The sequence below is a fragment of the Actinotignum stranguriae genome (genome assembly GCF_051265215.1).
GTDB lineage: Bacteria > Actinomycetota > Actinomycetes > Actinomycetales > Actinomycetaceae > Actinotignum > Actinotignum schaalii_C.
Window position 1 is genome coordinate 1 of the sequence record NZ_JBOZCJ010000022.1, and the last position, 41,514, is coordinate 41,514.

Here is a 41,514-nt window from a genome sequence, read left to right on the forward strand (position 1 = left end):
CGAGTTATCCCTGCACTACCCAGACCGGTTCCCAACCAACTAAACAAAACCATTTACACAAAAAACTTGACAAGCTCACCGAAACCGGGAAACTGGGGCCTTTCATCCGTAGAGGTGACTAAGGGCCTCGGAATCCAGTCCACCGAGGCTTAGGCATCGCTTTTATTGGAGTTTCCCCGACCGTGGTGTAAAGGAAGTAAGGGTAAAGCGTGGGTGGAAGCGTAAACAATAAATCGAATACCTATCCTGTAATAGAGCTCGCCAAGTACGTCCAGGCGCATGGCGATCAACAATCCCTCTTTGGCGAAGGCGAGGGCGAGGGCTACGGGCACTACCTTGGCATGTACGGTGATGTCTGGGATCTAATCTATGCAATTAATGCGGCCCATTTCTCTAAGTGCTCTCTGCCAGAGCCCCTACTTTCAGCAGCTGTCGACGACATCCTCGACGACCTAACTTATGGGTCGTCAAGGGAGCTTAACCGAAAACTCGAACTGATCGGTTCTCCGCTTCGTGTCCCCCTTATCCCCGAGGAAGAAGAGCCGATCATCGTAGAGATTACTCCGAGCTAATCGCACTTATTTTATTTCTTGCGGGCCGCACTCATGTGGGGAACTTTTATACCCAGTAGGTCACGATGTGATGTCGGTGATTCCCGCGCGGAGCTTATCAAGCTACAGTTCTGACGGTTGCATTGTTATGCAGGAGAATATATCCTGAGCCTTGATGATGATCTACCCGTTTTGGGTACCTCCATCTTCATTGAACGGGCGGACGGTCCCGGGAGATACGATTCAATCGCTGTAGCGGTTGTCGCAGCATTTCCCGGGGCCGTTCGTTTTGTCCTATAGCCCGAACCCGAAGGGGCCGAATGCTTCAAAGAAATCGAAAAAGCCAAAGAGAAGGTGATTGAGATGGAGATTAATACCGCGTTTGAAGAACTGAAGCGGTATGTCAAAAGTCATTCTGATTTCCCCGATTATATTTGGGAGTGCCTGGACGGAGACCACGCTTCCGGGCAAGATGAGATCGCAATTGAATCTATCCTCGCATTATGCACGAATGATCTGCATTTACGTTTACCTGAAGATATTATTCAAATGCTGCGTTCCGTTGATGACGCTTACCTGCCCTTCTGGAATTATGTCGAACAAGCTATATCGAAGAATCAGTCGCTACTCGTATAACGCATAACTGCACCAATGTCGCGAGGCGAAAATCCCGCATCGCCTAACCGGGCAATTGCCAGCAGAGAAGCGTCCCGAGTCTCGTGTTCCGTCTGAACCAAACGGAGCGGAGCCTCCTTATCTTTTGATATCATTCACCGCGAATTCAGGCGTGTCAACGGAGACGTTAACAGCGAAACTATCGAGAGGATCTCCCGTAATAAGCGCCGCGGTATCTTTTACCATCTCATCAATCTGATCAAGGCGGCGCGCCTGCGTGCCGTATTCCTTTCCGTTAAGGGTAAATTCGGCAACCCACCAATTTCCATCACGGGTAACCGTGGTATCTAGTGTTGTCACTTCTTACTCTTTCCGAGACTCTTACGAGCGAGCCTTTCGGAAATTTCACAACGGCGGGGAATCGGTTCGCCCCGGCCTCCGATCTGCGCCCGCTTTTGCCCAATAAGGTTATACTTGTAGGGACGACCCGATCTTCTCAAGGAATATATTCAAGACGCGCCGGGAGTGGACAGTTAGCTCGCCACGGATGTCCTCAATCGGTGGGATGAGCTTATCGTCTGGGATTTTTACTCCGTAACGGCTCGCACCATCCAAAGCATAGATGAGGCACCACGGGGTTCCGCCCCCACCTTTTCCTTCAAGCCAGTAACCGTCATCTTTCGCGACGAGTTCCGGGTCTGCGTGTTCATCGATCCAATCAATGAGGATATCGACGGGGGACCAGGGAAAGTTATCGTCGTTGTGTAGCCCTTCTCTGTCCACGGTATTTTCTCCTTACCTTACGTGTGATGATAAGCCGATCTTTGATGAGGTATTACAGAAGTGTCTGATTCTTTGCATGACCTCTTTTGCCGTGCATTTACCTTCAGTGTAGACAACCGGTCAGATCACCGGCCGGGATCTGCGCGGAGAATAGAAAACTTGGGGGCTGCGCCGGTATCGGTGCGGCCCCCAGGGGAGTGGCGTTTAGCCTTGAGTTACCTAGAACTTTGGGTTACTTCGCCCGCCGGCGCAGGGTGTATCCGGCGGGCAGCACCACGGCCATAGTGGCCAGAGCGCCCGTAGCGGCCAGGCCAGTGTGGGTGAGTTGCCGCGTCGGTGCCTTGCTTGGGGCGGGAGCCGGCTTGTTGGCCCCGGGCTCCGGCGCAGGCTTAGGAGCCGGTTCGGGCTTCGGGCTCGGCGGTTGCGACGGAGAAGGTGGATCGGCGGGTTGCGGTTGCGGATCAGGTTGTGGTTGCGGCTGCGGGTTAGGGTCCGGAACAGGGTTTGGCGTTGGCTGAGGCTCGGTATCGGGACCTGGCTCGGGTTCAGGCTCAGGTGCCGGCTCGGTAACATTCACTCGAACCACCGCGGAATACAGCGGCTTACCGGTGGCCGTATCATTCGCCATCATGATGACGCGCGTGGAACCCGGGGCAACCCCGGTCACCGTGCCATCAGCAAATGTCACGATGGAGCTGGCGAGGGCGGGCTCGGCTGCGCCGTCGTCCCAAAAATACGCATCCCACGTGAGCCCGCGACCACTGAGATCACCGTTTACATCAGAAATCTGCGCGAGTGTAAGCGTTCCCTGCGTGGGTACCGTGGTGTCGGCGAGCTCCTGCTGCGCGAAAGCCGGGCTGCTATTGCCGGCGCTGCTGCCGGGCACCACCGGGAAAACGGCGCTGTTATACGTGCCGGCCAGCCGCACCGTGGAAATATGATTATTTTGGAAAGCACTCCAGGCGACCTCGGTGATTGAGGCAGGCAGCGTGACCTCCGTGAGCGCATTGGCCTGGAAAGCCGCCGGCCCAATCTTCTGCATCCCCGCAGGGAACTCCACCGCGGAAATCGCATTGCGATCCAGGAAACCGTAACTCACCTCCGTAAGCGTGGCCGGCAGCGTAATACCGGTGATTCCCTTGCTGTGCATATTCCCCGTCCGGCCATTCGGCCCGGTCAGCGCGGTCACGCCCCCCGGAATAACCACGTGCTTGAGGTTCGTAATTTTCTGCAGGCCGGTATCGCTCAAACCTCGCAGCGTTGTGGTAGCGCCCTCGGTTTCGATAGTGAAATCCGCGGTATCCCACGTGACAGCGGGAGCGGCCGTGGCTGCCGGCACCATCGCCGCCAGCCCCATCATCAATGCCGTGCACAGTGCACTCACCGTGCCGACGAGTCTCTTTTTCATCCGATATCCTTTCGTGTTGCGGCTCGGGAGAGCCCAGAGAAACTCGGGTTACTCACCGCCACCGTACCACGAAACGCGCGGGAATTCATCAGAAAATGAACCGGATTGTGTAGAAAATATTATTATCGCAGCTTGCGGCCGTGCGGGGCGCTTGTGATATTTCACGACGACGGCGCCAGCATTAACGCGCCAGCAGCACCTCGAGGAGGGTGGCAACGCCGTCGTCCCATACCGGATCGGTCACGGCCCGCGCGTGCGCCTTCACGTAATCGAGCGCCTGCCCCATCGCCACGCCCACCCCGGCCCATTCCAGCATCTGGATGTCGTTGCCGCCATCGCCAACGGCAACGGTGCCGCCCCGCGCGATCCCAAAATCGCCGCGGAGCACCTCGAGCGCGCTCGCCTTGGAAATTCCGGTCCGCCCGGCATCCACCCAGCCCGAACCGGAGGACGACGATGCCGCCCAATCCACCCCGGGCATCTCAAGCTGGGAAAGACGTGCCATGAGCTCGGCGGCTTCCATACGTGGAACCACCATAATGAGGCGCAGCGCATCGGGAACCACGAGATCCTTGAATTTCACCCAGATAGCGTTGGGTTCCAGGCGTTCGGTGGCGTAACCGTGCGCGACGCGCCGCGGGCCTTCCACCGGCTCCACCGCGAAATAGGCACCCGGGAACTCCCGGCGCATCGCATCCAGGGCTCGCGCTAAATCCGCCTCCTCCATGGTGGAGAGGTGCGCCAGGCGCACCGGCACCACGTCTCCGCGATCCGTCATGGAGCGGACTGTTCGCACCTCCACCCCGGGCAGCCGCGCGTTGCCGAGGAGCACCGTCTCATTGCCGTTCGAGCACACCATAATGGTTTCGCTCACCCGCAGCATATCGAGCACGGGAATGGCAGATTCGCGCCCGCGCCCCGTGGCTACCACCAGCCGGGTGCCGCGGCGCATATGTTCCTGGAAAGCGGCATCCACCCGTTCTGCGATGATCCCGTCCGGGCGCAGGGTGGTGCCGTCCAGATCCAGGCAGACCATGAGTTCAGGCCCGGCAGGCGGGGTCCCGGCGGCGTCGAAAGCGGCCCGCAACCGCGCCGCCGTCGACTCCCCCTGGATTTTCACATCGCCGCCTTAGTTTCTACCGCTCAGACAGGTTAGCTCATCGGTTAGTTTGCCAGCTCAACCGAGTTTGTTCGCTAGTTAATCGGCTCGATGTACTCGCGCCCGGCCAGGCCGGCGCCCAGGTAGGGCCGCAGGGCTTCGGGCACGTAGAGTGAGCCGTCCTTTTGCTGGTGGTTCTCGAAGAGCGCCACCAGCCAACGGGTGGTGGCCAACGTTCCGTTCAGGGTGGCCACCGCGCGGGTTTTCCCATCCACGCGTTCGCGCACATTGAGGCGCCGCGCCTGATAGGTGGTGCAATTGGAGGTCGAGGTGACTTCCATATAGCGATGCTGAGTGGGCAGCCACGCCTCGCAATCGAATTTCTGCGCCGCGGAAGAACCCAGATCACCGGCCGCCACATTAATAATGCGGTAGGGCAGCTCCATCTTCCCGATCATTTCGCGTTCCATCGCCAGCAGCGCGCGGTGTTCTTCCTCGGATTGCTCCACCGGGCAGTAGGAGAACATCTCCACCTTATTGAATTGGTGCACGCGAATAATCCCGCGGGTGTCCTTCCCGTAGGAGCCGGCCTCGCGCCGGTAGCAGGCCGAATACCCGCAGTAGCGCCGCGGCTTACCGCCCAGCTCCAAAATCTCATCCTTGTGGTAGCCGGCCAGCGGCACTTCGGAGGTGCCCACCAGGTACTGGTCATCCGCGCCCAGGTAGTAAATCTCATCGGAATGTTCCCCGAGGAACCCGGTGCCGGACATGATATCCGGGTTCACAATCGTGGGCGTGGTCATGAGGGTGAAGCCGTGCTCGGCGGCCTGATCGATGGCCATGCGGAACATCGCCATTTCGAGGTGCGCGCCCACTCCCTTGAGGTAGTAGAAACGCGATCCGGAGACCTTCGCGCCGCGATCCATATCCAGGGCCCCCAGGCCCTCCGCGATATCGAGGTGGTCCTTGGGGGTGAAGCCCTCCGCCTCAAAATCGCGCGGGGTGCCGATAACTTCCAGCACCTCGTAATCATCTTCCCCACCCGCGGGCACTCCGGCGAGCACCGGGTTCTCAATCGCGCGATTCGCGGTCAGATAGGTTTCTTCTGCTTCCGCCGCGGCCGCATCCAGCGCCTTGACCTTTTCTGCCAGCTCCTTGGCGTGGGCGAGCACCGCGGGGCGTTCCTCCGGGGATGCCTTCCCCACGGATCGCGACACCTCTTTTTGTTCGGCCCGGGCGGCTTCGAACTCTTGCAGGGTGGTCCGGCGTGCATCGTCGGCGGCGAGCAGGGCATCGACGGTGGCGGGATCATTCCCGCGGCGGCGCTGGGACTCACGGATGGCTTCCGGATTCTCGCGAACAGAACGCATATCAAGCATGGAACCAGCTTAGCGCGCGGCGGGCGCGCCCGCGATCCGGCGGGCCGTTTCGGCCTCATTGCGGTGTGGGATCAGGCGTGTTTTTCGCGTTCCGCGGGGCTGCCGTGCTGCGTTTCGTGTGTGGCGCGGTGCCACAGATGGCCGACGCCGCGCGCGACTCTTAAGAGCCGCGCGATATCGCCCTCGCTGCCGGCTTCACAGCGGACACTTGCGATGTCGCCACCGGGCCGTTCCCCACCGGGCCACTTTCCACCGGCCTCCCGGTAGCCGCGCTTCATAGCTTCTTCTAGTTCCGGGTAGTGCTGCCACACATCGTGGAGCTCCAGGAGATCCGCGGCGGCCGGCCGCCACCCGAAGCGCCCAAAATCAATAACTCGCAGGTGGCCGGCGGGCTCACCCCACAACCAGTTGCGTGCCTGCCAATCCCCGTGCGTGGGATGCACGACGACGCCGCGCGGCCGGTAACTCGCTAAAAAGTCTTCTGCTTCAGCAAGTTTCTCACCCAGGTCATCGGGCAGGGTGCCGCCCGGGGCACGCGCGTGAATCTCAGCGATCCGCGCGCGGGTGCGGGTGAGGGCGCCCTTGGCGAAGCCGTGATCGAGGCGAGCCCCCGCCCCGTGGAGAAGCGCGAGGGCAGCGCCCGCCCGGTGATATACCCGCGGGGAAAACTCCCATGCGCTACCCAGAACATCGCATCCGGGCAGGTAGTCGAGGAGGGCGAGCGGGGCTGCGGCGTCGTACCAGAGCAGGCGCGCCACGGTGCCGCACGCCTGCAAAGAGCCGGTCCACTCCCGCGCCCGCGCTTCGCGCCCCACGCTGTAAGCGGTGTTCCCGGCGGTTTTGAGAATCCAGGACACCCCGGAGCCGCTGAGGTGGAGAACGGTGCTCTCACGCTCCGGCCAGGAAAGATCCCGCACCCGCACATTGTCCGGGCCGTGGGAAGTTCCGGGCAGCGGCCCACCGCGCAATTCCTCCCAGGCGGCCATAAACGCCGCATACTGCTCCTTGGTAAGCAGTGTTCGCAGCTGGTTCATGGGTGCCTCGATGGAGCTCGAAAATACCGGTGAATCTTGTTGCGGGCGCTAGCGGGTTACCCGGCTGAGCAGCGAGGCAACCCAGGTGCGCGCGGCGCCGAAATCTTCGTCGGAGGTACCGGCGTGCAGGCGAGTGGTCTGCCGGTCCGCCCGCGCGTAGCTGCCCAGGAAGGTTACCTCGGGGCAAATGCGGTGCAGCCCGATCAGCGCGGCCTGCACCCGCTCGTCGTGAATATGGCCCTCGGCATCCAGGGAGAAAGCGTAGCGGCCCAGCTGGTCGCCGGCCGGGCGCGATTCGATACGCGATAAATTAACGCCCACCGCGGCGAATTGTTGCAGCATTTCCAGCAGTGCACCGGGCTTTTCCGAGGCCAGCCGCACCATCAGCGTCGTTTTATCCGAGCCCGTCGCCGGCGGGATCTCCCCGGGCTTGCTCACCTTAATAAAGCGGGTAACGGCATTGCGGTTGTCAGCGATCTCGTCGGAAAGTGAGGCGAGCCCGTACACGCCGGTGGTGGGAACCGCGCAAATCGCGGCATCAAAATCCGCATCCGGGTTTTCCGCCAGTTCGCGCGCCGCGGCGGCCGTGGAGGTAGCCGGCACGTGGACGGCATCGGTCAGATGCTCAGCGATCCAGGTACGGCACTGTGCCCAGGCATGCGGGTGGGTGGCGACCCGGCGAATATCCGCGGCGCGCGTGCCGGGCCGCACCGCCAGCGAGAAGGCGATAGGAACCAGCATTTCCCCGCGAATTTCCAGCGGCGAGCCGGCGGTGAGCGAATCGAGAGTGGCGTTCACGCCGCCTTCTACCGAATTTTCGATGGGCACCACGGCGGCATCGGTCTGCCCGGCGCGCACCATCCGCAGCGCGGAGGGAACGTCGACGGCGGGTACGAAGGTGGCGGTGTCCTCGCTGGCTACCTGCTGCAAAGCGGCAAAGCAAAACGTGCCGCGCGGGCCGAGGAAAGAATAGCGGACCGGTTCGGTAGCGGGCGAGGATTGCATGGTGTCCTTTCGTGCGTGGAGAAATAGTACGACGGCGCAGCTGGGCGGCGGTGCACCTGCCCGCGCTGCCGCCTGGTTATTGTATCCCGCCCCGGAAGTGGGGCGTTCGGGGCGTCCGAAAGTGTCGTAAGCGCCGAGTAGGCTGGTGCCATGCGGAATTCTCACGGTGATAGCCGCGGCGGGCGCGCGGCGCGGCTTGGAATCCTGGCCAGTATCTTTGCTGCTGTGGCGATGGTGCTTGGGTTTGCCCTGGGCGGGGTGCCGGCCTCCGCGCGCTCGATGAGCCTGCCGAGCGCGCAGGGCACCCCGGTGGTGCAGCGCGGCTCGGCAGCGTGGGGCGCACCGGATCAAGCGCGCCCCACGGTGATCATCGGGGTGGCCGGGCTGCGCTGGGCAGATCTCAGTGCGGAAAGTACCCCGCGGCTCAGCGCGGCTCTGGCAAGTTCTGGCCGGGGTGGCGCGGGTGATCGCATCTCCGGGGTGGAAAGCCTGGGCGCGGAAAGCCCGGGCGTGGAAAACGTGGGCGGCTACGGCGCTGCTCTGGCCAATATTTCCGTGCGTACGGCCGCGCCTACCACCTGCGCGGCGGATGGCTGGGTAAGCCTCGGGGCCGGTGCCCGCGCGGCTATCACCCCCGCGGCAAACCGGTGCGCAGCATTGGAATCCTTGGTTTCCCAGGATGGTACGGTGCGCGATGCGGAGCAGCTAGGTGAAGAAAGCAGTGCCGCACACTACCCGGTAGTCATGGGTGCGCTAGCGCAGGGAGTGGTGCCGGAGCAGGTGCTCGCGGTTGGCCCTGGCGCCGCCCTCGCCCTCAACCGTCAGGGTGAATCACGCATCTCCTACCGTGCTCTCACGGAGTTTCTAGCTGATGACTCGGTGCTCGAAGGGCGGGAACTCACCGTCATTGACGCGGGAAGTGCTGATACTGGGGGCGCTGAGGTAGGAAACGCTGGCGCGGGGAATATAGCTAGCCTGGATGAACGCCTCGGGGAAATCATCGGGCTCGTCACCGCGCGCCAACCGCGGGCCCGGATCGTGATCACCGCTGTGGCGGACCGCGCTGAGCGGGCCGAACTCGGTTTCTTTGCGCTGCTAGAACCGCATGGCAGCACCACGCTCGCCCGTTCCACAACCACCCGCACCGCCGGCCTCGTTCAGCTCATTGACCTGGCGCCCAGCGTTGTTGCTTGGCATACCGGCGCCCCCGCGCCGCTCACGGTAGACAACGGCGGAAGTACCACGCTGGCCGCGGTCAGCGCCACCCTGCACGGGCAAGCACTCCGCGCTGACCTGACCGCGCGTCTAAGTCCGCAGTTCTACCTCCTCCTCGCCGGGCTCGGGCTGGTGTGCTTTGCTGTTATTGCCGTCCATCTGGTCCGTTTCTCTCGCTTCCCACCCGCAACGGTCGCGGCGGCCCGGCAAGCCCGCCCCACCGGATTCGCACAGCTCCTCGCCTGGCTCGCAGCCCTACCCGTGAGTGCGCTCCTTATCGGCATTATTCCGTGGTGGACTTTCTCCCGCCCGCTACTTGGCTGGTGGAGCAGCCTGGCTGTCCTCGCCGCGCTCCTCGCCACCTGGGCGCTAGCAGGCCCGCGCCGCCACGCGCCAGCAGGGGCGCAGTGGATAGCCGCCCCGTTAGCACGGCTGGGAACACTCAGCGCCACTGTTATCGCGGTGGACATCCTCGTCAGCACCTTTGGTGGAGGGTATTCCCTGGCGAATACCTCGGTCATGGGATCCCTGCCCACCGTTGCGGGGCGTTTCTTTGGTTTCAATAACTCGGTCTTTGCCATCTTCGCGGTTGGAGCGCTCGCCGCGGCCGCCACCCTCGCCGCGCGCATACGCGGCACTCGCAGCACGGCCACATACGCGAACCGGTCAACCCGTATGGCTGGCTTCGCCGTACTCGCCCTGGGCATATGCGCGATTGCCCTGGATGGGCTCCCCGCTTTCGGTGCGGATGCCGGCGGCCCGCCCGCCCTCACCCTCGGCTTTGCCTACCTTACCTGGCACACCTGGGGCCGGCGCTGGACCTGGTGGCATACCGCGCTCGCGGCCATAGCCGGGGTGGCTGTCTCGGCCAGTATGGCTATGCTTGACCGCGCGGTGGGATCCACCTCCCACTTGGGGAACTTCGTCGGCCGGGTGGAACACGGCGGGGCTGGCGCCGTCGTCGCACGAAAACTATCCCAAGCTTTCTTCGGTCTGCCACCCCTGGTGGCCGGCGCGCTAGGCGCAACCCTCCTCGCGGGAGTGTGTGTGGTGGTGTGGCTCGTAACCTCGGGGCGCTGGGATCTGCGTGCCCGGCCGGCCACCGCGCAGGTGCATGCATGTAGTGCGGCCTATCCGCGTCTGGCGGCCGCGGCCGCCGCGAGCTTCCTCGCCCTCGGGTACGCCTCCCTCATTAACGACTCCGGCCTAGTCATCCTAGGAGTGGGAATCGCGCTACTCGCACCCACCTTCGCCCTCGGGCTCATGCGGGCCGGGGAAAACATCGAAGTCTATTCTGCCGCAGAAAACCCCCAAGAATTACAAGAAAAACCGGCTGGCATATAGCGGCCAGCCGGAAAGAAAATTCGCGAGATTTATATTGCGGAGGACGGAGGGAATCGTGCTCAGGAATGCTCCAGCACCAGCGCGCGGTAGGGAGCGAAATGCTCGGCACCGCTAGCGCCGTGCAGCTCCGCGGGCACCTTAACACCGTGGAAGCGGCGCGACCACACCGCCCGAAAAACATCACGGTACTGCCCGGCCCGGTGCAAAGTCCCAGCCACGTCATTCCCGGTGGCCCGATGGCGGATATTGCACGGGATTTCCTGGAGAGTCAGGCCGGCCACCAGCATATCGATGGTCATGCCCACCTCAACGCCCCAGCCCTTCGCGAGCGGACGAGCCGCATCAAAAGCGGCGGCCGTCATGCAGCGTTGCCCGGACAGCGGTTGAAGAGGGGACCAGCCGGTAGCCCGCTCAATCGCGCGGCGCCCCAAACGTGTCACAAAACCGTGACCACCCGCCCCCTCCTGCGGAGGCAAAGCAGCAATAGCGCAATCAACCGTGCCATCAATAACCGGCGCAATAAGGGGAGCGCACTCAATAGCCGAATCACCCAGATCGGCATCAAGGAAAAGTAAATGGCGGGGTAGGCGGCCCTCAACGTCGCGCATGCGCACCACCTTCGCCCCGGTCTCCATCGCGGAGGCCTTCCCGCGATTCACGGAGTGGCGCACCACTGTAGCCCCGGAAGCGCGGGCAATAGCCTGGGTTTCATCAGCCGACCCATCGTCAACCACCACCACGAGGTCCACACCCGGAAGCGCATACGCTGCGCGCACAGTACGCCCCACGTACTGCTCCTCGTCCTTCGCGGGCACGACCACCGCGACCTGACCGACTTTACTCACCCCATAAGTGTATAGGGAAAAGTAGGGGCTTTGCTTACTGTTTCTATAAACTAGGGGAAGTTCACTAAAGAGAGCTGGCTAAGCGTAAGGCCCCGCAAAGCGGGCGGGTGGCCCCGCTGTTTAGCGCAACGTCACCTGGCGGGAGACAAGGCCGGAGCGCGCCCGCTTTTCCTCGGCGCTGAGCGGCTCGGTGGAAGCAATCGCCGCACTCAGCTTCTCCGCGAACTTCGCCAGCGGCTCTTCCAGTTCCTCCGCTTCGGTACCGCGCGCCAATTCCCACACCGGGACCGACAATCCGTAGGCGCGGAACGCACCGATGAAGCGAACGTCGTCGTCCCAACGTTCCTCGCCAGATACCCGCAAGCGCGCCAAACCGTCCAGCACCGCATCGCGCGGCTCGGGGCGGACCCAACGCAAAAATTCGCGCGACATCCGGCACCAGTAAGCGCCGTTCACGGACTCGATACGCGCCGCGGGAACCATATCTGCCCGGGCGTCACGCAGCGCCGCCTGCGATTCGGGAGTGGCGGCCTCTTCCTCCGTCATCCAGAAAGCGGGATCTTCTTGCAGCTCCAGCTCGGAGAACGACGCCACAATATCCTGCAAACGCGGCGAACCCGCCTCCGGCTGAGTGCCACCCGGGTAGCTTTCGCCCGGCTTGAGTTCCAGACCGGCCAGCACACGCGTAGCGATATCCAACGAGGCATCGCCGGAATTCATAACCGTCTGCATCGCGACCAGGAGCTGGCCGTCCGTGCGCCGCAGCGCGCCGACCATATTCGGCAGCAACGTGCCAAAAATAACCTTTTCGCTGCCGTACTCCTCCGTGAGGGTCACGGTCATGGTCGCCAGCGGCAGCAGATCGCGCATTGCCACCAGCTTCGCCTCGGCATCCAGTCCTTCAAAAGGCCGCTCAACAAAAGGAATAATCGCGCGCTTCTTCTTCGGGGTCGTCGAATCCTTCTTGCGGTTCTTCTTAGCCATAAGTCCTCGTCTTTTCGCTGCTGTGCGTGCCCTGCGGCATCGCCGCCGTATGTACCCTCGAGATTCTACGTGAGATGCGGCCCGCGGGCGATGGTCACGTTAGAGTTGCGTTATGGATCTGCTCATAACGACGCCGCAGCTTGCCGGCCTCACCACATCTCCGGCCCTCACCGCGCCTCTGGCGGGGGAGCTCCTCGCGGCGCCCGCCGCGGATCCGACGGCCGTGTCCATCATCCGCTGGGTGGGAATCGCCGCGGTAGCGGTGGGTGTTGCTGTCATTATCTGGCGCTGGTGGTCGAATCGCGACTAACGGCGCTGCGATAGAGTGACGCTGTGCTTGCCTGCGGAGTTGGAATTGCTGTCGGTTTTGTTGTTGGCCTGCTCGGGGCTGGCGGCGGGATCCTGACCATCCCCATTCTCCTCACCGTTTTCGGGCATAGCGCACATCAAGCTTCTGCTGAATCCATCATTATCGTGGGGGTAACCTCGCTTGTCGGCATGCTCTCCGCGGCGCTGGCCCGGCGCGTGCGCTGGGGAACCGGCCTCGTCTTCGCCCTGGTAGGCATCCCGGGAACCCTGGCGGGTGCTTTCTTAGCCGGCGCGGTATCCGGGCGCATTCTCGTGTGGTCGCTGAGCGCGCTGCTCGTGGCGGTGGCGCTGAGCATGTTCTGGAGGGCAGTGTGCTCAAGCGGTGAAATACGCTCGGGCACCGCGCGTGAAAATCCGGAGATCCCGGAAAATCCGGACGCCCCGGAAAATCCGCCCGCGCCCACCCCGCATGGGCGGATCTACCTCATCACTGTCGTGGGTGCCTTCGGTGCGGGGGCACTCTCTGGCTTCTTCGGGGTGGGTGGTGGCTTCGTGGTGGTCCCCGCCCTTATCTTGCTTCTGCGCATACCTGCCCGGTATGCCAGTGCCACGTCACTCCTCGTCATGACCATCAATATGGTGGTGGCCGGGCTCGGCCGTATCCCGCAATTCACGGCGGGCCTCAGCGTGGACTGGGTGGTCGTGGCCCTCTTCACCGCAGGCTCGGCGCTGGGAAGCATCGGCGGGGAAGCTGCCGGCCGGCGCATTCCCGATCGCATCGCCACCATCCTCTTTGGCGTGCTGCTTCTCGCGGTAGCGGCCGGTACCCTGGCCGGCGAGCTCCTCTAAGTGGGGCGCGGGCCGGGAGGCGGCGTCGTCGTTCTTAAAACCGGAGCGGGTGAGCACTGTTCACCGCGTAAACGGCGCTCACCCGCGTGGTTCTGGCGTTTTAGTCGACGACGCCGTACAGGCGATCGCCGGCATCGCCCAGGCCCGGCACGATGTAGGCCTTCTCGTTGAGGCCCTCATCGATGGAGGCGACAACGATCTTGACATCCGCATCCGCGGGCAGATGCGACTTCACTTCCTCCAGTCCCTGCGGGGTGGCCAGCAAGCACACGCAGGTAACATCGCGCGCCCCGCGTTCGAGGAGGTAGTTGATGGATTCGTGGATGGTGTGGCCGGTGGCCAGCATCGGGTCAAGAACAAAACACTGCCTCCCGGTCAGATCATCCGGGAGGCGGTTAGCGTAAGTCACGGCCTCGAGAGTTTCCTCATCGCGGCGCAGGCCGAGGAAGCCAACTTCGGCGGTGGGAAGGAGTTTCGTCATTCCTTCCAGCATGCCCAGGCCGGCCCGCAAAATCGGAACGACAATGGGTGCCGGGCGGGCCAGTTTCACACCGGTTGTGGTGGCCACCGGGGTGGTGACCGTTACTTCATGCACCGCCACATTCCGGGTGGCTTCATACGCGAGGAGAGTCACGAGCTCCTCGGTTAGCTGCCGGAAAATTGCCGACGGAGTGGTTTCATCACGGAGGACAGAGAGTTTATGCGCGACCAGAGGGTGGTCAATTTCGAGGATGTGCATGCTTTAAGGATAGCGGTACCCGGCGGGCGACGCGCGCGGGCGGCTCGGCTTGAGGCTCGTGACACAGACGGCGCGCTTTCGGGATCGCGGTACGGACGGCGCGTCTTCAGGCTCGTGACACAATGGAGCCATGCGGGGAGACGAGCGGGACGATATGCGCGCGGCGGAAAAGCTATTCATGCGCGAAGCAATGGAGCTCGCGGCGCGGGCCGCGGCGGGCGGGGATGTGCCGGTCGGTGCGCTCGTGGTGGTGGACGGCGCCGTGGTGGCGCGGGGCTGGAATACCCGCGAACGCGGACACGATCCGGCCGGGCACGCGGAAATCATGGCGCTGCGCGCGGCCGGTGCGGCGCTCGGGCGGTGGCGTTTGGACGACGCCGACATCTACGTCACGTTGGAACCGTGCACAATGTGTGCCGGGGCCATGGTCGGCGCCCGGATTCGGCGGCTTATCTTCGGTGCCTGGGATGAGAAAGCGGGGGCGGCTGGCTCGCTGCGCGACGTGGTGCGCGATCCGCGCCTCAATCACCGCATCGAGGTGATCGGGGGAATATTGGAAGAAGAGACCTCCGCGCAGCTACGGAAGTTCTTCCGCGGGTGAGTGTACAGGGCGGTGTGGCGCTTGGGCGAGGGCGGGAGCAGCGAAACTGGTCCGGCGCTTAGGCCGCGTTGTTTCAGCATTGACGCGGTACCTCGAAGCTTTAACGTGATGTGCTCCGCATTGATTAGGTAAATTCGGGGTGTGCCGTGTAATCTATTCTGCGGTGGCGTGTCCGAGCGGCCGAAGGTGCATCACTCGAAATGATGTGTAGTTAATAGCTACCGCGGGTTCAAATCCCGCCGCCACCGCCATGTGATGTCCCGCGTCATAGGTCCGCCTGTGACGCGGGATTTTTCGTGTTCCGTACGCGCACTACGCGGGGTGGATTGTCTGGAATGCACACTTCGAGGAGGAGAGGCCGCGCCGGCTAACAGAATGTACGCGGGTGACAGTTTTTCCGCGGTTTAATGTCCGTGACGTACACTCTGCGCCCCTAACAGTCGAAAATGCACGTTTTGCAACCTGCAAGCTTGAAACTGACCCATTCCACCTACCTCGCCTGGCGGGGCAGGTTGTTTTTCTGAGGTGTACTACGAATGTCGTACATGCGAAGTACATCTCTGACAACACATGCCACCTCCCCGGGTGCTCGTGTGATTGCTGATGTTCGTGAGATTCTCGCTCTCGTATGCGGCTAACTTGATAGGTGCGCGATGGTTGGCAACTGCGTCGTCGGCCAAAATGGCATCGCTGGCCTAAGTGGCGCCGCCGCCGAAGCTGCGCCGTCGTATCGCGCGCGATTGCAACACAAACGCAAGTGCTCCAAAAGTCTGCAAAATATTATTTATTCTACGTAAACGTATACCGTGTGAAAATTTTGTGAAGATGCTCAAACGCGCGGTCACGACCTGGGTAAATGCTGAATAACTTGAGAATAAACTCTCCAAATATGATTTACTTGAGTTGAGTTTACTCATCACTCATCTAAGGTAAGGAAACACCACATGCTCGCGCGAAACCTTTCGAGGTTGCTGGCGGTGATCGCTGCTATTGCGATGGTCGCCGTTGGGCAACCCCTTCGGGCTGAGGCAACGCCTCAATCTGTTGATTTTAACTACGTGATCGGTGACGAAATACAAAAATTCGAATTCACCGCGCACAACCCGAACAACCCATCGGAAAGTATTACCTATCCGAGCGACCCGGCCAATAAATGGAATTTCAAGCGAATTCCGGCGGGCTGGGTACTCAACGGAAAAATCGTAATGCAGCCGGGTTGGAAGATTACCAGCACGGGTTCAGATCTGCTCTACCCCGATAATCTAGAGCAGAGCGTGACCGGGAGTGGGAAAGACGCCGTCCTCACCTACCACGCGAAGGACCTGAAACCGACCAAGAATATTTATTTCCAGCAGATCTCGTACGAGCAGTTCAACTACGCGACGTATGACCTCAACGGTGGTACCTGGACGGATAAAGTGCCGACCGATGCGCTGCGGCAAGCCCCGGATGGCTCGTTCTACAGCATGTTCATCACCCCGCACGGCACGGTATACAAGCCCACGGATCCGGTGCGCGAAGGCTACACTTTCCTGGGCTGGATTGGGAAGAGTACCCTCAATATCCCAGTGGCCGAACCGCCCTACAAGCACCACGTTTACACAGTGGATAACCCCTACCGCTTCGATGAAATCGACCCGAATCGGATCCTCAGACACCGCCGGCAAAACGTGGTTAACCTGACCGCAGCGTGGGCCAAGGAGCCTGCCCTCGAGGTGAAGAACATTGAGATCTGGGAAGGTGAGGCATTTACGCCTTCCGATATGGTCGTTTCTGCAACGGATTTTGCCGGTAAGGACCTGACCGATCCGGCGAATGGCGGCTCGGTGACGCCCACGGGTGATTATGACAACCAGAAGGCCGGCGAATACCCCATTACTTTCACGGCGAAGGACAGCAAGGGAGGCACGGTCACCCGCACCGCGAAGCTCATCGTCAAGAAGCGCTGGACCCCGCTCACTCCGGCCCCGGAGCTCACGCTCAAGAATATGGAAATTAAGGCCGGCGATCCCTTCGATCCCGCGGATATGGTGGTGTCTTCCAGCGGCACCGCGGTGCCTAGCCCGGATAATAACTACGACCCGAATACCCCGGGCACCTATGATCTGAGCTTCACGGTTACCGATGAGAACGGTGCCACGGTAACTCGGACAGCGAAGCTGACCGTCAAGCCGAAGCCGGAGCCTAATCCGGAGCCGCAGCCCGGGCCGGAAACGCCGGCGCCCGGTGAGCCTGAACAGCCAGCTCAACCCGGTACACCGGGCCAGCCCGGTGGTGCTCCTGGTGAGCCCGGCACAACCGGTAAACCGGGTCAGCCCGGCGCGCCCGGTAAACCGGGTCAGCCCGGCGCAAGCGGCACAACCGGTGCCCCCGCTACCCCCGGCAAGCCGGGCACGGTATCCAAGGCGGGCAGCCGCGCCCTCGCCCACACCGGTAGTGATGCGGCTGCGCCCTTCGCTCTGGGCAGCGCGCTTGTTCTGGCAGGAGGAGTCCTCGTGGCTAGTCGCCGCAAGAATTCTTAGGGCGGCTGGCTAGTTGCCGGCGCTCGATTCTGCCGGCTATTCTGCCGGCTCGTTATCCCGCTAACGCACTAGCAAAAACACGTGTGGGGGCATCTCGATTGAGGTGCCCCCACACTTGTGTCTGCGGTTCTTATCGGCGGTCTGCGGTTGCTCTCGGCCGTGCTCGCGGGTCGCAGTGCACTCGCCACCCGCGACCCAGCGTCACCCGCGGCCCGCGGCGCGGTGCCACTCTCTACCCGTGCGGCACATACTCACATTTGCTGTGCTCGGCCGGCTCAAGCTGGAAAGTGGAATGCTCCACCTTGACCGGGAAATGCTCCGCAACGCACTGCTGGAGCTGGTCAAGGATCCGCGGGGCGTGCCCGTCAAAGAAGCACTCATCCTCAACTACCACGTGAGCGCTCAGCACTGGTAGCCCGGTGGCGACCGTCGTCGCATGCATATCGTGCACCCGAATCACGTGCGGCAGATTTTCCATGTGCCGGCGCACGTCGTCCAGGTCGAGGCCTTGCGGCGTCGCCTCCATCAGCACGTTGAGCGCGGTGGACAGAATCCGCAGCGCCCGCGGAATAATAAGAATCCCGATGAGGATCGCGGCAATCGCATCCGCGCCGCCCCAGCCGGTGAAGTAGATCGACGCCGCAGCCACGATCACCGCGACCGAACCGAGCGCGTCATTGCAGACCTCCAGGAAGGCGGCCTTCATATTGAGACTGGCACCGCGCCCGGTGAACAGAATCAGCATGGAAGCGATATTGCCGAGCAGGCCGATAATGCCAAAAATCAGCAGGGGCGCGGCAGGCATCTCCGGTGGGTCGGTGAGGCGTTTGATCGCTTCGATAATGACGAAAATACCCACCCCGAGGAGCAGCGTCGCCTGTAAACACGCGGAAATAATCTCTGCTCGGGCATATCCCCAGGTGCGGCGGTTGGTGGCGGGTTTGGTGGTGAGGTGAGCGGCCACCAGCGCCATGACCAGACCGGCGCTATCGGTGAGCATATGGCCGGCGTCCACAAGGAGGGCCAGCGAGCCGAGCCAGAATGCTCCGATCACCTCGGCTATGAGGATGGAGAACGTAATACCGAGCGCCCAGGCGATGCGCCCGCGTTGCGCCCCGGCGCCGTGCACATGCCCGGGCCCGTGGTCGTGCCCGCTGGCATGCTCGTGGCCGGCCGCGGGAGCTACCGCAGCGGGGGTGCGAGCCAGACGGCAAAGGTGGCCGTCGTCGTCGCCGGCCTCGTTAAATGATTCCCCATCCTCCTCAGATAGGGTGCTCTCCTCTGACGCCGATGCAGAGGAGGTGCTGGAACTGCGCTGGGCGCAGGTGCATTGCCCGCCGGCGTGGTCGCCGTGCTCGCAATGATAATAATTATTATTATGCATAACATAACCTCCTTGGGGCTCTGAGTGTACCTGCCCGGTCGAGTTTGCGGCAGGGTGCGGCCTGTGATGCGGAGCATGTACGACGACGCCTATGCGGCCACGTGCATAATACGCAGCGAGGTGTGCCCGGAGATAAAGCACCCGGGCACTCATTCCACGAAGGGAATCGGTGCCCGGGTGAATTACAGTGAACTGACGTATGCCGGCGAAGGATCCTATTGCATCGTGATATTCACTCCGCAGGAGTCCATGATGAGGATGAAGTTGAGGAGGTCGTTCATGAACTTAGGGTCCTCAATTTCGTTGCCGGCTGTGATATCACCCTTGCTGGCACGCTCGAGGACATCAATGAACTGGTCGGATAGCTTGCCCTGCGCGGCATTGCCAATGCAGGCTCCGGCGTCATCGCGTTCGGGTTTACCGAAGGCCTCGGTGAAGGTTGGGTCCTTAAGGAAGGTATCGAAGAGGGCCCCGATTTTCTCCGGAGGATAGGTGTAGGTCAGCCCGTCCTTGCCCGCTGAGTCGCCAGAGTTGCCGGACGGCGCGGGGGCGGGCATGGTGGGTGAATCCAAGATGGGAGCCTTGTTGGTTTCCGGTGCGGCGGTGCCGTCCGGCGTGGCGGGTGCGCTGATCGAAGGCACCGAACTGGGATCGGGCTGCGCATCATCGCTGGCCTTATCCCGGTTGAGGAAGAAAATGAGGCCAACAACCAGCGCGATCAGCGCAACTATACCGACGCCAATTCCAACAAAAAGCCCGGTTTTGCTTTGCTTGGGCTGCTGGGGCTGCTGGCCGTAGCCGGCCGGGTAAGCACCGCGCGGACCGTTCGGACCGTTCGGGCCGCCACCGGGATACTGATTACCCGGACCGCTCGGGTAACCGGGAGCACCGTATTGCCCGCCCTGGCCAGGACCGTATTGCACGCCGGGGTAACCCGGGCCGCCGTACTGTCCAGCCTGGCCGGAGCCATATTGCGGGGCCTGACCCGGATAATTGCCTTGCTGCGGGTAGCCGGCCTGGCCGGGGTACTGGCTGCCGGGCCCTGCCTGGGCACCCGGATATCCGGCGCTGCCGTGCTGGTTTCCTTGCCCGGCACCGTAGAGGCCGGGCTGGTTGCCCTGCGCGGTGCCGTAGGGGCCCGGCCCGGGGTAGGTACCGGGGTTAGCGGCGTAAGCCTGGGTGGGATAATCGGCCGAAGGAGAGGAGGGGGTGGTGTTCTCGGAGCCGTGCGGAGGGAAAGCTCGGGTGGGTTCGCCGCCCTGCGGCGACCGGGTTGCGTCTTCTTCGCTCACGATAAATCCTAACGATGCGCGGGAGCGGTGCGCGGTAACCCCGCGCGATAAACAACGCACGGTAACCGGCGAAAACGCCCCCGATATGACAGGTACCTGGCCGCTTTCCGCACGCTACCGGACACACCGGAGCGCTCGGCTACACGGGCCAAGCCACAATCATTCAATCAGAGCGCAGCCGGGAGCGGCAAGCAAGTTTCGTGTTTGCCAAGCTCAGCACCTTTCGGCCAGCAGAGAAACACCCGCTACTTCGCGCCCGCGCCCGCGCCCGCGCTATTTTGCCGTGTCCGCTGCGCGCCGTTCCGCGGTGGCCTTCTTGCGCAGCTCAGCCTGGGTGCGCTGCGCGGCCCGCTGCTCCGCGCTTTGCCACAGCCGAGCCGGCTCCCCGAAGCGCAGCCCCAAGAACCACCACAGTGCCTCAATCAGCGCCGCCCCGATCAGCCCCACCAGCGTACCCAGGGCCATCGCCCCGGTATTGGAGGAATCCAGCATGAAGATGCGCTGCGTGAACGGCCAGAGGAAAATCACCCCGTACCCGAGCAGCGGCAGCAAAATCAGCAGAATCTTCCACCAGACATAGGGCCGGGCCACCACAACGAGCACCCACGAGGAGGCAATAATCATCGTTAGAAGAGTCGCGGTGGACACCTGAGTCGCATATGCCGAGCTAGCTGCGCCGTCGTACAACATCACGTAAGTAATAAAAGTCGCAACCCCGACAATCAGGCCCGCCGGGAAACCGAAACGCATGACGCGCTGCACGAAACCGGGGCGGGCGGCGTCGTTATTTGGCGGCAGGGAGAGGAGGAAGGCCGGGATGCCGATGGTGAACCAGCCGGTGATCGTCACGTGAATCGGCACGAAGGGGTAGGGCAGCGCGAACAGCAGCACCGCGATGGCGAGCACCGCCGAATACACCGTTTTGGTGAGGAAAAGCCGCGCCACGCGTTCGATATTTCCCACCACGCGCCGGCCCTCGCCCACCACGTGCGGAAGGGAGGCGAATTTATCGTCGAGGAGCACAATTTTCGCGACCGAGCGGGTCGCGGAGGTGCCGGAGCCCATGCCGATGCCCAGGTCGGCATCCTTGAGGGCAAGCACGTCATTGACGCCATCGCCCGTCATCGCGACAGTGTGTCCCGCCCCGCGCAGCGCCGCCACCATAGCGCGCTTCTGATCCGGGGTCACCCGCCCGAACACGGCATTTTCATTAATCGTTTCCGCGAAGCTCGCCTCCGGGATGGTGCGCGCGTCCACGGGAGTGCCCACATTGACGCCGAGCTGCGTGGTCACCGCCCCGACCGCCGCGGCATTATCACCGGAGATAACTTTGACCGCCACACCCTGGGAATCGAAATAACGCAGGGTATCGGAGGCGTCCGGGCGGATTTTTTGGTCGAGCAAAATGAAGGCAAGCGGCTCAAGGTTGCCGGGCGCGTTCGCGGCCGTGACCGGCGTATCGCTGCGGGCCAGGAGCAGCACGCGCTGGCCGGTGGCGGCAATGGCGGCGGCGCGCTCGCGGGCTGCGTTGATGGCGGTCGCGGGAGTCGCGGGAGCGGTGGCGTTCGTTGCTGCCGCGTTGCTATGGGGAACGACGGCGCCCGCCTGACCGGCGGGACCCGCCAGATCAAGGAGCACATCCGGGGCGCCCATAATCCAGTGCTGGCCATTGGCGAAACTCACCCCGGACCATTTCTTCGCCGAGGTGAAAGGCTGACGTTCGGCCACCTCCCACGGCTGGGCCGGCGCGCCGAGGGCTTCCTGGATGGCCTCCATGGAGGAGTTCGGGGCCGGGTCGGCCGCGCCCAGCTGGGCCAGGGCTTCCCGCGCGGTGGCCTGAGCGCGCGCGGCGGGAGCGGCGGCGTCGTGCTGTTCGCACACGGTGCCGGAACCGGAACCGCTGCAAGAACTCGCGCCTCCGGAAGCAGAGCCGCTGCTCGAAGCCGCACCGGGCACCAACTCGAGCCCCGCGAACCACAGGGTGTTTTCGGTGAGGGTGCCGGTTTTATCCACGGCGACGGTATCCACGCGCGCGAGGCCTTCGATGGCGGGCAGCTCGTTGACCAGCACGTTCAGGCGGCCGAGCCTGATCACACCCAGCGCGAAAGCGGTCGAGGTGATGAGCACCAGGCCTTCGGGGATCATCGGCACCAGCGCGCCGGTCACGGACAGCACGATATCGCGCCAGTGTGCGCCGATGGCAGCCCAATCCAGGCCCACCACGCGGATCTGCCCCCAGATCGTCAGCAGTCCCACGGGCACCAGCACCCAGGTGATGGCTTTGAGGATGCGGTCGATGCCGTTTTGCAGCTGGGAATCGACGAGCGAGAATTTCGAGGCGGCAGAGGTGATTTTGGCGGCGTAGGCATCGGCGCCCACGCGGGTGGCGCGGTAGCTGCCCGAGCCGGAGGACACGAAAGAGCCGGACATCATCGCGGCGCCGGGTTCCTTGTGGATGGAATCGGATTCGCCGGTGAGGAGTGATTCGTCCACTTCGAGGTAATCGGCTTCGGTGACGACGCCGTCCACCACGATCTGCTCGCCGGCGGCGACCACGATAATATCGCCCAGCACCACCTCTTCGCGCGCGATTTCACGCACTTCGCCCTCGCGGCGCACCCGCGGATGGGCTTCGCCGATGACGGCCAGGGAATCGAGGGTGTGCTTGGCGCGCAGTTCCTGAATAATGCCGATAATCGAGTTCGCGATAATGAGCAGGCCGAAAGCGCTATTGATCCACGAACCGGTGAGGATCACGGCAATGAACAGCACCCCTAGCATGAAATTAATGCGGGTGAAAACGTTATCGCGCACAATCTGCGCGGCCGAGCGCCCCGAGCGGTCGGGCAGGGTATTCGCTTTGCCTTCCGCGGCGAGCTGGGCGGCCTGCGCGGCGCTCAGCCCGCGGGCCGGGTCGCTTGCGGGTACGTGCTCGTTCCCGGTGGTGGGGTCGGTTAGGGCGAGGGATTCGTGGTCCGGCTGCGCGGATGCGGTTCCCGCGGCGGGCGCGGATGCGGCGTCGTTCATAAAAAACGATTCTAGGCAAGGAAGCTGGACGCCGGGTGAATGTTTCTTGAGGACTGTGCGGCGGTAGCATGAGGTATGGCACGAAAAAATCTTTTCCGCAGCGCCGCGGGAATCTGCGCGGTCGCGGCCCTCGCTTCCTGTAGTAGTACGACGACGCCGCCACCGGCACCCAGCACCCCGGCACCGGCGGCCGGTTCAGCAAGCTCAGCTCCGGCACCTAGCGCGGCAAGTTCATTAAGCAGTGCGGCGCCTTCGTCTTCTGCGGCGAGTGTACCCGAGGTAGCAGGCTCGCCCGGCGCGGAGCCCGCACCGGGGGATGCGATCACGGCGGAAGCCCTGCGCGCGGTGGATAACATCACGGAGTTCGAGGTCCGGGTGCTGCGCACCAATAATCGTTCAGGGCTGGATGATTGGGCCTCGCGATTCAGTGTAAATGAGCTGGCGCAGCGGTATGACGGGGATAAGGTGCTGGACTACACCATCAACGGGCAGCCTCCCAATAAGGCGAGCCTGGCGCCGCTATCGAAGGATGATATGCGTCTGCTGATTCGCAGCGCCGATTACGGTGCTGAAAATGAGCGCGGGGTTGTTTCTGGGATTTTGCGCGAGGGAACGAAGCTTCCTTCGCTGGGCACCCAGCTGATGGATACCTGCGCGCAAGATGGCGACTGGTTTATTAAAGCGGGAAGTGTGGGTTACAACCGACGTACCGGAGTGATCGAGTACGTGGATTACATGGTGGAAACCCCCGATTTCAACCCGCAAGGCACGCTTCGGGATGCCAGCGCCGGGGAAGAAAAGTCGCAATGTCGTTCGGTATGGGACTTCCGCTCTGTCAACGGCACGGTGCTGGACAAGCCGCCGGCGAGCTAGGACGCGTCGTCGTTGAAAATGCTGCGGCCGATGCGGAGAGGAAGCGGTATATGTTTTCCCGGCTGTACTGCGCGCGTAACGCAATCGCAGTACAGCTGTGACAACACATAGGGTCTCTGCTGGGACCCGTGTGACTCCTGGGGCGGCCGGAGTTCCCAGCTTTACTACAACCGAACGGCCTCTACATATGAGTGAACGACTCGCAGAGGGTATACGTCGTGGTTTTTACGCCCTGTCCGCCCGGTTGTCACAGGTCACACTGCGAATCACACTCTTAGACGTTTAATAGTGTTCCCTCGATTTTTAATGTCTGAGGGCGATTTTGGCTGCTAACTGTAATTCAGACTGCGAAATTATGAGTCTAACTATGAGTCTGGCGGCCGCACTGTCAGTCTGCGCGCATTTCGTTAGTTAGTGTGTGGCGAGCCGTTCGCGCGCATTCACGCGCCATTCGATGGCCATTGACCCACTACCCGTGCCGTCGCTACATTTACTTATGTAACCGGGACTACAACCCACGCCAAAGGAGGCTATCGTTCCGATGACACTGTGATCTCCACTCAGCCCAGCTGAGACGCCGCACCCCGCACCACCCGCCGCGTCCAAGGAGATCACTATGCCTGCCCTCATTCTTGACAATATTTCATTTTCCTACACCGCCCGCCCGCTCCTCGACCGCATCACCCTGCGCCTCGCCGCCACCGACCGCGCCGTCCTCATCGGCCCAAACGGCTGCGGCAAAACCACCCTGCTGCGCATCGCCGCAGGTCGCCTCAGTCCCGAACGCGGCACCGTCACCCGCACCGGCGCCAGCGCCATCCCGTGGAACCCCGTGTCGAACGCCGCCGCCGCGACCGTCGCTCACTTCCTCGAAAGCACCTTCGCGCCCGCGCGGGAACTACTCGCCCGCTTCGAAACGCTCAGCGCACGCCTGGGGGAGGGCAGCGCGTTCGCGGCCGAATATGATCGGCTATTATCCGAGATCACCCGCCTGGACCTGTGGTCGCTTGAGGATAGGGTCGACGACGCTGTGGCCGGTTTGGGCCTGGATATGTTGACCGGGAGCGGGCGCTCGCGGGAGCTGGCCACGCTCTCCCCGGGCCAACGCGCGCGGCTGAACTTGGCTGTCACGTTGGTGGCCCGCCCGCAGGTTCTTATTTTGGATGAGCCCACCAATCATCTGGATGCGGAGGCGAGCGCGTACCTCAGCCGTGCGCTGCGTTCCTGGCCGGGCCCGGTGCTCATGGCCAGCCATGACCGTGCTTTTATTGAGGATGTCGCCACTCTCATTGTGGATATGGATATGAGTGTGTGGGCACAGTTGGCCCGCGCCGAAGGCGGTGGTGAGGTGTGCGGGGTGTGGGAATGCCGCGGTACCTACACGGATTATCTTGAATCCAAGCGTGATGCTGAGGAGCGCTACCGGGCGCTCTACCTGGCCCAACAAGAAGAAAAGACGCAGCTGCGCGCACATCGCCATGCATCCGGTGGTATCGCCCGGGGCGGGGTGCGTTTGGCGAGCGCGGAGGGTAAGGCGAAGAAGTTCTTCGCGGATCGCGCCCAGAGCACGGCCACCCGCCGCACCCGCCACGACGACCGCAAACTCGAGGCCCTCGCCACCCGGGAAGTACGCAAACCCCGCAGTTACACCTTCACTTTCCCGGAGTATGCCGGTGTGACTCGGCCGCAATCACCCTCGGCCCGCCAATCTGCCGGCCTCGCGGTGTCCGCTCGTGCGGCGGCGGTTCCCGGCCGTCTCGCCCCGGTTACCTTCGATATTTCCCACGGCGAGCACCTCCTGGTCACCGGCGCTAATGGCAGCGGCAAATCCACGCTCCTCACCTGGATCGCCACCGGCACCCCGCAGCCCGCTACCTTCGCGCAGCACGCAACCGCACAGCCTTCCGGCACTCTCTCCTGCGCGGGCCCGCTAGCTTTCGTCCCGCAACGCCTCCCGCGCTGCGGAGATCCCGGCTTCACTCCCGAGGTCTGGAACTCCGGCATCGGGGAGCGCGGTACCGGCATCCTGCACCCATCCATGTGGGCAACCCCGATACCTGATCTTTCGGCCGGTAATCAGCGCCGCGCCCAGCTTGCCCTCGCGCTCGCGGCGCAGCCTGCTGTCCTTGTCATCGACGAACCCACCAATTACCTTGACCTGGCTGCCATGCACGCCCTCGAGGAGTCCCTGGCCCGCTGGCCAGGCACGATCATCCTCGCCACGCACGACCGCTGGCTCATCACCCACTGGCCCGGCCCGCGCCTCCACCTACCGGACTCGCGCCTTACCGTTCCGGAATCGAAGGGGCTTCACCTCCCCGCCCGCACCCGGTAATCTCAATCTTGCACACCGCAAGCCCAACCGCGCGAAAGGGGTGGTCTCAATGGCGTTTCCAGATTCGATGTTTCCTCAGGCAGATACGCACACCAGCGGCCAGGCACCTCCAAGCACTCCACTCGAGTCATACGTACCGAATGAACTCACCGAGCAAGTAATTGAACACGCGGAGAAGATCATGGCCGGCGAACTTCCGGAAGACGGCGCCGTTTTCGATGACCTCCACGACGCCCTCAATTTCCTCGACACTCTGGTCTAAACCGCGCCCTCCCTAACCAGTAGTACCAATTCCATCGCTCGCCCGCCACACCGCTGCTTAGTGCCCCGGTGGCTGGTAGTGAGTAGTCACGGAGCTGCAGAACGATGTTTTGATAGTTTAGGGATGTCGCAAAGGATCAGGCTGGAAGGGAATTATTATGGGGCTACTGAGTCGTATTCGGGAAATTTGGAATTATTCTCCCGAAATATCGAATGAGGGAAAGCACCCCGCTCAACAGGCCCTGGAAAAACACTATCGCGAAGTTGTGCCTGAGAATGACATCCCCAGAGTTACCCGTGCTGATTCTCCTTCTCTAAGAACCGATGCTCTCAGTGGGCAGACCACGCTTGCGAGTCAAAACTTGAAAGCATCGAGTGATCTCCCAGATGTGCAGAAATCCAGCGAATGGTTCATGCCTACGTACGACGGTCGTAATATTTGCGATTGGGGCGAAGAAATCGCGCATCTCAAGCGGGAGGGCGACCTGGAAACTGCGCTCAATATTGCCGTGGGCTGCATGAATTCTATGGCAGCAGCTGCTGAAAAAAATCACGCTGTAGCGATGGAATATTACGTGATTGAGGTGGCTAAAATCCAGCACAAGATGAAGGAGTACGCGGACGAAGCCCACATGATTCAGGGCTGGTTCAAACGGAATATTCCTGCCCCGAGGGAAGATTACAGAATTGACCTGCGCAAGCGTTTAGCGAAAGCTCAGGAGCTCTGGGCAAAGCAGGATGGGCGCGATCCTGCTCCATTCCACGCTGAGTGGAAGCGGCTTGTGGAGCTATCAAAGGCTCGCAAAGAGACCGGTGGGTCCTCTTGCGGAATATCTTCGGGGCAATCTGCTGTGAAGCCCAACAAATCACGAAAGCCATCGCGGAGGAGGAGCTCGTATATTCCGGACGTTACAGATCTCCTAATCGATGATTTTGTCACTGTGGATTTTGAAACTGCGAACGATCTTGGTGGTGAGTCTGCATGTCAGATTGCGTTGATCCGGATGCGGGGAGGGGAAGTTATCGACCGTTATTCGACATTACTTAAGCCACCGCCTGGCTATGATCTTTTTCAATTCTCTTACCTGCATGGCATTCGGGCTCGGCATGTGAAAAACGCTCCTATGTGGCCTGACATTGTTGTTGATATACAAGACTTCGTTGGTTCGTCCCCGGTCTATGCGCACAATGCTTCTTTCGACGCTCGAGTATGGCATGAGTTGGATGACTTCTTTGAGACAAATTCGAAACCGTCTCAGTTTTACTGCACTTACCGGCTTTCAAAACAATTGCTACCAGGGCTCGATAATTACAAGCTCCCAACCGTCGCAGACGCGTGTGCTCCGAGATATCGGCTAAAGCACCACCGTGCTGATTCCGATGCGGAGGCGTGCGCCCTTATCGTTGCTGCACTACAGCGTATCGTTAGTGACAAGCTCTAGCCCCTGTGCGTATTCTAATTCGGCATCGGCTTGTCAATCACCCGCCCGTTCGCCGCGGTAAAGTCCCACACCACGGTGCAGGACGGAGTCTCCTCCCGCGTTGACCCATCCGACTGGCGCACCGCAATAGTGGCGCCCGGCTTCTTCACAGTGAAGTCGAAATCCTCAATCACATCGGTGTTTCGGTTGTATGCGACCCAACCCCGCGTGATCATCCACCCGTCGCCATCCGAGCACCCCTCGAGGAGACGAGTATCGGCTGCCGGCACCGCGGTTCCCTCGCGCACGCTCCCGTTAGAGACGCCTCTCTGGTCCGCCGGTCCAAAATCGGCATGCTCAATCAGGAAACGCATATCGCTTTTTAGAACGGGGCCGCCGTCAGCATCGTCCGGCACCCGCGTGCGCACGGTATAGTCACTTGTCGCGTCGCCCGAGTAGGTCACCGCAATGCGCCGTTCGCCCGCATAATAGCTGGCTTTCGGGTTCCCTTTTTCGTTGTCCCAGTGGATAATTCCCATTTCCGCGGAGGTGAGTTCGTCCACGAACTTCAGCGCCTCGCGGGCAATCGCCTCGCTGGTATCTTCGCTGCCGGCATTCTGTTCTGCTGCCGAGGAGCTCGGGCTCGCAGAGTCCGCTTCGCTACCCGCCTTTTCCTTCAAGGCCGACGACGCCGCGCCGGTCTCGCTCCGCGATCCCGCCGCGGGGGTCTGGCTGCTACTCGTGCACGCCCCCAGCAAACACACCGCACATATCCCCGCCACGCTGCGGGCCACATTCTTCCATGCCATGCTTCACCCTACCACTGCAACAGGCCATTGACGGGTAATTTTGGCGCCTGTTATAATTAAATCATCGAAACGTTTCGATGAGGAGGCGGTTTCATCCCAATGGCCACGATCAAAGACGTTGCCCGGCAGGCCGGAGTATCAATCTCAACGGTTTCCTATGCGCTTTCAGGGAAGCGCCCTGTTTCTGAGGCGACCCGCCAGCGTGTGCAAAAAGCAATTGAGGAACTTGAGTTCCATCCCCAAGCCGGGGCGAAAATGTTGGCCTCAACGAAAACCGACATTATTGCTCTCTCTGCACCGATGCACGAGGCTACGGAACCTATTGCTTTCATGACCTTCGTTTTGGCAATTGTGACCGCCGCACGCCGTAAAGGCTATGACGTTGTCCTTCTTACCGAGAATGGCGAAGCTGCCGTGCAAGATATCGAGCGCGTGGTGAAAACGGGCCTCGTTGACGGTGTTGTTGTCATGGACGTTCAAGCCAATGACGAACGGGCTGAATTGCTAAGAACGGCGGATATACCAAGCGTGTTTTTAGGCTTGCCCGATAACTACGAATCGCTAGCATGTGTCGACTTGGATTTCGAAGCCGCCACACGGCTTGCTGTAGACCAGTTAGTAGCTGCCGGGCATCGTTCTATCGCCTTCGTTGGCCATACCCAGATGCTTTATGACATTGGTAAGAATTTCGTTCTTCGCACCCGTGCCGAGTTCGAGCGCTATACCGCCGAACTGGGTATAGAAACAGTTTTCGTATCTTCGGATACCGAGAATATGGTTGCGGAAATCCGAAATACACTCCCTGGTTGCACTGGCGTGCTCCTCGACTGTTCAGCTGTTCGAGTCCGGGATTTTCTCGATGAACTCAGTGTTGAGAAACAGCAGGGAACTGGTGATCCGCTCTCGATTCTCACACTCGCGTCTTCTTATGACACGTCATCCCTGAATCCGCCGCTTGACGCAGTTCCACTTGAACCTGAGAGGTCGGGGCGGAACGCTGTAGAGCTTCTTATCGAACGAATTGGACAAGGTACCGGCCCCGAGGTCCATCTGTACACCCCGCGCTATATTTCGCGCGGATCAGTCTTCCAACTGAACGGAGGTTATCCCACGGTACACCACCAATAAGAAGGGATAAGCGGTAGAAAACGGCCCGGAATCTACAGCTGTCCCGCCACCAACTTCAAAAAGACAACAATCGTCACTCAATGAGGAGAGAAGATGTTATCGAAAAAAATGACGGCGGTTGCAGTAGCAACCACAATCGCACTTCTAGGAACTGCGTGTTCCGGAGGTGGGTCCGATAGCGGTAAGAGTAATTCCGAGTCCGGTAAGACTCTCGTTATTTGGGATTATGAGGCCGATAATTCGGCAATGGGTAAGGCGTGGGACCGCGCCGTCGAAATATTCCAGGAACGCCACCCTGACGTCACGGTCAAACGTGAAGCGCAAACCTTCGAGCAGATTCAGAAGAATGCGAAAATCGTGCTGACTGGTGACCAAGTCCCTGACGTTATGGAATACAACAAGGGCAACGCTACAGCGGGTCAGCTTGCGTCCCAGGGCTTGCTCACGGATCTCACCGATGTTGCGAAGGAACGCGGGTGGGATAAGAAGCTCCCAGAATCGATTGCCCAAACAGCTAAATACGATGACAACGGTCTCATGGGAAGCGGTAGCTGGTACGGAATCCCCAACTACGGCGAATTTGTCTTTATGTACTACAACAAGAAGCTCTTCGATGAGGCTGGGCTCCAGGTTCCGAAGACTATGGATGAGCTCGTCGCTGTCATGGACGCATTCGTCGCGAAGGGAATCACTCCGCTGGCAGAGGCTGGGTCGGAGTACCCCATGGGGCAATTGTGGTATACTCTCGCGCTTTCCAAGGCTGACAGCAAATTCGTACGCGATTACCAATTCTTCGATAACCCAGTGCAGTGGACGTCTGGTCCTGCCGTTGAAGGCGCTAAGGTTCTTCAGGATTGGGTGAACAAGGGATATATCAATAGTGTTGCTTCTGGCCTCACAGCCGAGGATATGGGGACCGGATTTATCTCTGGGAATTATCCGATGATGTTTTCCGGTTCGTGGTGGTTCGGCCGGCTTGCCGATGAAATGAAGGATCCGTGGGGGCAATTTGTCTTCCCCGGTAACTTTGCTCCTGGTTCTTCAGGAAACCTCTGGGTTGTCCCCGAAAACGCAAAGAACAAGGAGCTTGCCTACGAGTTCATCGATATCACGCTCTCCGATGAAGTTCAGGCGATTTTCGGTGAACAAGGCGGACTCCCTGTGGTGGGTGGAACCGACAATATTACTGACGACGCCACAAAGACGCTGACCGATAATTTCCAGAACCTGGCGAAGGATAACAAGCTTGCCTTCTACCCGGATTGGCCCGTCGCAGGATTCTACGATCAGCTCGTTTCCAATATGCAGTCGCTCATGAGCGGCTCGAAGACTCCAGAGCAGGCGATGCAGGACCTGCAAACGGCATACGAGGAGGGACGCGCGGACCTGCTCGAATGATGTGACGTTGCGAAAAGCTGTGGTGGCGGTCCCGTCCGCCACCACAGCTGATCGCAGATCACCCTAGAGGAGTGCGCTTGCCATGAGTACCACACACAAGCATCACATGAAAAAGAGATCCCGACGCGGTTTTTGGCTCTACCTGATTCCGGGGGGAATCGGCTTTACGATCATCATCCTCATCCCCTTCTTCTCAAATCTGTACTACTCGATGACGAAGTGGAAAGGCGGCGCATCGAAAAAACGGTGGGTTGGGTTTGATAACTACGTTTCTCTCATGCAGGACGCCGATTTTTGGATGTCTTTCAAGAACTCAGTCGCGATGATCATTGCAATGGTCATCATCCCTACTCTGATAGGGCTGCTGCTTGCATCGATTCTCTTCGATTTCGTCGGGAGAAGTTTCAATAGCAAAATCGCATCATTTTTGCGGGCAACTTATTATTTGCCGCAGCTCCTTCCGGTTTCCATTGCTGGAATCGTTTGGAACTGGATCCTCAATGCCGAAACGGGAGCCCTCAATCAGATTCTGAGTGCGATAGGAGTTTCCTCGCCCCCTAACTGGTTGGGGTCAACCAGCACAGCACTGCCGTCCGTAATGTTGGTTCTGATCTGGATCCAGATTGGCTACCCCACGGTTATCTTTATGTCAGCGCTGCAACGCGTTGATCCCGAACTTTACGAAGCGGCGGAGCTCGATGGCGCAGGGTGGATGCAGCGGTTCAAGGCCATAACCATTCCACAGATTAAGCCGGAAACCTTCGTCATCGTCCTCACGTGCACGGTGGCATCGCTCAAAGTATTTGCGCCGATTTACGTGCTTACCCGCGGTGGCCCCGAAGGTTCGACCCTTGTGCCCTCGTACTATTCCTACCTCAACTTTTTCGACAAATCGAAAGTTGGTTATGGGGCGGCAATCGCAACTGTTCTAACCATCATTATTATCATCGTCGCCGTGGTCATTCAGTACTTCCAAAACCGCGCTGCGAAAAAAGACATGCTGGGGGTGTGACATGTCTATTGAACCAAACAGCTTGGAAGAACCGGAAACTCCGACCGTTCCGACCACGTCGACTACTTCAGTTCCGTTAGCCGCGGTGGCCACGTCAAGTAAACCGCGCCTCGTTCGGGTGAAGAACCGAGACCGCCATCATCGCGGTATCAAACGCTGGATCGTGCTGGCGTTCGCGATCCTATTCGGCTTGCTCATGATCGCGCCATTCCTGTTGATGATCATTAATGCGTTCAAGTCGCCAACTGATTATTCCTCTGGTGGTCCGCTTACACTTCCCACTGAGTTGTATACCGACGGTATCGCCGCTTTCTGGGATCGCGTTGAGTTCCCGGAGAAGGTCTGGAATTCGTTGTGGACGTCGGGCCTGGTAGCTCTCTTTGCTGTGATCATTTCGCTTTTCAATGCCTTCGCGATTGGTATTGGGCGGGTCAAGGGGAGCGCGGTCATTGTTGGCCTCTTCTTACTCGCCAATATGCTTCCGCAGGAAGTTCTTATTTACCCGCTCTTCTCGATGGCGCAGAAGGTCGGCCTGAATGACAATTTGTGGAGCATCGTCATTATCTTCACGATTATCCAATCAGCATTCGGCACGTACCTCCTCGCCTCGGTCCTCGGTACCTTCCCACCTGCACTCCTGGAAGCGGCGCAGCTCGATGGGGCCTCCCGCTGGACCATTTTGTGGCGAGTGGTGTTCCCGAATGTACGGCCTACGCTCGGGGTGCTCATGACCTTCTTCTTCATTTGGACGTGGAACGAGTTCTTCATTCCGCTCGTCATGCTGACCTCAAACGCAAACCAAACTGTTCCGATTGCCCTAGCATCGCTACAAGGGGATCGAATGCTTGACGTTCCCACCCTCAACGGAGGAGCACTGCTATCACTGATCCCAACATTTATCTTCTTCCTGATTTTCCAGCGCACACTTTCACGCGGAATTACCGCGGGCGCGCTCAAATAACGTCAGTTCTCGAACTAGATATGAGGTTACTGTGAAATTCACTAATGGTTTCTGGCTTGACCGCAAAGGGTGGACGGTCGAACGTGCAAAGCAGATTCGGCAAGTTGCGCCGATCACTACCGATGATCGGCCGGCGCTAGAAGTCTTAGCGCCCATCAAAAATATCACTAACCGTGGGGATACCCTTAACACAGGTCTTTTCGATATGACCTTCGAACCGATTGCGCCCGGAGTGATTCGAGTCCGCCAGCATCGGTGGAGGAAAAACACGGTTCCTCCCATTCAACCAGAACTTTCTTTCGATCCCACGTACCGGGGTTCCATTGAAGAAAACTCTGACGGCTACCGCGTAACCGCTGATAATCTTTCAGTCACGGTTCCTCGTGAAGGCACATGGGATGGCATCCGCGTCTCGCTCAACGGCGAAGATATAACGGAAATGACTACGCGCTCTGTTGGCCTGGCAATTTCCCCAGACCAAGAGCGGTATTCCTTCGCGCAATTTGTTCTCCAGCCCGGCGAACGCATCTACGGATTGGGTGAACGCTTCGGCCATTTCGTGAAGAACGGCCAATCTGTGGACATTTGGAATGAAGACGGAGGCACGTCCTCAGAACAGGCATACAAAAACGTTCCCTTCTATATCTCAACTGCCGGCTACGGAATCCTTGTCCTTAACACCGGCGATGTGTCATTCGAAATCGGATCCGAGGCAGTTTCCCGTATCCAATTCTCGGTAAGCGGCGACGAACTGGAATACCTCGTCATCGCCGGCCCCACCCCGAAAGAAATCCTAGAGCGCTACACCGCATTGACCGGGCGCCCGCCCAAGCTACCCGCCTGGTCCTACGGTCTATGGCTGACAACCTCATTCACCACCAGCTACGACGAAGAAACCGTGATGTCCTTTATCGATGGAATGGCTGAGCGCGATATCCCGCTATCGGTTTTCCACTTCGATACCTTCTGGATGCGCGAGTTCCACTGGTGCGATTTCGTCTGGGATCCCGTCACTTTCCCGGATCCGCGCGGCCTTATCCAGCGAATCAAAGACAAGGGCCTCAAGGTTTGCGTGTGGATCAACCCGTATATTGCCCAACGTTCCCGCCTTTGGGAGGAAGGCGCGGAAAACGGGTATCTGGTGAAGCGAAACGATGGCAGTATTTGGCATACCGACCTGTGGCAGGCAGGGCTATCACTCGTCGATTTCACGAATCCCGCGGCTGTGCAATGGTACCGGGGTGAGTTGAAGAAATTACTCGATATGGGAGTGGATTGCTTCAAAACAGACTTCGGCGAACGCATTCCTGTGAGCGGTATTGCATGGCACAACAGCGCAGATCCGGTCAGCATGCACAACTACTACGCCCACCTGTACAACCGAACTGTTTTCGATCTTCTCACGGAGGAACGTGGCGAGGGCGAAGCCGTACTCTTCGCGCGTTCGGCAACCGTGGGAGGCCAGGCAATGCCCGTTCACTGGGGCGGCGACTGCGACTCAACGTATGCATCCATGGGCGAAACTCTCAGGGGTGGGCTTTCCATCGCGATGTCAGGCTTCTCCTTCTGGAGCCACGATATTGGCGGCTTCGAAGGTATGCCAGACGCGGGGCTCTTCAAGCGCTGGCTCGCTTTCGGCCTGCTATCCTCGCACTCGCGATTGCACGGCTCGGGCACCGTCCGCGTCCCGTGGGTTTTCGACGAGGAAGCTGTGGAGGTCACGCGGCGTTTCGTTGACCTGAAGCTGCGGCTTATGCCGTACATCGGCCAGGCTGCACGCAAAGCCCACGAAACTGGAACGCCTGTTTTGCGACCGATGGTTCTCGAATTCCCCGAGGATCCCGCAACTCGCGAAATTGACACCCAGTTCATGCTCGGTTCAGATATTCTCGTCGCTCCAGTTTTCCGGCCGGACGGCAAGGTCACCTACTATCTCCCGGCCGGAAAATGGCGCAGTCTATTCTCGGGCGACATCCTCACCGGTTCGCGCTGGGTAACGGAAACTCACGGATACGGCACCCTTCCCGTCATGATTCGAGAAGGCGCCGTGATTCCATTCGGCAAGAAGACTGATACCCCCGTCTACAACTGGGCCGATGGTGTCACTCTCGATGCCACCTCACTTTTCGAGGGGCAAACATCTACCGTCACCATTCCGGCATCCGATGCGGGAACGGGTGCACCGGATGTTACGTTCACGGTGGCTCACGTTGACAGCGTTTTTGAAGTAACAACGACGACGCAGGCCGCTTGGAATCTCAGGTACCAGGGCCAAGAGTTCAGCTACGAAGCTGGCACAAGCACAGCAACTATCCGGCTGAGCGAAGGGAACTAAAGAGATGTCTCAAGAAACCGTGCAGTTCCCACCGGAGTTTGTGTGGGGGACCGCAACAGCCTCCTATCAAATTGAAGGAGGAGTTCATGAAGGTGGTCGCGGGCCGTCAATCTGGGATACGTTTTCTCACACGCCCGGAAAGATCCATAGCGGTGACACTGGCGATACCGCTTGCGATCACTACCACCGATGGCAGGAAGATATCGGTATTATCGACTGGCTAGGAGTTGGCGCCTACCGTCTTTCTATCGCCTGGCCGCGCATCATGCCCACCGAAATGGGCGGCGTAAATCAAGCTGGTCTTGATTTCTACGGGAAGATGATCGACGCGCTCAACGCGCGAAATATCAAACCTGTTGTTACCCTCTACCATTGGGATCTCCCGCAGTATCTCCAGGATAAAGGCGGCTGGGCATCTCGAGATACCGCCCTCGCTTTCCAGGAGTATGCGCGGGTGCTCGCCCGTGAATTCGCGGGCAGAGTTTCGGTGTGGACTACCCTGAATGAGCCCTGGTGCTCTGCCTACCTCGGGTATGCCGCGGGAGTGCACGCTCCGGGAATTCAGGATCCGCAGCAGGCGATGCAGGCTGTGCATCATCTCAACCTGGCACACGGGCTCGCCGCGATCGCGATTCGGGAAGAATGCGGGGCGGATGCGCAGATTTCGGTGACGCTGAATCTCCATGTTGTTCGCCCTGATGATCCGACTAACCCGAGTTCACACGAGGCCGCTCAACAGATCCGACTCCTGGGGAATGAGGCTTTCCTAGGACCCATGTTGGAGGGCGCTTATCCTCCAGAGCTAGTGAAGCTGACCTCGCGTGATGTGCAGTGGGATTTCGTTCACGACGGCGATCTTGCGCTCATCAACCAGCCGTTGGATGTACTGGGGGTTAATTACTACAATCCCACTAAGGTGCGGATGGCTCCGGAGGGCGCTGTTCCCGAGCGGCATGACGGGCATGATCCTTCCGGGAAGTCACCGTGGGTGAGCGCCGACCGGGTGGAATTCCTGGAGCTTCCGGGTGAAAAAACGGAAATGGGCTGGCCGATTGACGCGACCGGTCTCACGGAATTGCTGCTTGGATTATCACAGCGCTATCCGGATCTGCCATTGATGGTCACAGAAAACGGAATGGCCGATGCCGACCCGGAAGAGGTGATCGAGGGCCAAATTGACGATCCGAAGCGCATTTCCTACCTCTGTGATCACATCGCCGCAGTATATGCGGCACTAAAGCAGGGGGCAGATGTGCGGGGATACTTCGTGTGGTCGCTCTTGGACAACTTCGAGTGGTCCTATGGATATACCAAGAGATTCGGCATTGTTCACGTTAACTACACGACCCTCGAGCGCACCCCGAAGGCCTCCGCACATTGGTATCGTACGCTAATCCAGTCAGGAGGAATCCCGGCGTAACGAAGCGGCGCCTGTATTTCCGGCGCTGAGCTATCGGTTCTGCGAAAGTGTGGGGCGATCCCTTGTTTTTCCAGGAATCGCCCCACACCTTGTTTTCGCGATCAGCACGTCCTTATGCTGCAGGCTGCGACTAGCCAGCCTATTGCCAAGCACAAGGTTAAAGTGAACGTGTTGTGCAACCACACTGCTACCTGCTGAGTGATGTCAAGCGCAAGTTAAATCTGCACGCCTAGCGCAACCAAAATTGCACGCCCTGACCGAACAGGCGATCTAGCCCGGCGCCCGAATACCCCTACCGATACCACCACTCAACGCTCGCCGCCGGAGGTCGGCGGCGAGCGTTCCTGCTACCTGCGGGCCAACCACCGCGCCGACGCAGGACCGGCACGGGCATAGGCCACAGAGCCGAAAAAACAACTCAGACCAGCCGCGAGAGGCACGTAGGCACCGACCGGTAGTCCTGAAAGCGCCGATCTAGGCCCGAGCCGCCAGCCGGCGCTGTCCGGTGCCCGTCAGGCCAACCACCTTGTCACTTACACCTCGATGGGCACCAATCATGCGGCGAGGCTAATTGATCGGAACAGTGATGTGGGCGCGAGCGACTAGTTCGTTGTTCTTTATCGCGTAGCACTCGACGTAATGGTTGCCTCTGAAATCTGTGGACTCCTCCCTTTTATTTTGTCCTTCATCATCTAAGATTTGGCCGCGAATCATGTTGCGAGTTTTTGCTTCCTCGCCCCGATTGAGAACTTTCCATTTAATTTCGTACGGTTCAGGGACGTCGCAATAAGTTACCTCGAAAAGAAGCTTTCGTTCGCGAGGTAGACGAAGGCTCCTTCGAAGGAATGTCGAAAGCCAATAATGTGCACCTTCCGCATTGGTCACGGTGCAGTCGATATCAAGTGTGTACCTGATGTTCTGGGGATACAAGTCTTCGATAAACTGTTCAGAGAAGACCAGCTCCTCTTGATCTTCTCGCTCTTTATCATCTGCTAAAGGAACTGGTTTACCTAGCAGGTTCCGCCATTCCTTGACACAAGAGGTTTCATTTCCGGCGGCTATTGCTTTTTCTGCTAGATCATGAGCGACTTGAGCCTTTTTCTGAAAGTGCTGCTTTACGTAAACCTTTTGATTACTGCCAAGAGCCATGTAGTATGACTTACGAGGTTCGAGGGACAGCCAAAGAAAAAAATCTCGCAGCATGCACTCAGGGCGATCTTCGCCATCAGCAGGTTCATATTGCTTCAGGAAGTTGAAGGCCAATGTGTCTATAAGAAGCCCATTAATATTGACCTGATGCTTATTTTTCCATGCTCTAGTCAGTCTGCATAGTTTTCTGTAGTTTCCTGAAGTTTCATCGTCCGCGATCTTTACTGCTTCGATTTCTTTTCTCGGCTTAGTTTTACGCCATAGCTTCGATTTTGTGTCCGGATATAGCAAATCCCCATCTTTGTCGGCAAAGACGGGCTGCACTTCAAACTTGAGATTCTCAAATTGGACGACAACGACAAGTTGTCTAACTTTAACCTCGGTCTTTGGGTATCTTTCCAGAATAGCTTTACGTGTTCGAGCTAGTGCCTTAGAGGGGCCGTCTGGGCTTCTATATTTGTTGCGTTGATCGAAAGGTAATATATAGAGCATGTCCAAGTCCGATATTCCATTGATAGCGGTATGGCGTCCGTAGGATCCCACCATAAGCTGGTGTTTTATAGAATCACCCTGGCCTCTATATTCCTTATTTAGAGCTTTCGTTATCTCGTCTCTGCGGCGAGCTATTTCTTCGTAATTCTTGACTTTAAGATTTTCAAAGATCTGAGCGAAAAGTTCTCTGCTGTTCATTACGCGTCACCGTTCTGGCTATCTTGGAAGGTTGAAATTTTCTCATCACGTGATAGTGCCTTATCGGCGTTTTTATAGTCTCTTCGAGAAGTTCTTGGAAGTGTCAGGAGCAGCTCAGCTTCTTCTTGGGCTATTGAGTCTCGCAGAACAATGGCATCCAGTAATGGTATTTGTCCGCTCTCTAAATCTGCGATAAGAGCTTCGTACTTTTGATAAATGGCTCGGAGTCTTATCCCGGCCGTCGAATGCACTTTGGAGTCCTCTTTAAAATCAAAGATATCGCTACCCAATGAAGCGATTGTGGACAACAATGCTATAAAAGACACCAGGAGACTTGCTACTTGTTCATTGAAAAGAAGACCTACTAGTGAAGTTAGAAAAGTGGTGACACTAATGGCGGTAAGAATTATGGCGCACCGTTTCCGCCACTTTTCCATTTTTTCGGCATTGTCTGCTGCCTTCTCGTGAGATTTAAAGGCGTACAGGATACGTTCACGCCGATCCCTAATAAGGTTAAGCTGTCGTGTTAGCGACTCCTGATTATTCACGTGCAATCACACCCTGAAGCATTACCGCGATGTCGTCGTTTTTCAGTTGCGGTTCGAAGCGGACTTTAACGCCTGCTTCCTGCATCGACTCGAAGAACTTCTTTGCGGCCGTAATCTTAAGTTTTTCAGTTCCACGTAATTCGTTCTTATCCTTGACATCTTTGGTTTCGACGATGAAGTTCAGGGTCATGTCACCGTCCTCGGTGTTCAACACGTACATGAAGTCCGGGCTTGTGGTTCCACCGAAATAGAGCGGCACCTTGATGGAGCGGCGCGGAATCTTACCGAAAACAACTACCTCATTAACTGTGGAGCGTTTGATGTTCTGCTGTTCAAGGTCGGAGTCGTAGACGAATGCGTCGTAAAGATACCTATCTGGGACCTTTGATTGCGTATCTCTGAACACTCCGACGTTGCCTTGTACGATGGAATCCAGTGGCTGACCGTCTGCGTTGGTCAATGCCGTGGGTCCAGTTATGCCTTCGATCTTTGTGTAGGAGAAACGGTTGACGAAGGTGTCTTGCATCCAATTATGGAACTTAGATACGAACTTTGCTAAAGTCGCCTTCGTAAAGAAATCATCCGGCAGTTTCTGATCGGCATTTCTGCGAACAAGACCAGCATGAATTGCCTCTGTCGGCAAGAAAGTCTGCTTATAAGCCGCTTTCAGCCAATCTCCATAGGTGAGTGCATCTTCAATCTTGTAGGTATCTAACGCCTCAGATTGTGTAACCAGTTGTCCTGTTTCATCACGTTGAATACGTTCCTGCCTGACTAGACCTACTTGTTGAGAGTACACGTCCTCCTCGCGTCCAAGGACGTAGTCGACACACTCTTGTAGCTCCGTATCTGTGAGTTCTTCAAGGCGTAGGTAGTACTTTTTGTTCACTAGCGTCCAAAGTGTTTTGATCTTGGCGAAGTTATCTTTGCGGATATTAACGCGCAACGGTTTCTCAACCACTTTATCGTGCTTTAGCCCAGTATTAAACTCGGGATACAACGAAAACAGTTTTTCGGCTTTCCCTTCAATAATATTCTTATCGATATCAATTAAATCCTGGGTTAGAAGCAGTATGAATAATTGTTTTTCGGTTTGTCCATATTTAGCGGCAATTTTCTCCAGGAGCTTCCCAATGTTGCGGGTGTCGGTGGCAGTTTCAGAGTTGATCTCGTTGATGAGTCGATTAGCGAAATCGGCTTCGGTGAAGTCAATCAGGTAGGTCAGGTAAAACTGTTCGCCAGCTATTCGGTTGCCGTACTCGTCAACCGGCAGACGTAGCCCGCGACCGACTTCTTGAAGTTTAGAGATCTCAGATCCGGAAGATCGTAGTTTGACGATTTGGAACACGTTGGGATTATCCCACCCCTCGCGTAGCGTCCACTTGGAGAAAATGAACCGCATTGTGTTCCAAGTTCCATCGTGGTTGCGGAATGACAACAGCGATTCTTTATCACGTAAAATCGCATCCACTTCAGCTTGGATAGCCTCATCACTAGAGGAATTATCAGCCGAGAAATAGCCGCCATTCGTCGCTTGAATATCAGCCAAGGATGCCCGCAAGTAGTCGACGTATTCGCGAGATAGCGAGTCGCTAGGGGATTCAAAACCTGCAAGTCGACGTTTAATCTCCTCAGCCAGTAGTTCCTCGAATTTCAGCCGTAGGTGACCATCCCGCCCATCTTCGCCCCGGTAGGAGGTAATCGAATCAATGAAGAACAGGCTCAGTGTCTTCACCTTGCGGGCCCGCCTGAAATTCTCCCATTCAGCATCGAAATGATTCACAAGAGCACGCTGCAACATCAACGCCTGATAAGTATCCGAATACACCCCAGAGGTGATGGTGTCCCCACGCGCGAGAATCTGTCCGTTCGATAGTGTGACACCGGACTTAATCGCAGGGCTCTCAGTCTTACCAACACCCTCGACCGTGATACCAGCGAAATCACCGTCAGCATTGCCTAGGCTATCGCCTAGGTTCAGCTCAAAAGTCTTCTTGGAATCCTCATCCCTAAACGTGGCCGTCTTGGGTTTAGATGCCGACAAGCTCGTCAACTTCAACCTCACCGACTTCTCAGCCGGATCTTGCGGGTACTGCACCGCAACACCCTTAACGGGCTAATAGACAAATGGTGGGTCTTATATCCGGGGTTTGCCCTGCCATAGCAACGAAAAGTCAGCCTTATTGAGC

General features: G+C 59.1%; 34 protein-coding genes, 1 tRNA gene and 1 pseudogene. 18 read left to right on the forward strand and 18 right to left on the reverse strand.

What is annotated here, in order from left to right; all coding sequences use genetic code 11:
• Positions 1-209 precede the first annotated feature (209 nt).
• The gene (locus ACRQEG_RS07555) at positions 210-572 is read left to right on the forward strand and encodes a hypothetical protein (protein ID WP_274734264.1); all 363 of its coding nucleotides are present in this window, start codon (positions 210-212) and stop codon (positions 570-572) included.
• A gap of 342 nt (positions 573-914) precedes the next feature.
• Positions 915-1,187, forward strand: a complete 273-nt coding sequence (locus ACRQEG_RS07560; protein WP_274734263.1) for a hypothetical protein — start codon at positions 915-917, stop codon at positions 1,185-1,187.
• A gap of 117 nt (positions 1,188-1,304) precedes the next feature.
• On the opposite strand, the gene ACRQEG_RS07565 is transcribed toward ACRQEG_RS07560, so the two are convergent.
• The 7 genes from ACRQEG_RS07565 to pheA form a co-directional block, all read right to left on the reverse strand.
• Complete coding sequence (locus ACRQEG_RS07565; protein ID WP_274734262.1) at positions 1,305-1,526, reverse strand: transcriptional regulator; 222 nt, start codon at positions 1,524-1,526, stop codon at positions 1,305-1,307.
• Between the two features lie 108 nt (positions 1,527-1,634).
• Positions 1,635-1,949 (reverse strand): hypothetical protein, encoded by a 315-nt coding sequence (locus ACRQEG_RS07570; protein WP_274734261.1) that lies wholly within the window; start codon positions 1,947-1,949, stop codon positions 1,635-1,637.
• 232 nt (positions 1,950-2,181) lie between these two features.
• Positions 2,182-3,357, reverse strand: coding sequence for a leucine-rich repeat protein (locus ACRQEG_RS07575; protein WP_274755792.1), 1,176 nt, complete (start codon positions 3,355-3,357; stop codon positions 2,182-2,184).
• A 181-nt stretch (positions 3,358-3,538) separates the two neighbouring features.
• Positions 3,539-4,477, reverse strand: coding sequence for an HAD family hydrolase (locus tag ACRQEG_RS07580; protein ID WP_274734258.1), 939 nt, complete (start codon positions 4,475-4,477; stop codon positions 3,539-3,541).
• Between the two features lie 74 nt (positions 4,478-4,551).
• Positions 4,552-5,835 carry a serine--tRNA ligase gene (gene serS, locus ACRQEG_RS07585; protein ID WP_274734257.1) on the reverse strand — a complete coding sequence of 428 codons (1,284 nt, stop codon included), beginning with the start codon at positions 5,833-5,835 and terminating at the stop codon, positions 4,552-4,554.
• Positions 5,836-5,906: 71 nt separating this feature from the next.
• Entirely contained in the window at positions 5,907-6,869 is a 963-nt protein-coding gene (locus ACRQEG_RS07590; RefSeq protein WP_274734256.1) for an aminoglycoside phosphotransferase family protein, read from the reverse strand.
• Positions 6,870-6,917: 48 nt separating this feature from the next.
• A complete protein-coding gene (pheA, locus tag ACRQEG_RS07595; RefSeq protein WP_274734274.1) occupies positions 6,918-7,874 on the reverse strand; it encodes a prephenate dehydratase in 957 nt (318 codons plus the stop codon).
• 150 nt (positions 7,875-8,024) lie between these two features.
• Here pheA and ACRQEG_RS07600 point away from each other — a divergent pair, with 150 nt between their 5' ends.
• The gene (locus ACRQEG_RS07600; RefSeq protein ID WP_274755793.1) at positions 8,025-10,433 is read left to right on the forward strand and encodes a hypothetical protein; all 2,409 of its coding nucleotides are present in this window, start codon (positions 8,025-8,027) and stop codon (positions 10,431-10,433) included.
• Between the two features lie 59 nt (positions 10,434-10,492).
• On the opposite strand, the gene ACRQEG_RS07605 is transcribed toward ACRQEG_RS07600, so the two are convergent.
• Positions 10,493-11,278 (reverse strand): glycosyltransferase, encoded by a 786-nt coding sequence (locus ACRQEG_RS07605; protein ID WP_274734254.1) that lies wholly within the window; start codon positions 11,276-11,278, stop codon positions 10,493-10,495.
• A gap of 120 nt (positions 11,279-11,398) precedes the next feature.
• Positions 11,399-12,262, reverse strand: coding sequence for a DUF5926 family protein (locus tag ACRQEG_RS07610; RefSeq protein ID WP_274755794.1), 864 nt, complete (start codon positions 12,260-12,262; stop codon positions 11,399-11,401).
• A 112-nt stretch (positions 12,263-12,374) separates the two neighbouring features.
• Between ACRQEG_RS07610 and ACRQEG_RS07615 the strand changes: the two genes are divergently transcribed.
• Positions 12,375-12,572 (forward strand): hypothetical protein, encoded by a 198-nt coding sequence (locus tag ACRQEG_RS07615; RefSeq protein ID WP_284906529.1) that lies wholly within the window; start codon positions 12,375-12,377, stop codon positions 12,570-12,572.
• Between the two features lie 23 nt (positions 12,573-12,595).
• Positions 12,596-13,420 (forward strand): sulfite exporter TauE/SafE family protein, encoded by an 825-nt coding sequence (locus ACRQEG_RS07620; protein ID WP_320757744.1) that lies wholly within the window; start codon positions 12,596-12,598, stop codon positions 13,418-13,420.
• A gap of 100 nt (positions 13,421-13,520) precedes the next feature.
• On the opposite strand, the gene upp is transcribed toward ACRQEG_RS07620, so the two are convergent.
• Positions 13,521-14,159, reverse strand: coding sequence for a uracil phosphoribosyltransferase (upp, locus tag ACRQEG_RS07625; protein WP_016442150.1), 639 nt, complete (start codon positions 14,157-14,159; stop codon positions 13,521-13,523).
• A gap of 130 nt (positions 14,160-14,289) precedes the next feature.
• Here upp and tadA point away from each other — a divergent pair, with 130 nt between their 5' ends.
• From tadA to ACRQEG_RS07640, 3 genes are all read left to right on the forward strand, one after another.
• Positions 14,290-14,760, forward strand: a complete 471-nt coding sequence (tadA, locus tag ACRQEG_RS07630; protein WP_320757745.1) for a tRNA adenosine(34) deaminase TadA — start codon at positions 14,290-14,292, stop codon at positions 14,758-14,760.
• Between the two features lie 162 nt (positions 14,761-14,922).
• Positions 14,923-15,011, forward strand: a tRNA-Ser gene (locus tag ACRQEG_RS07635).
• Between the two features lie 693 nt (positions 15,012-15,704).
• Positions 15,705-17,282, forward strand: coding sequence for a bacterial Ig-like domain-containing protein (locus ACRQEG_RS07640; RefSeq protein ID WP_435733837.1), 1,578 nt, complete (start codon positions 15,705-15,707; stop codon positions 17,280-17,282).
• 232 nt (positions 17,283-17,514) lie between these two features.
• Here ACRQEG_RS07640 and ACRQEG_RS07645 read toward each other — a convergent pair whose 3' ends face one another.
• The 4 genes from ACRQEG_RS07645 to ACRQEG_RS07660 all read right to left on the reverse strand — a co-directional run bounded on the left by ACRQEG_RS07645 (position 17,515) and on the right by ACRQEG_RS07660 (position 23,311).
• Positions 17,515-18,666: a cation diffusion facilitator family transporter gene (locus ACRQEG_RS07645; protein WP_320757747.1), complete on the reverse strand. Its 1,152-nt coding sequence runs from the start codon at positions 18,664-18,666 to the stop codon at positions 17,515-17,517.
• Between the two features lie 215 nt (positions 18,667-18,881).
• A complete protein-coding gene (locus tag ACRQEG_RS07650; RefSeq protein ID WP_435733838.1) occupies positions 18,882-19,958 on the reverse strand; it encodes a hypothetical protein in 1,077 nt (358 codons plus the stop codon).
• 273 nt (positions 19,959-20,231) lie between these two features.
• Positions 20,232-22,985, reverse strand: coding sequence for an HAD-IC family P-type ATPase (locus ACRQEG_RS07655; protein WP_016442155.1), 2,754 nt, complete (start codon positions 22,983-22,985; stop codon positions 20,232-20,234).
• Positions 22,986-22,996: 11 nt separating this feature from the next.
• Positions 22,997-23,311 carry a hypothetical protein gene (locus ACRQEG_RS07660; RefSeq protein WP_435733839.1) on the reverse strand — a complete coding sequence of 105 codons (315 nt, stop codon included), beginning with the start codon at positions 23,309-23,311 and terminating at the stop codon, positions 22,997-22,999.
• 19 nt (positions 23,312-23,330) lie between these two features.
• Here ACRQEG_RS07660 and ACRQEG_RS07665 point away from each other — a divergent pair, with 19 nt between their 5' ends.
• The 4 genes from ACRQEG_RS07665 (at position 23,331) to ACRQEG_RS07680 (ending at position 27,896) form a co-directional block, all read left to right on the forward strand.
• The gene (locus tag ACRQEG_RS07665) at positions 23,331-23,858 is read left to right on the forward strand and encodes a hypothetical protein (protein ID WP_435733840.1); all 528 of its coding nucleotides are present in this window, start codon (positions 23,331-23,333) and stop codon (positions 23,856-23,858) included.
• 616 nt (positions 23,859-24,474) lie between these two features.
• Positions 24,475-26,193 (forward strand): ATP-binding cassette domain-containing protein, encoded by a 1,719-nt coding sequence (locus ACRQEG_RS07670; protein WP_320757751.1) that lies wholly within the window; start codon positions 24,475-24,477, stop codon positions 26,191-26,193.
• 49 nt (positions 26,194-26,242) lie between these two features.
• Entirely contained in the window at positions 26,243-26,455 is a 213-nt protein-coding gene (locus ACRQEG_RS07675) for a hypothetical protein (protein WP_320757752.1), read from the forward strand.
• A gap of 157 nt (positions 26,456-26,612) precedes the next feature.
• Complete coding sequence (locus ACRQEG_RS07680) at positions 26,613-27,896, forward strand: 3'-5' exonuclease (RefSeq protein ID WP_320757753.1); 1,284 nt, start codon at positions 26,613-26,615, stop codon at positions 27,894-27,896.
• 14 nt (positions 27,897-27,910) lie between these two features.
• Here ACRQEG_RS07680 and ACRQEG_RS07685 read toward each other — a convergent pair whose 3' ends face one another.
• Entirely contained in the window at positions 27,911-28,684 is a 774-nt protein-coding gene (locus ACRQEG_RS07685) for a hypothetical protein (protein ID WP_320757754.1), read from the reverse strand.
• 99 nt (positions 28,685-28,783) lie between these two features.
• On the opposite strand from ACRQEG_RS07685, the gene ACRQEG_RS07690 reads away from it, so the two are divergent.
• The 6 genes from ACRQEG_RS07690 to ACRQEG_RS07715 all read left to right on the forward strand — a co-directional run bounded on the left by ACRQEG_RS07690 (position 28,784) and on the right by ACRQEG_RS07715 (position 36,938).
• Positions 28,784-29,812: a LacI family DNA-binding transcriptional regulator gene (locus ACRQEG_RS07690; RefSeq protein ID WP_320757755.1), complete on the forward strand. Its 1,029-nt coding sequence runs from the start codon at positions 28,784-28,786 to the stop codon at positions 29,810-29,812.
• A 93-nt stretch (positions 29,813-29,905) separates the two neighbouring features.
• A complete protein-coding gene (locus ACRQEG_RS07695; protein WP_435733841.1) occupies positions 29,906-31,210 on the forward strand; it encodes an ABC transporter substrate-binding protein in 1,305 nt (434 codons plus the stop codon).
• Positions 31,211-31,292: 82 nt separating this feature from the next.
• Positions 31,293-32,222, forward strand: coding sequence for a carbohydrate ABC transporter permease (locus ACRQEG_RS07700; RefSeq protein ID WP_435733842.1), 930 nt, complete (start codon positions 31,293-31,295; stop codon positions 32,220-32,222).
• A gap of 1 nt (position 32,223) precedes the next feature.
• Entirely contained in the window at positions 32,224-33,183 is a 960-nt protein-coding gene (locus ACRQEG_RS07705; protein WP_320757758.1) for a carbohydrate ABC transporter permease, read from the forward strand.
• Positions 33,184-33,214: 31 nt separating this feature from the next.
• On the forward strand, positions 33,215-35,518 hold the full coding sequence (yicI, locus tag ACRQEG_RS07710) for an alpha-xylosidase (RefSeq protein WP_320757759.1): 2,304 nt from the start codon (positions 33,215-33,217) through the stop codon (positions 35,516-35,518).
• A gap of 4 nt (positions 35,519-35,522) precedes the next feature.
• Complete coding sequence (locus tag ACRQEG_RS07715) at positions 35,523-36,938, forward strand: GH1 family beta-glucosidase (protein WP_320757760.1); 1,416 nt, start codon at positions 35,523-35,525, stop codon at positions 36,936-36,938.
• A gap of 567 nt (positions 36,939-37,505) precedes the next feature.
• On the opposite strand, the gene ACRQEG_RS07720 is transcribed toward ACRQEG_RS07715, so the two are convergent.
• From ACRQEG_RS07720 to ACRQEG_RS07730, 3 genes and pseudogenes are all read right to left on the reverse strand, one after another.
• Positions 37,506-38,777 carry a nucleotide-binding domain-containing protein gene (locus tag ACRQEG_RS07720; RefSeq protein ID WP_320757761.1) on the reverse strand — a complete coding sequence of 424 codons (1,272 nt, stop codon included), beginning with the start codon at positions 38,775-38,777 and terminating at the stop codon, positions 37,506-37,508.
• Complete coding sequence (locus ACRQEG_RS07725) at positions 38,777-39,325, reverse strand: SLATT domain-containing protein (RefSeq protein WP_320757762.1); 549 nt, start codon at positions 39,323-39,325, stop codon at positions 38,777-38,779. The genes ACRQEG_RS07720 and ACRQEG_RS07725 overlap by 1 nt, the downstream gene beginning before the upstream one ends.
• Positions 39,318-41,426, reverse strand: a pseudogene (locus ACRQEG_RS07730) (type III restriction-modification system endonuclease); the annotation flags it as partial. The pseudogene ACRQEG_RS07730 and the gene ACRQEG_RS07725, both read right to left, overlap by 8 nt.
• Positions 41,427-41,514: the final 88 nt, after the last annotated feature.

Coding starts and splice junctions, on each gene's coding strand:
- ACRQEG_RS07560 (WP_274734263.1), top strand. CDS start 915: ATGGAGATTAATACCGCGTTTGAAGAACTGAAGCGGTATGTCAAAAGT.
- ACRQEG_RS07575 (WP_274755792.1), bottom strand. CDS start 3,357: ATGAAAAAGAGACTCGTCGGCACGGTGAGTGCACTGTGCACGGCATTG.
- serS (WP_274734257.1), bottom strand. CDS start 5,835: ATGCTTGATATGCGTTCTGTTCGCGAGAATCCGGAAGCCATCCGTGAG.
- ACRQEG_RS07590 (WP_274734256.1), bottom strand. CDS start 6,869: ATGAACCAGCTGCGAACACTGCTTACCAAGGAGCAGTATGCGGCGTTT.
- pheA (WP_274734274.1), bottom strand. CDS start 7,874: ATGCAATCCTCGCCCGCTACCGAACCGGTCCGCTATTCTTTCCTCGGC.
- ACRQEG_RS07600 (WP_274755793.1), top strand. CDS start 8,025: ATGCGGAATTCTCACGGTGATAGCCGCGGCGGGCGCGCGGCGCGGCTT.
- ACRQEG_RS07610 (WP_274755794.1), bottom strand. CDS start 12,262: ATGGCTAAGAAGAACCGCAAGAAGGATTCGACGACCCCGAAGAAGAAG.
- ACRQEG_RS07615 (WP_284906529.1), top strand. CDS start 12,375: ATGGATCTGCTCATAACGACGCCGCAGCTTGCCGGCCTCACCACATCT.
- upp (WP_016442150.1), bottom strand. CDS start 14,159: ATGCACATCCTCGAAATTGACCACCCTCTGGTCGCGCATAAACTCTCT.
- tadA (WP_320757745.1), top strand. CDS start 14,290: ATGCGGGGAGACGAGCGGGACGATATGCGCGCGGCGGAAAAGCTATTC.
- ACRQEG_RS07640 (WP_435733837.1), top strand. CDS start 15,705: ATGCTCGCGCGAAACCTTTCGAGGTTGCTGGCGGTGATCGCTGCTATT.
- ACRQEG_RS07645 (WP_320757747.1), bottom strand. CDS start 18,666: ATGCATAATAATAATTATTATCATTGCGAGCACGGCGACCACGCCGGC.
- ACRQEG_RS07655 (WP_016442155.1), bottom strand. CDS start 22,985: ATGAACGACGCCGCATCCGCGCCCGCCGCGGGAACCGCATCCGCGCAG.
- ACRQEG_RS07670 (WP_320757751.1), top strand. CDS start 24,475: ATGCCTGCCCTCATTCTTGACAATATTTCATTTTCCTACACCGCCCGC.
- ACRQEG_RS07675 (WP_320757752.1), top strand. CDS start 26,243: ATGGCGTTTCCAGATTCGATGTTTCCTCAGGCAGATACGCACACCAGC.
- ACRQEG_RS07680 (WP_320757753.1), top strand. CDS start 26,613: ATGGGGCTACTGAGTCGTATTCGGGAAATTTGGAATTATTCTCCCGAA.
- ACRQEG_RS07685 (WP_320757754.1), bottom strand. CDS start 28,684: ATGGCATGGAAGAATGTGGCCCGCAGCGTGGCGGGGATATGTGCGGTG.
- ACRQEG_RS07690 (WP_320757755.1), top strand. CDS start 28,784: ATGGCCACGATCAAAGACGTTGCCCGGCAGGCCGGAGTATCAATCTCA.
- ACRQEG_RS07695 (WP_435733841.1), top strand. CDS start 29,906: ATGTTATCGAAAAAAATGACGGCGGTTGCAGTAGCAACCACAATCGCA.
- ACRQEG_RS07700 (WP_435733842.1), top strand. CDS start 31,293: ATGAGTACCACACACAAGCATCACATGAAAAAGAGATCCCGACGCGGT.
- ACRQEG_RS07705 (WP_320757758.1), top strand. CDS start 32,224: ATGTCTATTGAACCAAACAGCTTGGAAGAACCGGAAACTCCGACCGTT.
- ACRQEG_RS07715 (WP_320757760.1), top strand. CDS start 35,523: ATGTCTCAAGAAACCGTGCAGTTCCCACCGGAGTTTGTGTGGGGGACC.
- ACRQEG_RS07720 (WP_320757761.1), bottom strand. CDS start 38,777: ATGAACAGCAGAGAACTTTTCGCTCAGATCTTTGAAAATCTTAAAGTC.